A 56,571-nucleotide genomic window follows, 5' to 3' on the forward strand; every position below is an offset into this window, starting at 1 on the left:
TTACGGATTGAAGGGATGAAGTGCTGCGAGCAGCGAGTCCATCGTCCTGCAAAAGGAGATTGCTGAAAAGTCCGAGGTAGCCTGCTGGACTGGCGAACCAGTTCGCGCGTCAGCGGGTTAGTCCAAAGTCTCCTAGTGTTAAAGGCGGGTTTTCACCTTGGGTTTTATCCATCACGTCCGGCCTGCGGAATATTTCCATCCGAAGTTGGACGCGACGGGGTGACGTTAGAAACAACTAGCTTTCAGTTTGCTTTCAGTCCTGCTCGACTAGGGAAAGTACTGATGAAAAAAAAAGCACGGCATCAGCTCAGGCACATGCCGCTATCCCCCATGATTGAGCCTGCTTCAGGACATGGAAATGCTCACAACCCTCATCACCATCTGGATTCTCCACGTCGCTGCCCTGGCCACACCGGGCGCCAATGTTTTGCTGGTGTCGCAGTTGTCGACCGGCACCGATGGCAGATAACGGTTGGTGGTGAAGATAGCAGTCGTTGGCGCGGGTAGGTGCGGGCCAGCCAGTAGGCAGTCGCCTGAAACTCGGCCTTGATCTTTATGCCGAAATCCGGCAGACCACCATGGACCCGGAAATCAAGGTGCTGGCCAAAGCGCTTGTCGAGGACCAAGCGCAGCATGTTGCCGAATTACAGCGCTGGATACCACTCAGGTGGCCATCAGCCGCATCCGGCAACTGCGGTACATTGAAGTCAACTGTCAGACACTTTGAGCAAATTTTATTGATTCAAAAACGCCATGTCTTACCAACTCCACTACTGGCCCAGCATCCAGGGTCGCGGCGAATTTGTCCGTCTGGCGCTTGAAGCTGCCGGCGCACCATATGTCGATGTCGCGCGCGGCGATGCTGCCAGCGGGCAGGGCCTGCCGGCCTTGTTCCACTACCTGCAGGACGAGTCCGTCGCACGACCGCCATTTGCCTGCCCGGTGCTGGTGGATGGTAAGCAGGTGATCGGGCAGACCGCCGCCATCCTGCTGTACCTGGGGCCGCGCCTCAAGCTGGTGGGCGCCAGCGAGGCCGACCGCCTGTGGACGCATCAGATCCAGCTCACCATTGCCGACGCCGTGGACGAGGCGCACAACACCCACCACCCGGTGGGCGCTGGCCTGTATTACGAGGAGCAGAAGTTGGAGGCGGCCCGGGCCGCGAAAGAATTTCGCACCCAACGCATTCCCAAGTTTCTCGGCTGGCTGGAGGCTGTGCTGGCGCGCAACCCCAAAGGCGACCGGCATCTGGTGGGTGCGCGCCTGAGCTATGCCGACCTGTCGCTATTCCAACTGGTGGCGGGTCTGCTCTATGCGTTCCCCAAGGCGACGAAGCGCGCCTTGAAGAAGACCCCGCTGGCGCTGGCGCTGCACGAGCGCGTTGCACAGCAGACCCGCGTGTCGGCATATCTGCGCAGCGAACGCCGCATTGCGTTCAACGAGGACGGCATCTTCCGGCGCTACCCGGAGCTTGATGCCTGAGCCATTACCGTGGCGAAGTGGTCGAGGGCTTCATCAACTGGGAGCCCGGCTAGCTCCGACGTCCGTTGCCGATGCCAATTAAAATTTCATACCGCGCCGCCACAGGCGGGCCTTGATCAGGAGAACCCATGATGCGTCATTGTTCGTCACCCTGGAACTGGCTTTTGTTGTGCTTGTCACTGTTGCTGCCGGCCTGCAGCAGCTATGCGCCGCCCCGCACCCTGGCCGGAATGAGCCGCGATGAACTGGTGGCGCTGATGGGGCCGCCCGACATGGAGCGCCAGGTGGACGCAGGCACTCGACTGGAATTCCCGCGCGGACCTTATGGTCAGCATACTTGGTTTGTCTATTTCGACGCCGCCGGCCGGGCCATCCGCGCCGAGCAGGTGCTGACCGAGCAGAACTTCAATCGCATTCTGCCCGGCATGGCGCAGGAAGACGTGCGTCAGTTGCTGGGTCGGCCCAGTGAGGTGCAGGGTCTCGCGCGTGCACGCGGCGTGGTGTGGAGCTACCGTTACGAAAACCCATTTTGCGACTGGTTCCAGGTGGAACTGTCGCTGCAACAGCAGGTGCGCTCCGCCGGTTACGGCAAACCGCCCGAATGCGAGCAGCGCGACGGGATTTTTCCATTCTGATGGATGGCACGCACTGATCATTCATCGCGTGGTCGCGAGCTTCGGCGTTTCCATGTCAGGTACGCCGGTGAATGACAAGCCAAACATAGATCGCGATGTTGACCACGACGACAATGGCAGCAAGCACGAACTGAACCTCGCGGGTCAGGCCTGAAGGATAAATGACGTCGAGGAGATAGTGCTCGATGAAGCTTTCCGCGTAGCCTGATTGACCGGCTCGGACACGAAGGTCGTTCTCGAGATAGGTGAGGGGACAGATGCGACCCGTGAGCTCTATGAAGAACGCCCAAGCAGCCACGGGAAGATGAACCAGTGGCATCCAGCGCCAGCGCGCGGCAAGTACACCACCGAAGAGCGCAAACAAGATGAATGACAAGTGGAACAGGAGAACGCCGTCAGCTGCAAAACGAAAGTACATGCGAACGTCGGTGCGATGGTTGATGCCGCCCGAGGAAGAGGCAGCTGTTAGCTGATCGGGTCGATGCCTACTTGACGCATTGCATGAGGTTTGAGTTCTTGCCTTGCCCGGTGTGCTCACTCACGACACAGGACATGCCGCCACAGAGGCAATGAACGACTTGGGTCGACATGCTGGCAATGGAGGTTGGGGCCGAGCACTGGCAAGCCGGGGCGGACATGACGCCTTGCGCCTGGGCTTGGCCCCAGCGCAAACCGAGCAGACCAAGCAAAAGAACGAGCACCGAACCGAGAACAATTGCCGCAAGGTGCGTGAAGCGTACTGAACGTCTGAGCATAAGGACTCCTTCTCGTCATGCGTAGACCTGGACTTGACCCGTTTCCACGGACAGTTTTAGCTTCATGAGGAAGCGGGTCGATGGTCAGGTTACAGGGTTGAATGAACGTAGCAGTGTCAGCGCCTGCACTATAGCCGGCATGCTGGAAGGATACAAATGCCCCCAGGGGTTGCTCTGGTGAAGTCCCCCCATGATCGAGACGGGCGCGGGCTGGGTTTTGGCTGGTGGCTACTTGAGGCCACAAACAAAAAGGCCTGCTAAAAATTATGTAGCAGGCTTTCTATGTCTGGCAGGGTTAAGTGGTGGGAACTGAGAGATTCGAACTCTCGACCTACGGATTAAGAGTCCGCTGCTCTACCAACTGAGCTAAGTTCCCACGTTATTTAAACGTTGCTGTGACCGAGGAAAATGGGCTAAGACCCGCTGTACTTTGCGTTGCCAGCGCAAGACTTTCCTGACCACGTCCTTCCTCTTGGACAGGCCGAGATCATAGCAGGTCTTTGACGCCGCTGATGCCATTACGGCTGGCCAATTCAACGAACAAAGCGGAGTGATCCAGGTCGCCCAGACCGTGCTCGATGCCGTCGCGGTAAAGCTTCTCAAACATTTCGGTCACGGGGGCGTCGAAGCCGATTTCCTTCGCCGTGGCCAGGACATTGCGCAAATCGTTATGTTGTATCGACATGCGACCGTAGGGCGCGAAATCGCGCTCAACCATGCGTTGGCCGTGAACTTGCAGGATGCGGCTGTCGGCAAAGCCGCCCGAAATAGCCTCTTTGACCTTGGCCATTTTGGCGCCCCCTTTTTCGCACAGCAGCAGCGCCTCTGCCACCGCGCCGATGGTGATGCCGACAATCATCTGGTTGGCCAATTTGGCCAACTGACCAGCGCCATGGGGTCCCACATGGGTGGCGCGGCCAAAGACCTGAAAAATGGCTTCGGCACGGCTAAAGGCGGCCGGCTTGCCGCCGACCATGATGGCCAAAGTGCCCTGCTGCGCCCCCAGTGTGCCGCCTGACATCGGGGCATCGAGATGGCTGATGCCCAAGGCGCTCAGACGAGCGGCGTGGTCCCGTGCTTCGCTGGGTTGAATCGATGAAAAGTCGATCACCAGTGCGTCGGCCTTGATCGCCTGGGCCACTTGTCCGACAAACAGCACTTCATTCACCGCGGGTCCGTTTTCCAGCAGGCAGATGACGATGTCTGCCGTGCGCACGGCATCAGTGGCTTCGGCGTGAATGGTCGCGCCGAACGGTGCAAGCCGGTCGGCCTTCAGGCGCGTGCGGTTCCAGGCGTGGACCGTGTGGCCTGCTTCGCAAAGACGCCGTCCCAACAGGTAGCCCATTTGGCCGATGCCCAGTACTGCAATCTTCATTGCTCCCCCTCAAGAAAAATAGCCAGTCGTCGCAAAATGCGATGAAGAGGGTGTACACCCATCTTGCTGTCGAACAACTGACGGTTGCGCTAACCTATGTACGGGTGGGGACAGGATCGCTCAGCCGCGAGATGGCCGCCCTGGCTTACATCAGCAGATGTTCACCCGCGTTGTCGCCACCGAGCGTCACGTAGTTGACCTTGCGGATGTCCATCAGGCGTTTGCCGCCTGAATAACTGATGGAGCTTTGCACGTCCTGCTCCATCTCAATCAGCGTGTCGGCGAGCTTGCCTTTGACGGGTTCCAAAATGCGCTTGCCTTCGACGTGTTTGTATTCACCCTTGTTGAAGTCGCTGGCGGAGCCGTAATATTCTTTGTACAGCTTGCCGTCCACTTCGACGGACTTGCCCGGGCTCTCTTCGTGGCCTGCCAACATCGAGCCAATCATCACCATGGTGGCACCAAAGCGAATCGATTTGGCAATGTCGCCGTGCTCGTGGATGCCGCCGTCGGCAATGATCGGTTTGGTCGCCACGCGGGCGCACCACTTCACAGCGCTGAGTTGCCAGCCACCGGTGCCAAAACCGGTCTTGAGTTTGGTGATGCAGACCTTGCCCGGCCCGATACCGACCTTGGTCGCGTCGGCGCCCCAGTTTTCGAGGTCAATCACGGCCTCCGGCGTGGCCACGTTGCCGGCGATGATGAAGACGGTGGGCATTTTCTCTTTGAGGTAGCCAATCATGTTCTTCACGCTGTCGGCATGGCCATGGGCGATGTCGATGGTGATGTAGTCGGGCACCAGGCCCAGTGCCAGCAACTGGTCCACGGTGTCGTAGTCCGGCTTTTTGACGCCCAATGAGATTGATGCATACAAGCCGCGCGCTTTCATGTTCTTGACGAACTGCACGTTGTCCAGATCAAAGCGGTGCATCACGTAAAAATAGCCGTTTTGCGCCAGCCACACGCAAATTGATTCGTCGACCACCGTCTTCATGTTGGCGGGCACCACCGGGATGCGAAAGCGCCGGCTGCCCAGCTCGACGCTGGCATCGCATTCAGAACGGCTCTCCACGCGGCATTTGCGCGGCAGCAGCAGGATGTTGTCGTAGTCAAAAATTTCCATGGTCCCAAGCTCCTGTGTCCAACTGGTTGAAAGCATCCCCAACGCATCAAGGATGGGCGCTTGGACTGGACCCGGGCTTTGTTCGCGTGCACTGGACGAGCAGTGCAGAAACAAAAAACCGGGCCGCAATTGCTTGGGCCCGGTGCTTGATTCTACGGCAGTTGCGCGGCCAGGCCTAGTGGGGTTCGGCGGCCGGGCAGAGGGACTCGGCGGCGATGCTCACCCGGCCGCTGGTATCCTGCACCCAGCCGACCACCCGCAAGCGCTCGGATTTTGCCCCCTCGGGGATGTTCAGGGGTCTGATGTCCTTGAAGCTCAACCGCTCTGAATTTGATAGTGCATCACGCTTGTTCCATGTGGGCTGGAACACGTTTCTGACCAGATTTCGGGGCACGGGCGAACCCTCGAAGCCCGCTGGCAATGTTTCCACCAGCACCAGCCAGGCTTGCAGCGGGCTTGGTGGTTGTTGAGCCGCCGGCAAGCTCAGTTCAATGGAGGCCCCCACATAGCCGCCCAGTGCAGGCCCATGGGCCACCCGCAAGGTCGCGCCAGGCCATCCGTGCACCTTGATTTCTTCGCTGCGCAGGGCGTCCGGGCGATCACGGTTGAGCGCGTTCAGGCGCATCAGCGCGTCGCGGCTGGCGGCGCCAGCCAGTGCGGCCTCATCGCCCTGACGGCCGGGCACGATCCAGTCCAGCGTCAGGGCGCCGCGCGGCGCTAGCGGGGTGGAGGCGTCGCTCCAGCACGACTCGCAATCAGCATTGACAAAGCGCTCGAACAGCACCCTGGGTGCGGCTTGATCGTCACTGCTGCAGACTGACTGGCTGTGCGCCAGGGGGCTCGTCAGCAGCAGCGCGAAAAAAAAGCCACATCCGGCCCAGGTCCAGGCGCGGTGGATGGGGTTGTGTGTGGTCATTGGTCCGCTTTCTACAATCGGGCTATGTTTTCTGCAATTACACAACAAAGCCCCCCGGACGATCTTCTGCTGCAGCACCTTAACCCCGAGCAGCGTGCGGCTGTGACGCTGCCGGCCGAGCATGCCTTGATCCTGGCCGGGGCCGGCTCCGGCAAAACCCGGGTGCTGACCACCCGCATTGCCTGGCTGCTGCAAACCGGTCAGGTGACGCCCGGCGGCGTGCTGGCCGTGACTTTCACCAACAAGGCCGCCAAGGAGATGATGACGCGCCTTGCCGCGATGTTGCCGATCAACGTGCGTGGCATGTGGATTGGCACCTTTCATGGCCTGTGCAATCGTTTTTTGCGGGCGCATTTCAAGTTGGCCAATCTGCCGCAGAGCTTTCAGATATTGGACACGCAGGATCAGCTGTCAAGCATCAAGCGCCTGTACAAGCAGTTTGGCATTGATGACGAGCGCTTTCCGCCCAAACAGATGCAATGGTTCATTGGTGGCTGCAAGGAAGATGGGCTGCGCCCGAACATGGTGGAAGTGCGCGACGAGGAAACCCGTAAAAAGGTTGAGATCTACCAACTGTATGAAGACCAGTGCCAACGCGAAGGCGTGGTTGATTTTGGTGAATTGATGCTGCGCAGCTATGAGGTGCTGCGCGACAACGACCCGATTCGCGAGCACTACCAGCGGCGTTTCCGTCACATCCTGATCGACGAGTTTCAGGACACCAACAAGCTGCAATATGCGTGGATCAAGATGCTGGCCGGCACTGGCGCGCACAGCACGGTCGATGATGCCAGCTTCAACCCGACCGGCTGTGTGCTGGCGGTGGGTGACGATGACCAGAGCATCTACGCCTTTCGCGGTGCGCGCGTGGGCAATATGGCCGACTTTGTGCGCGAGTTCAAGGTTAAACACCAGATCAAGCTGGAGGAGAACTACCGCAGCGGCAGCAATATCCTGGACTCGGCCAACGAGCTCATCAGCTACAACACCAAACGGCTGGGCAAGAACCTGCGCACCGCCCAAGGCCCCGGCGAGCCGGTGCGGGTGTTTGAAGCCACCAGTGACTTTGCCGAAGCGCAGTGGATGGTGGACGAGATGCGGCAACTGGTGCGCGAGGGCATGGAGCGCAAAGAAATTGCCGTGCTGTACCGCAGCAATGCGCAAAGCCGGGTCATCGAGACCGCCTTGTTCAACGCCGGCATACCGTACAAGGTGTATGGGGGCCTGCGCTTTTTTGAGCGCGCTGAAATCAAGAATGCGCTGGCTTACCTGCGCTTGCTGGAGAACCCGCGTGACGACACCAGTTTCCTGCGCGCCGTGAATTTTCCGCCGCGCGGCATTGGTCTGCGCAGTCTGGAGCAACTGCAGGACGTGGCGCGCGCCAGCGGCTGTTCGCTCAGCGACGCGGTGAGCGGCCTGGGCGGCAAGGCGGGCGCCAACATCGGCGCCTTTATGGCCGGCATCGACGTCTTGCGCGAGCAGACGTGCGGCATGAAATTGAGTGAGATTGTGGAGCGGGTGTTGGACCACAGCGGGTTGATTCAGCATTACAAAGCCGACCGCGAAGGCGCGGACCGGGTGGAAAATCTGGAAGAGCTGGTCAACGCGGCCGAGAGCTTTGTCTCGCTGGAAAACTTTGGCCGTGATGCCGCGGCCTTGCCGGTCGATGAACAGGGCCACGCCTTGACCCAATCACCAGCGTCGCAGGGGCTGGACCTCAGTCAGCCAGTGCTTGACGAGCCGGCGCCGGATCTTGAGACCGGCGAAACCCAGTCGCCACTGGCGGCGTTTTTGTCCCATGCGGCGCTGGAAGCGGGCGACAACCAGGCGCAAGCGGGGCAGGACGCCATCCAGCTCATGACGGTGCATTCCAGCAAAGGCCTGGAGTTTGACTGTGTCTTCATCACCGGCATCGAAGAAGGCCTGTTCCCGCACGAAAACTCGATGAGCGATCGCGACGGTCTGGAGGAAGAGCGGCGTCTGATGTACGTCGCGATTACCCGTGCGCGCAAGCGGCTGTACCTGAGCCATTCACAAACCCGCATGCTGCATGGGCAGACGCGCTACAACCCGAAGAGCCGGTTTTTTGACGAGTTGCCGGAAGCGGCATTGAAGTGGATCACGCCCAAGCATCAGGGCTTGCGCGCTGATGGCGCTACATATTCAGGAGCTACTAGCCAAGGATACACGGGGGCTAGAGGCCAATTTGATATAAATTATTCCAAATTTGCGGCGGCCCCGGTGCCGATTCAAAAAGCAGCTCCGGCGCATGGTTTGCGCACCGGCATGAAGGTTTTTCACGCCAAATTTGGCGAGGGCACGGTACAAACCCTGGAAGGCACCGGCGACGACGCCCGGGCCCAAATCAACTTCCCGCGCCATGGCGTCAAGTGGCTGGCGCTGAGTGTGGCCAAGTTGACGCCAGTGCCTTAGCCGTCAATGCCCAAGGCTGGGCGGTTCAGATTTCGAGGTTATCAATCAGCCGCGTGTTGCCAATCCGGGCAGCGCCCAGCAGCACCAGGCCGTCGTTTTGCACCAGTGCCGCGACTTCGTCTGCTGCGGGCACTTGCAAATCAGCGCGGCGCCGGGCGGCCAGGTAGTCCGGTTGCCAGCCACGTGCTGTCAAATCGACCATGGTTTGTTGTTCCAGCGCGGCAATGTCCAGGGTGCCAGCGCGCAACGCTTGTGCCATTTGCTGAAGCGATTGGGACAGGTGCACGGCTTCTGCGCGCTCCAAGGGTGTCAGGTAGTTGTTGCGCGATGACAGGGCCAAACCGTCCGCGGCGCGCAAGGTGGCCACGCCCAGCACCGCAATGGGCAAGGCAAACTGGCGCACCATGCCCCGGATCACCATGAGTTGCTGGTAGTCTTTTTGACCAAACACCGCCACGCGGGGCTGCACGCAGGCAAACAACTTCATCACCACGGTGCTCACGCCGACAAAAAAGCCGGGCCGGAAGTGGCCTTCCAGAATGTCGGCCAATTCAGCCGGTGGCTGCACCCGATAGGTTTGTGGCTCGGGGTACAGCTCTTGCTCACCAGGTGCAAACAGCACATCGCAGCCAGCGGCTTGCAGCGCCTGGCAGTCGGCCTCCCAGGTGCGCGGGTAGGTGTCAAAGTCTTCGTGTGGCAAAAACTGCAGGCGGTTGACAAAGATACTGGCGATCAGCACATCGCCCAGCGGCTTGGCCTGACGCAGCAGCGACAAATGTCCCTCGTGCAGATTGCCCATGGTGGGCACAAAGGCGGGATGCTTGTAGGCGCTCAGGTGCTGGCGCAGTTCTGCAATGGTTCTGACGATTTTCATAGCAAAAGAATTTACCAGGCGTGTTGCGTGTTGTCGGGGAAGCTGCCGTTCTTCACGGCCGCCACATACGCTTGCATGGCTTCTTTCACACCCGGTGCGCCGGTCATGAAGTTGCGCACGAACTTGGGCATCTTGCCCAGGTTGATGCCCAGCATGTCATGCAACACCAGCACCTGGCCGGCGGTGTCTTTGCCAGCGCCGATGCCGATGGTCGCGCAGTGGGTGAGTTCCTGGGTGAGCTCGGCGGCCAGCGCAGCGGGCACCATTTCCAGCACCAGCAGGGCGGCGCCGGCATCTTGCAGTTCATGGGCCTGGCGTTTCATGAGGGCGGCGGACTCCTGCGTTTTGCCTTGCACCCGGTAGCCGCCCAGCGCATGCACGGTTTGCGGCGTCAGGCCCAGATGAGCGCACACCGGGATGCCGCGTTCCACCAAAAACCGCACGGTATCGGCGGTCCAGCCTCCTCCCTCCAGCTTGACCATGTGCGAGCCGGCCTGCATCAGGGCGGCAGCGCTGCGCAGGGCTTGCTCGCGCGATTCGTGGTAGCTGCCGTAGGGCAGGTCGCCAATCAGCCAGGCCGTGGCTTGCGCGCGGCGCAGGCCACGCGCCACGCTTTCGATGTGATAGCACATGGTTTGCAGGGTGACGCCCATGGTGCTGGAGAGGCCCTGGCACACCATGCCGAGTGAATCGCCAACCAGGATGCACTCCACGCCAGCCGCGTCGGCCACTGCGGCAAACGTGGCGTCGTAGGCGGTGAGCATGGTGAGTTTCTCGCCCCGCGCGTGCATTTCCAGCAGGCGCGGCAGGCTGATGGGTTTGCGCGCCGATGCCGCAGCGGTCGGTGGCAGCGTGCCGTACGGTGTGGCGTTGGTGGACTCCACGCTCGCGTTCATGCGGGTCTTCCTTCTTGCGGGTGCGCCGCCGCCTGCACCGGAATGTGCGAGCGTTGATGCTGCACGCGGTTGTTGGCATCGACAAACACCAGTTGGGGCTTGAATCCGCCCAGCTGGGCCTCGGGCACCTGGGCAAAGGCGGCAATGATGATCAGGTCACCCACGGCGGCGCGGCGCGCCGCAGAGCCGTTGACCGAGATGATGCCGGTGCCGCGCTCGCCGCGGATGGCGTAGGTCACAAAGCGTTCGCCGTTGTTGATGTTCCAGATATGAACCTGTTCGTTCTCAAGCAGATTGGCGGCGTCGAGCAGATCCTCGTCGATGGCGCACGAACCCTCGTAGTGCAGTTCGCAGTCGGTCACCGTGGCGCGGTGAATCTTGGATTTGAGCAGGGTGCGCAGCATGATGGGTCTCTTTGTTGGCAGGGGGGCAGGGCGCCTCAAGGCACCAGCGTGGTTGGTTTGGCGACTGTGTCGGTTTGCGGGTAATCGCGACTGAAATGCAAGCCACGGCTCTCATGGCGGGACTGGGCCGAACGCACGATCAGGTCCGCCACCTGCACCAGGTTGCGCAACTCCAGCAGGTCGCGGGTGACGTGAAAGGCGGCGTAGAACTCATGAATTTCACCCTGTAGCAGGGCGATGCGGTGGGCGGCGCGCTCCAGCCGTTTGTTGGTGCGCACAATGCCGACGTAGTCCCACATGAAGCGGCGCAACTCGTCCCAGTTGTGTGAAATCACCACTGCCTCGTCCGCATCGCTCACACGGCTGTCGTCCCAGGCGGGCAGTTCCCGTGGCTTGGCCACCGGGGTCTGATCGATGACCTGCGTGGCGGCGCGCGCAAACACCATGCACTCCACCAGTGAGTTGCTGGCCAGCCGGTTGGCGCCATGCAGGCCACTGCAGGCGGTTTCGCCGATGGCATACAGACCGCCCAAGTCGGCGCGTCCGTCCAGGTCGGCCAACACGCCACCACAGGTGTAGTGGGCGGCGGGAACCACGGGAATGGGCTGTTTCGAAATATCAATCCCCAGTTCCAGACAGCGTGCGTAGATGTTGGGGAAATGTTCTTTCAGGAAGGCCAGTGGCTGGTGTGAAATGTCGAGATAGACGCAATCGAACCCGCCCTTTTTCATTTCGAAGTCAATGGCGCGGGCCACGATATCGCGCGGTGCCAGTTCAGCGCGTGCATCGTGCTGAGGCATGAAGCGCGTGCCGTCAGGCAGCAGCAAGCGCCCGCCCTCACCCCGCACCGCCTCGCTGATCAGGAACGACTTGGCGTGCGGGTGGTAAAGACAGGTCGGGTGGAATTGAATGAATTCCATGTTCTGCACCCGGCAGCCCGCGCGCCAGGCCGCCGCAATGCCGTCGCCGGTGGCGGTGTCGGGGTTGGTGGTGTACAGATAAACCTTGCCGGCGCCGCCGGTGGCCAAAATGGTGTGCTGCGCCTCGAAGGTAATCACCTCATCCGTGACATCGTCGAGTGCATAGAGACCCAGGCACTGATTGGCGCCGGCCTGGCGGTTGCCCAGCGGGTCCAGCTTGGCGCTGGTGATCAAGTCCACCAGGGTGTGGTTCTCGAACAGGGTGATGTTGGGGGTCCGGCGCACGCGCTCGATCAATGTGTCCTGGACGGCGGCGCCGGTAGCGTCGGTCACGTGTGCAATGCGCCGCGCGCTGTGGCCACCTTCACGGGTGAGGTGCAGGCGGCCGTTTTCTTCAGAAAAAGGCACACCCATGGTCTGTAGCCAGGCAATCGCTTGGGGCGCTTGTTCCACCACAAAACGGGTCGCCGCCACGTCGCACAGACCGGCGCCAGCCACCAGGGTGTCGTCTACGTGGGCTTGAAAGCTGTCGTTTTTGTCCCAAACGGCAGCAATGCCGCCCTGGGCCAAGCCGCTGGAGCCCTCTTTCATGGCGCGTTTGGTGATCACGGCCACGCGCCGGGTCGGCGCCAGCAGCAAGGCCGCATTCAGTCCGGCCAGGCCGCTGCCGACAATCAGCACGTCAAAATGAAGGGTGGAAGGGGGGGGGGGCACATTTTGGGCATTCATGCGGGGCTTCAGTTAAGTGAATAGGCCAGACGGACGTAAATGGGGGCAAAAACTTCAGCCTGGGTGATTTCGATCAGGGTTTCCTTGGCCAGTTCGAGCATGGCGATGAAGGTCACGACCAGTACGGGCGCGCCGCTCGCCGGGTCGAACAACTCTTCAAATTCGACAAAACGTCGCCCCTGCAGTTTTTTGAGCACCAGGCTCATGTGTTCGCGCACCGACAACTCTTCGCGCGTGATTTTATGGTGCTGCACCAGTTTGGCACGCTTCAAAATCGCGCCCCAGGCTTCCTGCAAATCGACCACGCTGACATCCGGAAAACGTGGCTGCAGCGATTGTTCAATAAACACCTGCGCCTGCAGGAAGTCGCGGCCAAACTGGGGTATGGCGTTGAGCCGTGCCGCGGCCAGCTTCATGCGCTCGTATTCGAGCAGGCGGCGCACCAGTTCGGCGCGCGGGTCTTCGGCCTCTTGCCCCTCGGCCACTTTCTTGGGCGGCAGCAGCATGCGCGACTTGATCTCAATCAGCATCGCAGCCATCAACAGGTATTCGCCGGCGAGTTCCAGATTGCGGCCGCGAATTTCTTCCACATAGACCAGGTATTGGCGCGTCATGCCCGCCATGGGAATGTCAAGAATATTGAAGTTTTGTTTGCGGATCAGGTACAGCAGCAGGTCCAGCGGCCCCTCAAAGGCCTCCAGAAAGACTTCCAGCGCATCCGGTGGAATGTACAAATCCCGCGGCATGGCAAACAGCGGCTCACCATACAAGCGGGCGACCGCGACGTGGTCCACCACATCCGGCATGCCGGATGAATCGGGCTTGAATTGGGCGAGCAGTTCGGCGCTGTCAACCATGTCAGGCAGTCATTTTGCTATCTAATGTATAGCTATAATCGCACTGTTTCAGAGGGCTGGAGGCCAATTTGGCTCTTAATCAGTCAGGGTCTGGTAGACGTAAGGTTTTTGCCTGACCTGGGCGGCCCGGTACTCGCGCCAGGCGCTCCAGTCGACAGCTTTGTCCCACAATAGTTTCAGCCCCTGGCGTTGCTTTACGGCCAGCTCAGGGTTCTTGGCCTTGAGCTCATCGATGAACTGCGTTGCTTCAGACTGGTAATAGGGGCGGTGAAAAATATTCATGGACTTAAACCTTTCGGCGTTATTTTAGCGGCCTCCCACGGCGTCGAATGGGGCGCCCGCACCGCAGCATTTTCCTGTATAGAGGATAATGCCCGTTTGTCCCCAGGCTTGGGGATTTCACCAGCTATCGGATCGATAGCACTTAACCTTGGCTATGAATGACCGATTTGATGACTGAACTGACCCCCGATACCCTTCCCATGGCCTTTGCCCAGTTGCAGCTCGCCGCCCCTTTGGCGCGTGCCGTGGCCGACATGGGTTACGAGACCATGACGCCGATTCAGGCGCAGGCCATTCCAGTGGTGCTGCAGGGCCGTGACGTGATGGGCGCGGCCCAGACCGGCACCGGCAAGACAGCCGCTTTTGCCCTGCCTTTGCTGCAGCGCATGCTCAAGCACGAAAATAGTTCGACCTCACCGGCCCGCCATCCGGTGCGTGCCTTGGTGCTGCTGCCCACGCGTGAGCTGGCCGACCAGGTGGCGCAGGCGATCAAAGACTACGCCGTCCATACCAATCTGCGTAGCGCGGTTGTTTTTGGCGGTATGGACATGAAGCCCCAGACGCTGGAATTGAAAAAAGGCGTTGAAGTGCTGGTGGCCACGCCCGGACGGCTACTGGACCACATCGAAGCCAAGAATTGTGTGCTGAACCAGGTGGAATATGTGGTGCTCGATGAGGCCGACCGCATGTTGGACATCGGCTTTTTGCCCGATTTGCAACGCATCCTGAGCTATTTGCCCAAGCAGCGCATCACCTTGCTGTTCTCGGCCACGTTTTCGTCGGAAATCAAACGCCTGGCCAGCAGCTATCTACAAGACCCGGTAACGATTGAAGTTGCACGTTCCAACGCTGCTGCTTCCACCGTGGAGCAGCATTTTTACAGCGTTGATGCGGATGACAAGCGTCATGCCTTGCACCAGATCCTTAAATCACGCGGCATGAAGCAGGCCTTTGTGTTTGTCAACAGCAAACTCGGCTGCGCCCGCCTGGCCCGCTCGCTTGAGCATGAAGGCCTGAAAACCACGGCACTGCATGGCGACAAGAGCCAGGATGAGCGCTTGAAAGCCCTCGAAGCCTTCAAAAGCGGTGAGGTCGATTTGCTGGTGTGCACCGATGTGGCGGCGCGCGGGCTCGACATCAAGGATGTGCCGGCCGTCTTCAACTTTGACATTCCCTTCAATGCTGAAGACTATGTGCACCGCATTGGTCGCACCGGGCGCGCCGGCGCGGCTGGCCTGGCAGTGAGTTTTGTGGCGAAGAGCGACATTCGGTTGGTGACGGATATTGAGAAACTGCTCAATACCAAGATTGAACTTGAAGCCGTTGAATATGATGAAGATGTGCCCGACATCCGTAAGCAGGGCCGCATCAACGACGGCCACCGCATGTATGCCGAAGGTGCGCAGAACGACTCCCGCCATGGCGCCCATCGGGCGGGCTCGCTGCGCGACGTGGCCCATGAAGGCCAATATGCCCGGCCGGAGCGGCCACCCCGGCGCGATTTCACACGACCGCTGTCGGCGCCGCGTGATCCGTTTTTTGACAAGCCCTACGAACCTGCGGTGGTCGCCGCGGAAGCACCGTCCTGGGAGGCCGCTGCGACTCGGCAGGGTGGGCGCAGCGCGTCTGCCAATATCAAGCCCAAGCGCCGGGTTGCAGCGCTGTTCAAGTCGGCGTAGTGTGGGTTGGGGCCGGGTCGGCTAGCCGGGTTTTTGGGCTTGCTGACACTTGACCTGAATCAACTGCTGCTGCAGTTGCCCATTGACGCTTTCGAGCCGCAAGGCGCTTAAGGCACCACCCCAGACGCAGCCAGTATCGAGCGACAGCACGTTGGCGCGTCCCAGCCAGCCCAATGTGGACCAGTGGCCAAAAGCCAGCATGACGCCGGACGTCTGACGGCCCGGCACCTCAAACCACGGCAGATAACCGGCCGGTGCGGCGTCGAGCCCGCCGGTGGTGCCAAATTCCATGTGACCTGTTGGCGTGCAAAAGCGCAGGCGCGTGAGGGCGTTCACAATCACGCGCCAGCGGGCCGTGCCGGTCAGCGCCTCATCCCAATGGTCAGGCTGGTCGTCATACATATGCTGCAAAAAATCGCCCAGCGCCGCGCTGCGCAGTACCGACTCCACCTCCATGGCCAGGGCCATGGTTTGGGTTGCGGTCCAGCTTGGCAGGACGCCGGCATGCACCATGAGAACGTCATGCCCTGCGACCTGTTCCAGTATCGCCATGCGCTGCCACCTGAGCCAGTCCAGCATCGCCTGCCGGTCGGGTGCATCCAGAATGCCATTCAGTGTGTCGTGCCGGCTCGGCTGGCGCGCGCCGTAGGCAATTGCCAGCAGATGCAGGTCGTGGTTACCCAGTAGACATTGCGCTGCTGTGCCATAGCCCATCAGACGTCGCACCACGTCGGCCGAATCCGGCCCGCGGTTCACCAGGTCGCCCAGCAGAAAGAGGGTGTCGCGGCTTGGGGAGAAAGATATTTCATCCAGCAAGCGCTGCAAGGCGCTGTTGCAGCCCTGCACGTCGCCAATCAAGTAAAGTGCCATGGTGTTTATTCTCGCTTGTGATTCATGGAAATCTTGTTAATCGCCTTTCTGACCCTGCTCAATGGCGTGTTCGCCATGTCGGAGCTGGCTTTGGCCGCCAGCCGCAAAGTGCGGCTCACTACCATGGCCGAAGCAGGTGACAAAGGCGCGCACGCTGCGTTGACGCTGCTGGAGAACCCGAATCAGTTTTTATCTACCGTGCAGGTCGGCATCACGTCCATCGGCGTGCTCAACGGCATTGTGGGCGAGGCGGCATTCAGCGCCGGTGTGGCAGCCTGGCTGCACGGCTGGGGTGTCGCTGACAAAGCCGCTGCTATTTCAGCCACCGCGATTGTGGTCACCTTGATCACTTTCATCACCATCATTTTTGGCGAGTTGGTGCCCAAGCGCATTGGCCAGTTGCACCCGGAAATCGTGGCGCGCTGGGTGGCGCGGCCGATGGCGTGGTTGGCCACCGCCGCCGGGCCCTTTGTGAGCCTGCTCTCGGGTACCACTGCGGCAGTTCTCAAGTTGTTGCGCATTGACACAACCGGCGCGCGTGCCGTGACCGAAGAAGAAATCACTGCCAGCCTCGAAGAAGGTGTCGACGCCGGCGTGATCGAGCAGCATGAGCACCAGATGGTGCAAAACGTATTTCGGCTCGACGACCGGCCGCTGACCTCGCTGATGGTGCCGCGTACGGATGTGGAATGGCTGGATGCTTCCAATACGGTGGCCGACAGCTTGAAGCTGGCCGGCTCGGGTGGCGAAAGAGGGGCCCATTCCTGGTATCCGGTGTGCCGCGGCTCGCTCGATGACGTGGTGGGCAAGATCAGCGTGGCGCGCTTGCTGCAACTTGGCGCCGACACACCGGGCACGATCGAGGCCTATATCACCCCCGCCACCTTTGTGCCCGAGACGCTCAGTGGCATGGAGTTGCTGGAGCAGTTTCGTGCCAAAGCCGGCCGCTTTGTGCTGGTGGTCGATGAGTACGGCGTGGTGCAGGGTTTGCTGACACCCCGCGATTTGCTGGAGGCCATCACGGGTGAACTGCAGCCGGGTGCGCAGATTGATGCCTGGGCCACGCAGCGCGACGATGGTTCGTGGCTGCTCGACGGCCTGATGCCGGTGAGCGAACTCAAGGTTCGCTTGGCGATTGATGAGCTGCCAGAAGAAGACCGCGGCCGCTACAACACGACGGCGGGCTTGCTGATGTCCGTGTCGGGCCACCTGCCGTCGGTCGGCGAGCGCATCACATGCGCCGACTGGCAGTTTGAAGTGCTGGACCTCGATGGCAAGCGCATTGACAAGGTGCTGGCCACGCCACTGGCTGCCTGCGTGCAGCCGGGCCAGGTCACGCCTAGCCGTGCGTGACGACGCAGTTGCGTCCGCCAAGCTTGGCGTCATACAGCATGTCGTCGGCCTCCTTGATCAGTGCTTCGGCGTTGCGCGTGCCTGGAAAATAGGATACGCCGGCCGAAAAAGTGGACTCAAACCAGCGCTCTTCGAAGGGGTATCTGATGCGGCTGAAATCAACCCGGATGCGGTCCAGAATGTCAAACGCCTGATTGAAATCGGAACCCGGTAAAACCACCAGAAACTCCTCGCCACCATAGCGGCCTACCAGATCCGTCTTGCGCAGGCGCTGTTTGAGCAGCCAGGCCAGGCTGCGGATCACCTGGTCCCCGTTTGGGTGACCATAGCTGTCATTGATGGTCTTGAATTGATCAATGTCGATCATGGCCACGGCGAATTGTCTGCCGCTGGTGCTGGCCTCGTTCAGGGACGCGTTCAGTTTTTCCTTGATCGTGCGGTGGTTGAACAGTCCGGTCAGGCCGTCGTTCTGCATCGAGCGGCGCAGCGCCCGGTAGCGTTCTATCTTGCTCTTGACCACCGCGTTGAGGAAGACCGGGTTAAAGGGCTTGGTCAGGAAGTGATCCCCGCCCAGGCGCAGCGCGTCCACCTGCAACGCCATGTCGCCATCGCCGGACAGATAAACCACCGGCGTCGACAGGAACTCGGCATGCTGGCGAATAATGCGCGTCGCTTCCACGCCGGTACAGTCCGGCATGTACATGTCCATCAGAATCAGGTCCGGCTCAAATTCGCGCAGTCCACTGAGCACATCGGCCGGATTGGCCACGGCGAAGGACTCAATGCCGCTTTGTTTGAGTGTGCGCTGGATCGACTTGCTGGCCGTCAATGAGTCCTCCACCACCAACACGCGGTAGGGCGGCTCTTCTTCATTGCTGCATAACTCGATGATCCGGGCCAGGATGGTTGATTGCGGCGTGGCCGCGGCAAAGCAGAAGTCGCAACCCGCGCGCAGTTGCACTTTGAGGCTGTCGAAGTCAGCCTGCTGGGTGTAGACCATCAGTTTGCTGGCCAAAAAACGGGTACGCAAAGCCTGGATATGGTCGCACGCCGGTGCCAGCGCCATGTCCTGGGTATCAAGCAACAAAATGCTGGGTTCTTCAGCTTCCGAGGGAACGCCATGCCATGGATGAATTTCGGCCTGGATGCCGAAGTAGGCCAGCTGCGTCACCAGGGCGCGCCAGGAACTGTCGGCGTTGCTGATAAACCAAATGCGTTGCGTCGGATTCAGGCGGCTGGCGGTCCCGGTTTCCTGGGATTCGCGCCGTTGCTCCACGGGGCGGGTGTTGCTGTCAATGAAGCGCGTGACCCGCGTACCCAAGGACTCAATCTGGCCGCATAAATCGTTCAGGGTGTCGACCGATATCTGGTGCCGATCCGCCTCATCAAACAGGGTGAGTGCCTGTTGTTCCAGGTGGTGCGATAGCTGGTGCAGACCCGATAAACCCTGGTTCTGCAAAAAATCGGAAAAACTCGACAAGCAAACCGCAAACTCGACGAAAGGCTCAAAGTCGGGAGACTTGAGATAAGTCCACCATTTAAAGAGAAGTTCGTCGCTTTTCTTCTTGAGTTCAGCAGGCGGGCAGGACATCATTTTCTGTGCGGTTCGATCGGCTCATTATGACAGTGCAGCTTGCATGGCCCTGGCGACTGCGTGCGCCGACGCGGAGCCAATATGGCGTTGAGGATGTGCGTTGAGCTTTTCTTTTTTAGCCCCTGATCGATCTCCCAACTCGGCCCGTGTACCATCATCGCTCATGAAAGTTGATCCCGCCATTGTTCAAATGTCCGCTGAAAACGTGCGGGCCGACATGATCGTGCGGCAACCTGCCCTCAAGCTTGACCCCGCCATCATTCAGAAAATCAAGCAACAGGTGCCGATTTTCAAAGGCATGACGCCGGACTGTTTGATGCGCACACTGGCGATGGCTGAATATTTTTCGGTCAAGGCCGGTGAAGTGGTGTTCAACGAAGAAGATATCGGCGAGTCATTCTTTGTTCTGATCGCAGGTGAAGTGAGGGTTGAAAAATTGCGCAACGGACAGGTGGTCGAGCTGGCCCGGCTCAGCGCTGGCCAATGCGTGGGTGAGATGGCGCTGGTGAGCAAGCAACTGCGATCCGCCACGGTGCGCGCCATCCGTGATACCGTGACCATGCGCTTCTATCGCGAACTCATTGATACCAATCCTGAAAGTGCACACATCATTTACCGCAATATCGCCAGCATTCTCGCCAGCCGACTGGACGATTCAAGCGTGATGCTTGCCGATCTGGCCGGGCGAAATACAGGCCCTTGAAACCGGATGGCGATTCTTCTCGCACCCATGGAGGGACTGCTGGACTTTGTGCTGCGTGACATCCTGACCCGTGTCGGCGGGGTGGACCGCTGCGTGTCCGAGTTCATCCGCGTCAGCAACACCCTGCTGCCCGATCAGGTTTTCATTCGCGTCGTGCCTGAATTGCTCAATGGCGGGCGCACTTTTGCCGGCGTACCGGTCGCCGCCCAGTTGCTGGGATCCGACCCGGTCTGCCTGGCAGAAAACGCCGCCCGCCTGGCCGCTCTGGGGCCACATGGCATTGACCTGAACTTCGGCTGCCCGGCCAAAACGGTGAATCGCCACGGCGGCGGCGCTGCCTTGCTCGATGAGCCCGAGTTGCTGTTGGCGATTGTGGCGGCTGTGCGGCGTGCCGTCCCCAAAGCCATGCCCGTGTCGGCCAAGATGCGCCTGGGGGTTCATGACGACTCACGTGCGCTGGAGTGTGCGCTGGCCCTTGAAGGTGGTGGTGCCAGTGAGTTGGTGGTACACGCCCGCACCCGGGCCGACGCTTACCGCCCACCCGCTTATTGGGAACGCATTGCCGACATTCGAGCCGTGGTGCGCATCCCGGTGGTGGCCAATGGCGAAATATGGAATGTGCAGGACGCGCTGCGCTGTCGCGAGGAGTCGGGCTGCGACAGCTTGATGCTGGGCCGCGGTATGGTGACCAACCCGGGTTTGGCCCTGGCGATTCAGGCGGCCATGGCAGGGCCTGATGCCAGCCCCGCGCCTTGGGGGAGCGTGTGGCCCGATTCTTCCTTGACCACCTGCCCAGCGCTGTACCCGATCATCAACTGGCAGGCCCTGCTGCCATTCATTGCAGAATTTTGGCGCCTGGTGTGCGCGCGGCTGGATCGTCGCAAGCAGGCGGGCCGGCTTAAACAGTGGCTCAATTTTCTGCGCCACCACCACCCCGAAGCCGAGCGGGCCTATGTGGCGTTGCGGACCCTCAGTGAGCCCGCTGCCATTGGTCAATGGCTGGCGTTGCAGTGACAGACAAGGTTAGCTCGCAATTCTTGTTTTGCGGCCCCAGCGCTGTTCAATCAGCGGGAAAAGTGCCGCTATGAATCGATTACCATGCAGTCGTTCAGGAGCCTCTATGTTTGAAAACATTCGCATCACGCACCGCTTTATCGCTGTGGTTGTCATTTTCTCGGCCGCCATGTGGGCCGTGATCGGTGTCAGCTATTGGGGCCAGGCGTCGGCGCGGGAGAGTATCAAGACTTTGCACGATGGCGCCATGCAACCCGCCCTGCTGGCGGACCAGTCGATCGACAAAATCGTGCAGAACCGCCTGCAGGTTTTGCTGGCGTTCCAACATGCGCCGGACGGGCCACTGGCCTCTGTTCATGAGCACGCCACCAGCGTCCATACTGAGGCGATTGCCGCCAACCGTGTCGAGGCAAACCGGATTTTCAAGTTGATGGAATCCGCCTTGGCAAGCCCGGAGGAAAAAGCTGTTTTCGAGGCCACCAAAACCAGCCGCACAGCCTGGCGCGACAAGCTTGACCAGGCGGTCAACGCGATCCAGTCAAACGACTTCAGCCCGGCCACCATGACAGCCTTCCTCAAGGCCAGTCGTGAAGAAGGTGAAGCCGCTGTCAAGTCGCTGCTGGTCTACCGGGACTACCAGGTCAAGAAGGCGAATGAAGCCTACGCGGCGGCCCAAAGTCGCTTTCGCACGGCGCTGATCGCGTTTGGGCTGGTGATTTTGATCGCTGCCACGCCTGCGACACTGCTCACATTCACCCTGCTGACACGCATGCGCCATGGTTTCAAGCTGGCCAATGAAACTGCCACCGCTATTGCGGGGGGCGACTTGTCACACGCCGTGCCGCACACCGGTCGCGACGAAATTGGCGACCTGCTGCTGCACATGGACACCATGCGCAGCAAACTGCACCATGTCATCGGCCAGGTGCGCAACGGCTCCGATTCCATTGCCAACGCGTCGACCGAAGTGGCCACTGGCACGCTGGACTTGTCAAGGCGCACCGAGGAACAAGCCAGTTCGCTGGAAAAAACCGCCTCCGCCTCCGAGGAGTTGACCAGCACCGTGCAGGCCAACGCCGACAACGCCGCCCAGGCGAACCAGCTCGCGGCATCAGCCTCGGACGTGGCGAGCCGGGGTGGGGCGGTGGTGGCGCAAGTGGTCGACACCATGGAAGCCATCAACACCTCATCGCGCAAGATTGTGGACATCATTGCGGTCATCGACGGTATCGCCTTCCAGACCAACATCCTGGCACTTAACGCCGCCGTGGAAGCAGCGCGTGCCGGTGAACAGGGCCGCGGCTTTGCCGTGGTGGCGGCCGAAGTGCGCAGCCTGGCGCAACGCAGTGCCGAAGCGGCCAAAGAGATCAAGACGCTGATTTCAGACTCGGTTCAGAAGGTCGGCGTGGGCACGGCGCAGGTCGCCCAGGCAGGCGCCACCATGCAGGAGATCGTCGCCGGCATCCAGCGCGTGGCCGACATCGTGGGAGAAATCGCCTTGGCCAGCCGCGAACAGTCAGCCGGCATTGCCCAGATCAACCAGGCCGTCACCCATCTGGACGGCGTGACGCAGCAAAACGCCGCGCTGGTGGAGCAGACCTCGGCCGCCTCCAACGCCCTGCAGGATCAGGCGCGTGAACTCGCTGGTTTGGCAGCTTCGTTCAAGCTGGAACAGTATGTCGGCGCAAGCGGCAGCCAGGCCTTGGTGCGGTTGCGCTAGCGCCAGTTTGCAGTCAAGGCACCAGCGCAAATTTTATCTATTCGGCCACGGCCCGCGAGGGCCTTGGCTTACTGCCCATCACTGACCGGCACACAGCGGCAGAACAGATTGCGGTCACCATAGACGTTGTCGATACGGCCCACCGGCACCCAGTATTTGGATGATTTCAGGCTGGGTACCGGGAACGCGGCCAGTTCTCTGGAATAGGGCCGATCCCACGTCTCGCCGAGGAGCGCTGCGGCCGTATGCGGCGCGTGGCTGAGCGGGTTGTTTCCCTGCGGCCAAAGACCTTGTTCGACCTTGGCAATCTCCTCGCGGATGGCGATCATGGCATTGATGAAGCGATCCAGCTCATCCAGCGTTTCACTCTCGGTGGGCTCCACCATCAGCGTGCCGGGTACCGGAAAGCTCAGGGTGGGCGCATGAAAGCCATAGTCCATCAGGCGCTTGGTCACGTCTTCGGCGCTGACGCCGTGGACGCCACCACTGGTTTCTTTCAAGGGGCGTAAATCCAGAATGCACTCGTGCGCGACACGACCCGGCTTGCCGTCCTCTGTCGAACTGGTGTAGAGGGTCGGGTAGTGGTCTTTGAGCCGGACGCTGATGTAGTTGGCGCTCAGGATGGCGACCTCGGTGGCGGCCTTCAAGCCTGCAGCGCCCATCATGCGGCAGTACATCCAGCTGATGGGCAGGACCGAGGCATTGCCCAATGGCGCAGCCGCGACTGCGCCGATGCCGTTCGCCTCAGCGTGACCCGGCAAATACGGCACCAAATCAGCCACCACGCACACCGGGCCGACGCCGGGGCCGCCGCCGCCGTGCGGAATGCAGAAGGTTTTGTGCAGGTTCAGGTGGCTCACGTCGCCGCCAAACTCACCGGGTGCGGCCAGGCCCACCAGGGCGTTCATGTTGGCGCCGTCCACGTAAACGCGCCCGCCATGGGAATGCACCAAGGCGCACAGGTCTTTCACGCTGGTCTCAAACACACCGTGGGTGCTGGGGTAGGTGATCATCACTGCGCCCAGGTTGGCGCTGTATTGCTCGCACTTCGTCTTCAGGTCGACCATGTCGACATTGCCGTTGGCATCACACGCGGTCACCACCACCTTGAAACCGGCCATGGTGGCGCTGGCGGGGTTGGTGCCGTGGGCGCTGGAGGGAATCAGGCAGATGTTGCGCTGGCTCTGGCCGCGCGCGGCGTGGTAGCCACGAATCGCCATCATGCCCGCGTATTCGCCCTGGCTGCCGGCATTGGGTTGCAGGCTGATGCCGGCGTAACCGGTGGCCTGGCACAACCAGGCGCGCAGTTGCTCGTCCAGCTCGGCATAGCCCTCGCGCTGATTCGCCGGGCAGAAGGGGTGAATGTCGGCAAACTCGGGCCAGGTGATCGGAATCATCTCGCTCGTGGCGTTGAGCTTCATGGTGCAACTGCCCAGCGGGATCATGCTGCGGTCCAGCGCCAGGTCAAGGTCAGAGAGGCGGCGGATGTAGCGCAGCATGCCGGTTTCACTGTGGTGGGTGTTAAAGACCGGGTGCGTCAGGTAGCTGCTGGCGCGAAGCAGGGCAGCGGGCAGCAGGGTGCTGGCGGCTTGCTCGAAGTCACTGACCTGGGGCACGGTTTGTCCGGGCTTGGCAAAGAAGCGCAGTAGCGCTTCCACATCGGCGCGGGTGCTGGTTTCGTCCAGCGACACGCTTAATGAACTGTTGGAGGCAAATCGCAGGTTAGCCCCCTTGGAGAGGGCGTTAGTAGCTATTAAATTGGTAGCGTCACCGGTGTTCACCGTGAGTGTGTCAAAGGCGCTGGTGTTGGCTGTTTTGTAACCCAGGGCCAGTAAGCCTTGCGCCAATACCGCCGTCAAAGCCGCCACCCGCTGCGCAATGCGCTTCAAACCTGCGGGCCCGTGATAGACGGCAAACATGCTCGCCACCACGGCGGGCAGCACTTGCGCGGTGCAGATGTTCGAGGTGGCTTTTTCGCGGCGGATGTGCTGCTCACGCGTTTGCAGCGCCAGCCGGTAGGCCGGGTTGCCGTGCGTATCGATACTCACGCCCACCAGGCGGCCGGGCATGGTGCGTTTGTATTCGTCGCGGCACGCCATGTAGGCGGCGTGCGGGCCACCGTTGCCCATCGGCGTGCCAAAACGCTGCGTGGTTCCAACGGCAATGTCCGCGCCCAGTTCACCGGGTGGGGTGAGCAGGGTCAGCGCCAGCAGGTCTGCGGCCATGATGACGATACCGCCTTTGGCCTTGTAGGCTTTGATCCACTCGCGGTCATCACGCACCACACCGCTCACACCGGGGTATTGCAGCAGCACCGCAAAGCTGTCTTGCCCCAAGGCCTCATCGCCCTTGCAGGTTTTGACCTCAATGCCCAGCGGCTCGGCACGGGTCTTGATCACGGCCAGCGTTTGCGGCAGCACCTCAAGGTCGACAAAAAATGTGGTCGATTTCGATTTGCTGGCGCGCTGCGCCATGGTCATGGCCTCAGCTGCGGCGGTGGCTTCGTCCAGCATCGATGCATTGGCCATCGGCATGCCGGTCAAGTCCATCACCATGGTTTGAAAGTTGACCAGCGCTTCCATGCGGCCCTGGCTGATCTCGGCCTGGTAGGGCGTGTAGGCGGTGTACCAGGCCGGGTTTTCAAGGATGTTGCGCAAGATCACGCCGGGCGTGTGGGTGCCGTAATAGCCCTGGCCGATGTAGCTCTTGAACACCTTGTTTTTGGCGGCCATGGCTTTGAGCTCGGCCAGTGCCGCGGCCTCGGTAATCGGCGCGGGGATGTTCATGGCCTGGCTACGCGCGATGCTGCGCGGCACGATGGCGTCGATCAACGCGCTGCGCGACGTGGCAGCCACAGCGTGCAGCATGACGGCTTCGTCGGCCGCATCAATGCCAATGTGGCGGGCGATAAATTCAGAGGGGTTTTCTAGTTCAGACAGAGAGGGGGTAGAGGTCGTGGGCATGGCAGGCTCGATCATCCGTTCGCCCTGAGCCTGTCGAAGGGCCAGCGAAACTGGAAATGGGCAAGGGCTTCGACAGGCTCAGCCCGAACGGTGGGGCGTGGCGATCAGTGCGCGTCAGCCGCGTAGCTGGTGTAGCTGGTCTCGTCCATCAGTGTGTCCAGATCAGCCGGGTTGGCCAGTTTGACCTTGAAGAACCAGCCCGCGCCCAGCGGATCGCTATTGGCCAGTGACGGGTCGGCACGCAGGGCTTCGTTGACTTCCACGATTTCACCGTTGGCGGGCATGTACACGTCAGCGGCGGCCTTGACGGACTCGACGACGGCGGCGGCGTCTTTTTGCGCGTAGGTCTTGCCCACTTCAGGCAAATCGACAAACACCACGTCGCCCAAAGCGTCCTGCGCATGGGCCGTGATGCCGACGGTACCGAGGTTGCCGTCAATGTTGATCCATTCGTGGTCGGGGGTGTATTTGATGCTCATAGGGTTCTCGAAGAAAAATAAGATGAAGAAACAAGAAAATTAACCGCGGAAGTAGTTGGTCGGCACAAACGGCATCGCCACCACTTCCATCGGCACCGGTTTACCGCGCACGATGGCGTTGATGCGTGTCCCCAAGGTGGCCAACGCGGTTGGCACGTAGCCCATGGCGATGGGCTGGTCGATGGTGGGGCCAAGCAAGCCACTGGTCACTTCGCCAATGTGCTGACCATTCAAATCCTGCAATTCGATATGTTCGCGCACGGGAATGCGCTCCAGCGCCAGAAGTCCAACACGTTTTCGGGCTGCAGCCCCCGTACCACCTGCGAGTTGCGCTAGTATTTTTGTAGCACCCGGAAAGCCGCCAGCGCGCGCCCCGCCAGCGCGGCGCACCTTTTGCATGGCCCATTGCAAACTCGCTTCAACCGGTGTGGTCGTTGTGTCAATGTCGTTGCCATAGAGCGGCAGACCGGCCTCCAGCCGCAGCGAATTGCGTGCGCCCAGGCCAATCGGTTTGACTTCGGGTTGCGCCAGCAGTGCCTGCGCCAGCGCTTGCGCCTGGGAATCGAGCACTGAAATCTCAAAACCATCTTCGCCGGTGTAGCCGCTGCGGGTCAGGAACACGTCAATGCGCTGATCGCCCGCCTGGATGGTGAAGTTGCCACCGGTCATGAACACCAGCTTTTCAACACCCGGTGCCAGGCGCGACAGGGCGGCCACGGCCAGCGGGCCTTGCAGTGCCAGCAGGGCGCGTTCCGGCATCGGAATCACCTGACACCGGCTGCCGATCTTGGCCTGAATGTGCGCGATGTCACCGGCCTTGCAAGCGCCGTTGACAATGACAAAAATATCGCTGCCCCGGTTGACGAACATCAGGTCATCGATGATGCCGCCTTCGTCGTTGAGCAGCAGGCCGTAGCGCTGTTTGCCGACCGGCAAATCGATCACATCGACCGGAATCAGGCTCTCCAACGCGGCGCCAGCATCGGGCCCGACCAGGCGCAACTGGCCCATGTGGGACACGTCAAACAGGCCTGCGGCGGTGCGCGTATGTTTGTGTTCAAACATCAGGCCTGCCGGGTACTGCACCGGCATGGAATAGCCGGCAAAGGGCACCATGCGGGCGCCGAGCGACACATGCAGGTCGTTGAGCGGGGTTTTCAGAAGGCTCTCAAGCGCGGTCGTCATCAGCGAACTCCAATAAAGGAAAAGGGGCATGTCAAATTCCATGGCCTCGACTGCTGTCCAAGCCATGGGCTGCCCCCGCTGTCCGCTTTACCTGAGAGATTCGCCGCGCCTGTGCATGCCATGCTGGCTGACAGACTGCGGGTTGCTCCTTCGGTGGATCAGCCGCAGCGCCCAAGCGTCAGCGGTGACCTCTCTCCAGTGGGGAATCGCTCCAACCTCTTGCAAGGTTTGGAGCGTTTGTCAGTCCTTTTGCCTGAGCGTTCAAACTGCTGCGATCAGCAACTCTGCGCCTTCGGCGGCCACCTCAAGGGGCGGCTCTCTCCTGACCCGCAAGATTCTACAACTACATCCCGGCGTAATTGGGCCCGCCGCCGCCTTCAGGCGTGACCCAGACGATGTTCTGCGTCGGATCCTTGATGTCGCAGGTCTTGCAGTGCACGCAGTTGGAGGCGTTGATCTGCAGACGATCGGTGCCGTCATCGTTCTTGACAAACTCATAAACCCCGGCCGGGCAGTAGCGCGCCTCGGGGCCGGCAAACTTGGCCAGGTTGATGGCAACCGGCACCGACGCGTCTTTGAGTGTCAAGTGCGCGGGCTGATTTTCTTCATGGTTGACGTTGCCGATGAAGACGCTGCTCAAGCGGTCAAAGGTGAGCTTGCCGTCGGGCTTGGGGTAAACAATGGGTTGGCACTCGGCGGCGGGTTTGAGGTAGGCATGGTCGGGCTTGTCACGGTGAATGGTCCAGGGCATGTTGCCTCCCAGTCCAAACTGCTCGAAACCGTTTATCAGGGTGCTCACCCGCAAGCCATACTTGAACCAGGCCTTGAAGTTGCGCGATTTGTTGAGCTCGGTATAGACCCAGCTCTTCTCAAACGCCTCGGGGTAAGCGAGCAGTTCGTCATGCTGACGCCCGGCCGTGACGGCCTCAAAAGCCGCCTCGGCTGCCAGCATGCCGGTCTTGATGGCCGTGTGGCTGCCCTTGATGCGGCTCACGTTCAAGAAGCCCGCTTCGCAACCCACCAGGGCGCCGCCCGGGAACACGGTCTTGGGCAGCGCCATCAGGCCCCCGGCGGTGATGCTGCGCGCGCCGTAGGCCAGCCGCTTGGCGGTGACTTCGCCTTTGTCGTTCTCAAAGTACCAGCGCACATTGGGATGGGTCTTCCAGCGCTGGAACTCCTCGAACGGGCTTAAGAATGGGTTCTGGTAGTTCAGCCCGGTGATGAAGCCCAAGGCGATCTTGTTGTCCCCCATGTGGTACATGAAGGAGCCGCCGTAGGTGCTGTTGTCCAGCGGCCAGCCCGCGGTGTGCATGGCAAAGCCCGGCTGATGGCGCGAGGGGTCCACCTCCCATACCTCCTTGATGCCCAAACCATAACTTTGCGGATCACAGCCCTCGTCAAGCTTGTACTTGGCAATCAGCTGGCGCCCCAAATGACCGCGCGAGCCTTCGGCAAAAATGGTGTATTTGGCCAGCAGTTCCATGCCGATCTGGAAGTTTTCGCCCGGCTCACCCTCCTTGTTCACACCCATGTTGCCTGTGGCCACACCCCTGACGGCACCTTGTTCGGTGTAAAGCACTTCAGCGGCGGCAAAGCCGGGGAATATTTCCACGCCCATGCTTTCGGCCTGTGTCGCCAGCCAGCGCGTCAGCTCGCCCAGGCTGATGATGTAGTTGCCGTGGTTATGGCTGCATTTGGGCAGCAGAAAATTGGGCGTGCGATAGCCCGAGGTTTCACTCAGGAACATCATGGCGTCATCGGTCACCGGCTGGTTCAGGGGCGCGCCCATGGCCTTCCAGTCGGGGAACAATTCATTCATGGCAACGGGGTCCATGATGGCGCCCGAGAGGATGTGCGCGCCGGGCTCGGCGCCTTTTTCCAGCACCACCACCGACAGCTCCCGGCCTTTTTCAGTGGCCAGTTGCTTGAGGCGGATGGCGGTGGACAGGCCGGCAACGCCGCCTCCAACAACAACGACGTCGTATTCCATCGCTTCACGGGGGCCAAACTGGGCCAAGATTTCCTGGTTTGTCATGGTTGAACTCATCTGATAATGGGGCATGGTCCGGGAATGGACCGCGACCCGTGATTGTCGAACGCAGAAGCGATTTTAGGCGTTGATTTTGCAAAATAGAACGGTCGTTCTTTTGTTATTGATGGAGACTCTCTAAATGGCTTACAACATTGATCTTTCAGGCCGGGTGGCATTCATCACCGGGGCCTCCAGTGGCTTGGGTGCCCAATTTGCCAAAACCCTGGCCAGCGCCGGTGCTGCCGTGGTGCTGGCGAGTCGCCGACTGGACAAACTCAAGGATTTGCGCGCCGAAATCGAAGGTCAGGGCGGTGACGCCCATGCGCTTGAACTCGATGTGACCGACATCGACTCCATCAAGTCGGCCGTGGCGCATGCCGAGACCGAAGTCGGCTCGATTGACATCCTGGTCAACAACTCGGGCGTCAGCACCACGCAACGCCTGCAGGACGTGTCACCAGACGACTATGACTATGTGTTCGACACCAACGTCAAAGGTGCTTTTTTTGTCGCGCAAGAGGTCGGCAAGCGCATGCTGGCGCGCTCCAAAGGCGCAGCGCCCGGCACCTTCACGGGTGGGCGCATCGTCAACATTGCCTCGATGGCGGGCCTGCGCGTGCTGCCGCAAATTGGGGTCTATTGCATGAGCAAGGCAGCGGTGGTGCAAATGACCCGCGCCATGGCGCTGGAATGGGGCCGGTTTGGCATCAACGTCAACGCCATTTGTCCCGGCTACATCGACACCGAGATCAACCACCAGCACTGGCACACCGAACAGGGTAAAAAGCTGGTGCAGATGCTGCCACGCAAACGCGTTGGGCAGGCCAAAGACCTGGACGCTGTGCTGGTCATGCTGTGTTCGGACCAAAGCCATTTCATCAACGGCGCCGTGATCTCGGCCGACGATGGTTTTGGCGTTTAAGCAGGGATGCTGAAAGGAATTCTGGCCGGGCTCGCTGCGGGCGCCTTGTGGGGACTGGTTTTTGTGGTGCCGCGCATGACGCCAGGGCTGTCATCGGTTGACCTCACCGCCGGTCGTTTTGTCAGCTACGGCCTCATGTCGGCGTTGTCGATGGGGTTTACCTGGGCCAGCCACAAACTGCCCACAGCGCGCCAAGCCGTCACGGCCCTCGGCATGAGCCTGCTCGGCGCTACCGGCTACTACCTGCTGCTGGCACTGGCGATTGGGCGTGCCGGTACCGAGGTGCCCACGCTCATCATTGGCACCATTCCTCTGTGGGTCATGCTGCTGGGCAAGCCCTTGGGACTGAAATGGTCATCCCTGTTGCCCGGCTTGCTGCTCACCGCAACCGGTCTGCTGCTGATGATGAACGCCACGTTCACGGCGCACCCAGCAGGCGCTTTGGTGATTGAGCCTGACGGTACCCGCTTCTGGAGCGGTGTTGCACTGGCGACAGCGGCGATGCTGTGCTGGACGGCGTTTGCCATCCTGAACGCGGCCTGGCTCAAGCGCCACCCGGAGGTCACCGCCACCGAGTGGACCAACTGGCTCGGCATGGCCACCGGTGTTGGCGCGGCGCTGCTCTGGCTGGTCGCAGGTTCGGAGCCAAAAGTGCTGTTAGCCCTTGAACAGCCTGCACAAGCAGCTATTATTTGCATAGTAACGGGGGTGGGCTCCGCGTGGGCCGCCAGCATTTTGTGGAACATCGCCAGCCAGCGCCTGAGTGTCAGTTTGTGCGGCCAACTGATTGTCAGCGAGACCTTGTTTGCCCTGTGCTACTCGTTTTTGTGGGACCAGGCCTGGCCCGGCGCGCTGCAATTGCTCGCCGCCGTGCTGTTCACGCTGGGTATTCTGGCCAGCATTCGGGCCCATCGATGAAGGTCTGGAGCAAGCGCAATGTGCAGCGCGGCAGCCGCAAACGCTGGGTCGGAGCGACCGGCTCGCTCAGCGCTCGGCTGGCGGCTGCGGGGCAGCGTTTTAGCGTGCAGGTGCTCAGCCAGGGCCTGCAAGCGCTAGACCCCGATGAGGCCAGCGCCCTGGGTCTGACCAGACTCAAGGTCGGCTATGTGCGCGAGGTGCTGTTGCGCGTGGACGATGTTGCTGTGGTGTTTGCCCGCAGCGTCACCGCGCACCCGCACTCACAAGGGCCGTGGCGCTCCATCCGGGGCCTGGGCACGCGGCCACTGGCCGACGTGCTGTTCGTGCAACACGGCATCGCGCGCACGCCGCTGCAATTTGCCAGTCTGCAAACCGCCAGTGCGCTGCATCGCCATGTGGCACACGCCTGGCTGGACGCCACCGGCGCAGCATTGGCCAGCCGCGCGCTGCCCGCGCGGCGCTCGGTCTTCACGCGCGGCGCGGCACCGCTGCTGGTGATGGAAGTGTTTGCAGCACCGGATGCGCCCTGGGGCTGGCTGACCACCAAGACACGCCGCGGGCCACCTGCTTTACCAAGGACGAAACCATGAAATTCGAGATTCCAGAGCAAAAAAAGCTCGTCTTCCAGATGGTCATCCCGATTCGCTGGGGCGACATGGATGCGATGAACCACGTCAACAACACCACCTACTTCCGCTATCTGGAAACCTGTCGTATCGACTGGATGCGTTCCATCGGCTGTGGTTTTTGGGGTCAGAGTCCAAATTCGCCCAGCCAAATGGCTGGCCCTTCGGGGGCGACGCCAGGCGTCGCTGCGAAATTGGCGTCTGACCCCAAAACCCAAGGTCCGGTGATCGTCAACGCCTTCTGCAACTTCTACAAGCAGCTCGAATACCCCGGCGACGTCGTGATGAAAATGTACGTCAGCGACCCCGGCCGTACCACCTTTGAGAGTTGGGCCACCCTGGAGCGCGCTGACCAGCCGGGTGTGATTTACGCCGCCGGTGGCGCCACCACCATCTGGGTCGATTTTCCGAAGCAAAAGGCCACCACGTTGCCCGACTGGATGCGCGAGCTGGTGAGCTAGTTTGTAGACAAAGTCAGGCTCCAGCCCCCAGCCCCCGTCCTTATTGAGATACTGTTGCAAGATTGTGTACAGTCTGCGGTAATTGCTTGAACAGACGCTCATCGGAGGTTGATTGAATAGAAACGGCTTAGCGCCCAGGGAGCGACCTTTTTCCATCGTCGGTATTGGCGCCTCCGCCGGGGGTCTGGTGGCGCTGGAGCAATTTTTTTCGCAGGTGCCGCCTGACAGTGGTCTGGCCTATGTGATCGTGCAACATCTGGACCCCAAGCGCGAAGGCATGCTGGTGGAGTTGCTGCAACGTCATACCCCGCTGCCGGTGGCCGAGGTGCGAGACCAGACGCTGGTCGAGCCCAATCATGTTTATGTCATTGCGCCGGGCCGCGATCTGTCCTTGCTCAACGGCGTGCTGCATTTGCTGGCACAGCCTGAGCCTCGAGGTCTGTGCTTACCCATTGATTTCTTTTTCAAGTCGCTGGCCGATGACCAGCAGCAAAACAGCATCGGCGTCATCCTCTCCGGCATGGGTTCAGACGGCACCCAAGGCTTGCGCGCCATCCGCCAGGCCGCTGGCGCGTGTTTTGTGCAAACCCCCGCGAGCGCCCAGTTTGACAGCATGCCGCGCACTGCGCTGGAGGCCGGTGTGGCCGACGTGGTGGCCCCGGCCGAGGAGTTGCCGCTCAAAATAATGGCCTATGCGGGGCGCAGCCAGCTTGCCGTCGCAGCCGACGTCCGGCTTCAATCGGATCAAAAGGATGACGGTTTTCTCGATAAAGTGATTCTGTTGCTGCGCAACCAGACCGGCCACGATTTTTCGTTTTACAAAAAATCCACCATTTTGCGGCGTGTTGAGCGGCGCATGGGCCTGCATCAACTGCCGCATGTCTCCGAGTACCTGCGCTATTTGCGTGAAAACCCGGACGAGTCCGAGCTGTTGTTCAATGAGTTGCTGATTGGGGTGACCAGTTTCTTTCGCGACTCTTCGGTATGGAATCAGCTCAAAAACGAGGTCCTGCCCGCGTTGCTCGCAAGGCACCCGCAGGGTGCCGCACTGCGCGCCTGGGTGCCCGGCTGCTCGACCGGCGAAGAGGCGTATTCGCTGGCCATGGTTTTCAAGGAGGCGCTGGAGCTGGCCAAGCCAGAGCCGCGCTTCACGCTTCAGATTTTTGCCTCTGATCTGGACCGCGACGCCATTGCCACGGCGCGCAACGGCATCTACCCGCGTTCTATTGCCGCCGATGTGTCGGAAGAGCGTCTGGCCCGCTTTTTTGTGGACGACGCTGCCGGCTACCGGATCAACAATGAAATTCGCGAGATGGTGATCTTTGCCGAGCACAACCTCATTGTCGATCCACCCTTCACAAAACTCGACCTGTTGAGTTGCCGCAACCTGCTGATCTACCTGGAAGCCGAGTTGCAGGCGACGCTGATGCAGCTGTTTCATTACAGCCTCAGTGCGGGCGGTTTCTTGCTGCTGGGTAGCGCCGAGTCGATTGGGGCCGCCACTGAATTATTTGCCCCCTTGCCGGGCAAATCACGACTTTACCGGCGCCTGGATGCGCCGGATCGGGCGCTGCGAGTCGGTGTTCCGGCGACGTTTGTGCAGGCGCATGGCAGGGTGGGGGCGGGCGCAGCCGCCCTGACGAGCGACGGCTTGCCGACCACGCCCAGCCTGAAGGTCCTGGTGGAAACGCTGGTGTTGCACCGCTACGCGCCAGCGGCGGTGCTCGTGACAGAGAAGGGAGACGCGCTTTATTTCAGCGGCAAAACCGGAGGCTATCTGGAGCCCGCTGCGGGCAAGCCCAGCCTGAATCTGTTCGCCATGGCGCGCGACGGGCTCAACCAGGCACTGAGCGAAGCATTTCACCGCGCGCTGCGTGACAAAACCCTGGCCACGCGCAAAAACGTCAAGATCAGCAGCGAGACTGGGGTGCAGTATGTTGACGTCGTCGTCCAGCCCTTGCAGGAGCCAGCAGCCCTGCGCGGCCTGGCGCTGATTGTTCTCTTTGACGTCCCCAAGCCCCACCATCGCCGCTCCCAAGCCAAAGGCGTCGACCTGGTCTTTGACGGCACCCAGGTTGAAACCCTGTTGCAGGCGCTGCAGCAGTCGCGCGAGGATGCCAAATCAGTGCGCGAAGAAATGCAAACCACGCAAGAAGAGCTGAGATCAAGCAACGAAGAGTTGCAGTCGCTGAATGAAGAACTGCAATCCGCCAACGAGGAACTGACCACCTCCAAGGAGGAGATGCAATCGATGAACGAAGAACTGCAGACGGTCAACTATGAATTGCAGGCCAAAGTGGCCGACCTGGCGCGCGCCAGCAACGACATGAAAAACCTGCTCGACAGCACCGAAATTGCCACCTTGTTTCTGGACGAGGCGCTCCATGTGCGGCGCTTTACGCCGCAGACCACTCGCATCATCAAGCTCATTCCGGGCGACATGGGACGACCCATCACCGACATCGTCTCTGATCTGATCTACCCCGAACTGGTGCAGGACGCCCGTGACGTATTGCGTACGCTGGTTTTTTGTGAAAAGGATGTACCTACCGTCGATGACCGCTGGTACAAGGTGCGCACCATGCCTTATCGCACGCAGGAGAACCGGATTGACGGCCTGGTGATTACCTTTTCGGACATATCCAAGAGTAAAAAGCTTGAAGCCGAGTTGCGGGCCACGCAGGCCCGGCTGGCGGCGCAGCCTGACAACGCGAAACCACAGGGGAATGGCGATGGGATTCCGTAGAAACCCGCTTAGCATGGATGAATTGCGCGAACTCGCCCGCAAGCGATTCCTGGGGCGCACCGCCAGCTCGGCCAAGACCTTGAGCGTCGCGGAAGCACAACGTTTATTTGAAGAACTCGAAATCCATCAAATTGAGCTGGAGCTGCAAAACGAGCACCTGAACACGACCCGCATGCAACTGGAGTCGGCGCTCACGCAAAGCAACGAGTTCAACGATTTTGCGCCGGTCGGCATTTTTTCACTCGACGCCGCCGGGGCCATCACCAAGCTAAATCTCGCCGGGGCCAGTCTGTTGGGCCGCGAGCGCGCCCGCCTGTTGGGGAGCCGGCTCGGGCTCTTCGTGGCCGACGCCGACCGTCCGCAGTTCAATGCCTTGCTGGCGCAGGCCACCAACTCCGGTGACGTGCAAAGCAGTGAATTGACATTTTCCAACAAAGGGCCGCTGGTCTCGCATGTGCAAATCAAGGTGGCAGGGTTGGGGCCGGCCCAGGGCTGGCAGATCATTCTGGTGGATATCACCGAACGCAGGATGGCAGAAGAACAGTTGCGCGCCAGCGAGGAACGCTGGAAGCTGGCGCTGGAGGCTGCCGGCGATGGTGTGTGGGACTGGAACGTGGTGACGGGCGAGCAGGTTTTTTCCAGGCGCTTCGAGCAACTCTATGGTTTTGCCGAGAAAGAATACGGGCATCACCTTGATGACTGGGTTGCCCGCATCCATCCCGACGATAAGGATCGTGTGATCAGCGAGCATCAAGCGTGCCTGTGCGGCAAGACCGCCAGCACGTTCATTGAATTTCGGGGCCAATGCAAGGATGGCAGCTGGAAATGGGTGCTTTCCCGCGGCGCCGTCGTCAGCCGCAACGCTCACGGTCAACCCCAGCGCATGATCGGTACGCATGTCGACATCAGCAAGCAAAAAATGACTGAAGAGGCCTTGCGGGTTGCCAGCCATTTCCAGCAGGCGGTGTTTGATTCCCTGGCGGCCCATATCGCGGTGCTCGACCAGGCGGGTACGGTGATGCAAACCAATGCGGCGTGGCGGCAATATACCGTTGACAGCGGGTTTGCGGCGCGCCCCTGTTGCCAGGAGGGCAGCTATCTGAAAATTCTCGCTTGCCTGACTGAACAGGACCCGCAAACGGTGCAGGTCGCTCAGGCCGGCATCAGCGCGGTCCTGGCCGGCGAGCTGCCCTATTTCCAGCTGGCCCAGCCGTTCTTTACCCCGCTGGACAAGCGCTGGTTCAGCCTGAAAGTCACACCGGTGCACGATGGCGAGCAGCGGCTGGTGGTCAGTCACGAAGACGTGACCCAAATCAAGACCGCCGAATTGAACAGCTTGACGCTGGCCAATCGGGACACCCTGACCGGCGCGCTGAGTCGACGCAACTTCTTCAACCTGGCCGAGCAGGAGGTGGTCCGCTCGATTCGCTATGCCTTGCCCCTGATGGTGCTGATGCTGGACCTGGATCATTTCAAGGTCATCAACGACCGGTATGGCCATGCCGCAGGCGATGTGATTCTGCAAAAGTTTGTGCAAACCGTGACCGGTGTGTTGCGCGAGTCCGATCTGATTGGGCGCATCGGTGGCGAGGAGTTTGCGGTGCTGTTGCCCAATACCCCGCTCGAAGGCGGACGCGCACTGGCGCAACGCATTGTTGACCGCGTTCGTGCCGACCCGGTGCAAGTCAATGGCCATCTCATCGCGTACACGGTCAGCATTGGCGCGGGCTGTTTGTCGGGCGAGACTTCGTTTGCCGCTCTGTTGAGTCTGGCCGACGCGGCGCTGTACCGAGCCAAGAACGGGGGGCGCGACCGCCTTGAAGTGGGGCCGGCTGACGCCCCTTAGCGCACTCTTAGCGACGCCTTTGCGAATCATCAAGCGCCTGCGTCAGGCGCTGGCTACGCTAAAACCATCTCGGAATCCGGATGGCACATCATGTTCAAGTCTTCCTTCGACACTGCAATTTCAGAGCATGTCTGGCGCACCCGCTACTTGTGGGCGGAGCCGGGCAGCGTGCCGGAGCCCACCATTGAGAACACCTGGGAGCGGGTGGCATTGGCCGTGTCGGGCGCCGAACCTTACCACCAGAATGATTGGCGCGAGCGTTTTTTGGCGATGCTCAGCGATTGGCGCTTCCTGCCTGGCGGACGCATATTGGCGGGCGCGGGCACCTCGCGCCGCGTGACCCTGTTCAATTGCCTGGCCATGGGGCCCATCGAGGACTCGGTGCAGGGTATCTTCAATGCGCTGCGCGAGGCGATGCAGTGCCTGCAGGCCGGCGGTGCTATCGGTATCGACTTCTCTACCCTGCGCCCCGCGTTGGCGCTGGCGCAGTCGAGTGGCGCGGTAGCCAGCGGGCCGGTTTCGTTCATGAACGTCTGGCAGGCGGCCAACGCGGTGCTGGAGGCGGGCAACCGGCGCCGCAGCGCCATGCTGGCGACGCTGCGTTGTGATCACCCGGATATTGAAGCTTTTATCGACGTCAAACTCGACACCGGTGCCTTGTCGCACTTCAAGCTGTCGGTGTTGTTGAATGATGAGTTCATGCAGGCGCTGCAGGAAGACGGTCCGTGGCCGCTGGTTTTCCCGCTGGGCGAACACCCGATTCCGGTCGGCGGCGAAGTGTGCGAGCGCGTCTGGTCCGACGGCGGACCGCCGCAACTGTGCCTGGTGCATCGGCGCGTGCCCGCGCGCGCCTTGTGGGAGAAACTGCTGCAAGCCCAACATGCCAGTGGCGAGCCGGGCGTGCTGTTCATCGACCGGATCAACCGCGCCAACAATCTCTGGTATGACGAGCATCTGACGGTGACCAACCCCGATGGCGGCGTGCCGCTGCCACCTTGGGGCGCGTGCAATCTGGGGTCGATCAACCTGAGCCGGTTTGTCAAGCAGCCGTTTGCCGCACACCCCAGTGTCGATCTGGGTGGTCTGCGGGCCGTGGCGGCAGTGGCAACGCGCTTTCTGGACGACGTGTACGACATCTCCCTGTTCCCCCTGAAAGCGCAGCAAAAGAGTGCGCTGGCCAGCCGACGCATTGGCCTGGGCGTCACCGGGCTGGCCGATATGCTGGCCATGCTGGGCCTGCGTTACGGTTCACCGGCGAGCATTGACCTGACGCGCGAAATCATGGACGCCATCCGCGATACCGCCTACCGTACGTCGGTCGAGCTGGCCCAGGAGAAAGGCGCGTTTCCCGCCTGCGACAAGCTCAAATATGGTGCCAGTCCGTTTGTGCTGGGACTCGACCGCGCGCTGCAGGACGCCATCGCGCAGCACGGCATTCGCAACAGCCACCTGCTGGCGGTGGCACCCACGGAGTCCATCAGCTTGCTGGCCAACAATGTGTCAAATGGCATAGAGCCCATGCGGGCTTTCCAGGCCATGCGCCGGGTGCGCGGGGCTGAAGGGCAGGCCGTGTTTTTTGACGTTGAAAACGCCGCCTGCCACCAGTACCAAGCCCTGCACGGACCGGACGCGCCCTGGCCGAAACACTTTGTGCAAGACGCGGACGTGAGCGCTGAAGACCAGTTGCAGCTGATGGCAGCGGTGCAGTCGTACGTGGACAACGCGCTGTCTAAAACCGTGTATCTGCCTGCGAGTGCCAGCGTGCAGGATGTGGGACTGGTGTTGCAACAGGCGTGGGAACTGGGGCTCAAAGGCTGTTCAGTCGAGCGCCAGGGCCATCTACCGACCGCCCTGACTTGATTGGTTAACTGGTTGCAGGGTTTCACTGGTCCACTGATCCAACAATCAAGTCATTTGCGGACGATCTTTTCAGCTGCAAAGAGACTGAATCATTGAGCAAGCCATCAGGCTGACAGGATTGAATAATTTATACAAAATCAGCCTGTAGCCCCCGTGAATAAAGCGTAATATGCTACGTTTTAGATAGCAACCATCACACCGGCAACTGCAGCGCACGCTCAACACGCTCCTGCAGCTCGGCATGCTGGTAGCGCGTCAGGTCGCCCGTGACGGCGCGCTCCAGAATACTGGTTGCGGCACTGCTCAACAAGGGTTTTATCTCCCCGAGCATCGGGCTGCTGGCGATCAGCAGCAAGGCCTCGCAACGCCGTTCGGTCACGCCCTGGTTGAGGTAGTCGGCCAACTGGCGGGCAAAGTTGGCTCGGGCTTTGTCTTTGACCTCGATCTGGGGCTCAAATTGCGTGCCCGCATGGCCGGTGCGGCCGTGGCCCTTGCCCGCCGCACCCGTCAGGTCGCCGCCGGCGGCCTCGTCAATCAGGTTCTTGGCGGGATAGACAAAGTCAGCCAACTCAATCAGCGCGTGATCTGATGACCGACGCTCCAGAAGGCGTGCCCGTGAGGCATTGGCGACCAGAATCCAGGTTTTTTTCATGATGCTTCTCGTGTGTTGTGGTGGTCAAAACATGGGCGCTGCGCCACCACCGGGGTCGAGCGTCTCGTCTCCATGTGAGGGTTTGGGCGCGGTGGCAATCAGGCAGGCGGTGCCGAGAATCAGGCTGGCAATCGAGGCGGCGTTTTGCAAGGCCAGCCGCGTCACCTTGGCCGGGTCGATGACGCCCATTTGCAGCATATCGCCATACGTGCGGCTCGCTGCGTTGTAGCCAAAAGCGGGGTCCGGCGATTCATCAACCCGGTTCAGGATCACCGACGGTTCATCACCGGCATTGCTGACGATGCAGCGCAGGGGTTCTTCCAGGGCGCGAGCCACCAGGTGTATGCCCGATGTCTCATCGAGCGTGCTGCCCGTCAAGGTGAGCAAGGCGCGCCGGGCGCGCAACAGTGCCACGCCGCCCCCAGGCACGATGCCTTCTTCAACCGCCGCGCGGGTGGCGTGCAAGGCGTCTTCGACCCGAATCTTGCGCTCTTTCAACTCGGTTTCAGTGGCGGCGCCGACCTTGATCAAGGCCACACCACCGGCCAGCTTGGCCGCGCGCTCGTCCAGCTTCTCGCGGTCATAGTCGCTGCTCGCCAACTCGCGTTCCTTGCGGATGGTGGCGATGCGTTCCTTGATCGCCTTGGGCTCGCCGGCGCCGCCAATCAAGGTCGTGGTTTCCTTGCTGATTTCAGCCCGGGTGGCGCGCCCCAGGTCCGACAGCTTGACCTTGCCCAGCGTCAGCCCGACTTCGTCGCTCACGACGCTGCCACCGGTGAGCACCGCAATGTCCTGCACCATCGCCTTGCGCCGGTCGCCAAAGCCCGGCGCCTTGACCGCGCAGGTTTTCAGGGTGCCGCGTATCGTGTTGATCACCAGCGCCGCCAGCGAATCGTTGTCGACCTCCTCGGCAATGACCAGCAGCGGCCGGCCCTCCTTGACGATCTCCTCTAACAGGGGCAGTAGGTCTTTCAGTGAGCTCAGGCGCCCCTCACACAACAGAATCGCGACGTCTTCGAGCACCGCGCTCTGGCGCTCGGCATTGTTAATGAAATAGGGCGACAGAAAGCCGCGGTCAAACTGCATGCCTTCCACCACGTCGAGCACGCTGACCAGGCCGGAACCGTCCTCGATCGAAATCGCCCCTTCACGCCCGACTTTGTCGATCGCGCTGGCCAGCAGGTCGCCAATGGAGCGATCGTTGTTGGCCGAGATCGCCGCCACATGCGCAATCTCCTGCGAGCTGGTACAGGGCTTGGACAGCTGTTTGAGCTCTGCCACCACCGCGTCGATGGCGATCTCGATGCCGCGCTTGAGGTCCATCGGATTCATGCCGCCGGCCAGATAGCGCAAGCCCTCGTGGATCATGTTGTGCGCCAGCACGGTGGCCGTGGTGGTGCCGTCGCCCGCCATTTCACTGGTACGTGCTGCCACCTCGCGCAGCAGCTGCGCCCCCATGTTCTCAAAGCGATCTTCCAGCTCGATCGACTTGGCCACCAGCACGCCGGAGTTGACGATTTGCGGCGAGCCAAAGTCGCGCTCCAGAATCACGGTGCGTCCGCGCGGACCAAGGGTGACCTTGACTGCTTCAGCCAGCGTGTCAACGCCACGGCGAATTTTGTCGCGGGCGTCGTCATGAAAAATAAGTTGCTTGGGATTCATGATGGGTACTGTGCACAAGACGTTTATGCATCCTAGGAGCGGGGCTCCAGTGCGTGCTTGACAATTCGCAAGCGCGCCCGCTGCGCCATTTTTGGGGCGGCCAAGCCGGGCGGCTGCAAGGCCTGGTTCGATGCCAGGTTTGAGAAATCTCAACTCAGCCGCCAGTGGCTTTATCTAAAGTTAATTGGGCAACATGGCCGACCGTGGGGCCTGATCAACATAGATTTCTACCGTTGGAGAACATGATGAGAACCGATGCCGAACTGAAAGCCGACGTGATGGAGCGGCTGGACGCGATTCCCGCTGTCAACGCGTCTGATATTGAAATCGACGTTGACAGTGGCGTGGTGACCTTGCGTGGTCACGTCGACACGCACCAGACCAGATTTCAGGTGGAGCGAACGGCCCGGCGTGTTCCCGGCATACGCAGTTTGTCCATCAGCCTCAAACCAGGCCAATTGGCTGGCAAAAAGCATTACCACTGAGCATGGGCGCAAGGCGTCGCGTGACCGTTTCGGATTGACGGCAAAGGCAGGCTTGAGCCGGGGCGGGCAGCCCTGGCTATGAGCAATTGCCGCTCAGTCCGAAGCCACCTTTTTCAGCAGTTGCTGAACCGATAGTTCGGCCGCGCGACGCTGCTCCATATCGGTTTCAAACTGCCAATCCCGCATCGACATGGATAACTCGACGAGTGCATCGCGCAACTCAAACAGGGCGGCGCCGATTTCCTGGAGCGCGCTTTCCACGTTGGCGCTGGGTGGTGAGTCTTTCATTGAGATTCTCCTCATGGGTGACTTGAATCAACCTTAATGGGATCACGCCTGGCGCAGCTTGCGTATGCTCAAGGGGCGTCACGCGAGACGTCAATGGCGGCAAGCACCGCCTCGTCGATGTCGTCAAGATAGACGAATTCGAGTTGTTGCCGGGCCGGCAGCGGAACCTCCTCCAGGTCTTTGCGATTGCGCGCTGGCAGCATGACTTTTTTGATGCCGGCGGCCAGGGCGGCGAGCATTTTTTCCTTGATGCCACCGACCGGCAGCACCAGGCCGCGCAGGCTGATCTCCCCGGTCATCGCCACGTCGCTGCGCACCGGCCGGTCCATGAACAGGGAGGCTAGCGCAATGAACATGGCGACACCGGCACTGGGGCCATCCTTGGGGATGGCGCCGGCCGGCACATGGATGTGTACATCCACTTTTTCCAGGTTGGCCGGGTCGAGCCCAAACGTGGCGGCCCTTGATTTCACCAGCGTCAGCGCGGCCTGCGCTGACTCCTTCATCACGTCGCCCAGTTGCCCGGTCAGGATCAAGCGTCCCGTGCCGGCCGTGCGACTGGCTTCGATGAAGAGAATGTCACCGCCCACCGGCGTCCAGGCCAGCCCGGTCGCCACCCCCGGCATGCCCGCGCGCAAGGCAACTTCGTTTTCAAATTTGGCCGGGCCCAGCACCTCGACCAGATCCGGTGCGTCAACCCGCGCGGTTTGAATCTCTCCCTCGGCGATGCGCACGGCGGTGCGGCGGCAGACGGCACCAATTTGCCGCTCCAGGTTGCGCACGCCCGCCTCGCGCGTGTAGTCCCGGATGATGGCTGCGAGCGCATCGTCGGTGATCTCCAGTTGTTCGGGCTTGAGGCCGCTGTCCTCGAGCTGGCGCGTCACCAGGTACCGCCGGGCGATCTCGCGCTTTTCTTCCTGCGTATAACCCGCCAGGTGCAACACCTCCATGCGGTCGCGCAGTGGGCCGGGAACGGGGTCGAGCACATTGGCGGTGGTAATGAAAAGTACCTGTGACAAGTCATAAGGCACGGCCAGGTAGTTGTCGCGAAAGCTGTTGTTTTGCTCCGGGTCGAGCACCTCCAGCAGCGCCGCCGACGGGTCGCCCTGAATGCCGCTGCCGAGCTTGTCAATTTCATCGAGCATCATGACGCAGCCGCGGGTGCCGGCCTTTTTCAGCGCCTGGATGATGTTGCCGGGCAGGGCGCCGACGTAGGTGCGCCGGTGGCCGCGGATCTCGGCCTCGTCGTGTACGCCACCGAGCGACACGCGCACAAACTTGCGTCCCAGTGCGCGGGCAATGGATTGCCCGAGCGATGTCTTGCCCACGCCGGGCGGGCCCACCAGGCACAGGATCGGGCCGTGGCCACTGGGCTTGAGCTTGCGCACCGCCAGGAATTCGAGAATGCGTTTTTTCACTTTTTCCAGATCAAAGTGATCGGCGTCTAACACCCGGCGCGCCTGCCCGACGTCAATCGTGTCCGGCTCCGGCGCTTTCCAGGGCACTTCAATCAGCCAGTCGAGGTAGGTGCGCACCATGGAGTATTCCGCTGAGCCGTCGGCCATGCGCTCCAGCCGCTTGAGCTCCTTGGCCGCCTGCTTGGCAACCTCTTCGGGCATGTGGGCCTCCTCGATCAAATTGCGCAGTTCTTCGATTTCAGCGGCGTTGCCGCTGGCGTCTTCACCGAGCTCTTTTTGAATCGACTTCAATTGCTCGCGCAGCAGGAACTCACGCTCACGCTGCCCGAGACTGGCCTTGGTGCGCTTGTCAATATCACGCGAAAGGTTCAGGACATCTATGCGGTGCACCAGCATGTCAAGCACGCGGTCCAGGCGCCGGCGCAGGTCTATTTCCTCCAGAATTTCCTGCTTCTCGGTCGCCTTGATGTCCACGTAGCCCGCCACCAGATCGGCCAGCGTCGCCGGGGTGTCGATGCCCTGCACGGCATGCACCATCTCTGCCGGCACTTGGGGCAGCATTTGCAGCACTTCGACGGCGCGCTCCTTGAGTCGCATGAAGCGCGCCTCGATTTCAGGGTTGTCCGGCGCGGCGGCTTCGGCAATGCGTTCAATTCGCGCCACCGTGAAGGCAAAACCCTCAAGGTAGCCCGTCACGCGAAAGCGTTGCTGGCCCTGACACACGATGTGATGGGTGCCGTCCGGGGTCGTGACGTAGCGCAGGATCGAGGCGATGGTGCCGACACTTGACAGATCATCAGGCCCGGGGGTCTCCACGTCCGGGCTGCGCTGCATCAGGATGCCGACTGCCTGGTCGTTCTTGACCGCATATTGGGCGGCGGCGATCGAGCTTGAACGCCCGATGGAGATCGGCACCACCATGCCGGGAAACAAGACCATGTTGCGCACCGGAATGATGACCAGGGCATCGCTTGGCAGCACGGGCACCGTGTCTGTTTCACCCTGGCTGTCGCTTTTGTCGGGTAAGTGGATGACTTGGTTCATGTGCGTTGCTCCAGATGAAGTCGCAGGCAGCCGTTCTCGAACTGCATGTCAGCAATTTCATAGCCGACATCGGGCAAGCCAATGCGGCGCTCGAAGTGGCCATAGGGAATTTCCAGTCGAAGAATGGCGCCCTTGCCCAGGCTCGCGCCGAACGTGCGCTCGCCGCGCACCACAATCGCCTGCGCCTCCAGGCTCACTTGAAACCGCTCCGGCGCTACGCCAGGTAGCGCGATCAGCAGGCCGAGCTCATGCTCGTTCTCATACATGTCGACCGGGGGCTCCCAGCAAGGCGCGTTGTCGACGTGGCCAATCTGGAAGAACTGGCGTTGCAGTTGGTCGGCGCTGTAAAGCATTTCAACCGCTTCGGCCAGCATCCAGGCTCTGGGATCACGATGTCGCATTGATTGTCCTTTGTCCGCTTTTCATTTTGTGTCTCCTTGTGCTGGTACTTGCGCTGGCACTCAGTAACTCAGAACACAATTCAAGGGTAAGAGCAGTGTGCAGGTGCTTGCTTGAGAAAACGCAAGCCTTCGGACGGTCGGTGCTTTGAGGCGCTGCCAACTGCGTCCCGCAGGTCCGCGGCGGGCAGGCCTAAGCGCGATAAAAGGCCTGAAATCAAGTGTTAACCGGTATTTACAGGCTGGGTGCGCCGGGTTATCGTCGCAGGATGAAAAAGCAAAGTATCTGGACTGTCGATCTGATCGAGTTGTTCAAGCTCTGGCTCAGCGACCTGGTCGCATTTTTTGAGACCGCTTTGATGTTTCTGGTGCTGTCACTGCCGGTGGTGATTTCAGCGCTGGTCCTGTGGTGGCTGCTGTAGGGGGCTGCCCGTCGGCGGTGATGCAGAGGCTACCGTAAATAGAGCAATTACTTGGTCTTCGGGATACGCCCCATCGCATAGAACTCGGGGTTGGGCAGCATGTTGCTGAACGACGCCATGCGGTTGGAGAGACCAAAGAAAGCGGTGATGGCGGCAATATCCCAGGCATCTTCATCACTGAAGCCGTGCGCCTGCAGGGCGGCAAAATCAGCCTCGCCAAGCTCGTCGGAATGCAGGCAGACCTTCATCGCAAAGTCCAGCATGGCGCGCTGGCGCGGCGTGATGTCGGCCTTGCGGTAGTTCACCGCCACCTGGTCGGCCACCAAGGGCTTTTTCTCGTAGATGCGCAGGATGGCACCGTGCGCCACCACGCAATAAAGACACTTGTTGGCGGCGCTGGTGGTGGTGACGATCATCTCGCGGTCGCCCTTGGTGAGGCCAGAATCCTTGAGCATCAAGGCATCGTGGTAGGCAAAAAAGGCGCGCCACTCGGCCGGGCGGCGCGCCAGCGCCAGAAAGACGTTGGGCACAAAGCCGGCTTTTTCCTGCACCTCCAGCACTTTGACGCGAATGTCTTCAGGCAGGTCTTTGAGTTCTGGCATGGGGTAGCGTGGTGTGTTCATGGTGCAGTGATTTTGAGTTGGGGGAAACAGTTACCGTGACGGCTTGCCTTGCGCGTCAGCCATGGCAGATTGTGGACCTGGGCGTGGGCAGCCGTCTAGAGGTCTGGGAATTGCGCCGCGTTGACGCGCTCGTCGAAATGACGCGGTTTTTTGGTCGTCGGCTTGAGCGGGTTGACGCTTTGACTGGGTTGGTGTTTTGAGCGTTCTTACCCCCACTCACTCCCCCAACCCCTCTCTCGCCCCGCCGGGCGAAAGATGGGGGCTTCATTTGGCCGCGTCTTTAAAGGTGGGAAATATGCGCTCGTTTGCATGCTGGCCTCCAAGTGGCGGCAACCCACCGAGAAGCCGTTTAGTCGGTTTGTGGCCAACGTGCCACGGCACGTTTATTTCCCACCTTTTAAGACGCGGCCAAATGTGGCTGTTGGCTCCCCTTTCCGCCCCGGCGGGGGTGGAAAGGGGCGGGGGGGATAGGGGGGGAATACAGCGCTTGAAAATGAACGGGTCACGACGAGACCAATGGATCGTCAGCGCCGCAGCTGGAGCAGGCCTGCCGACAGCGCGGTACCGCAGACGATGATGGCGGCGCACAAGAGCATCCACAGCGAAACCACCTCGCCCAAAAAGATGACGCCATAAATCACCGCAAACACCGGTATCGCAAAGGTCACCGTCAGCGAGCGCGCCGGCCCCACGTTCTCGATCAGCCGGAAGTACAGGATGTAGGCGACGCCGGTGCACAGCACGCCGACGGCCAGCAGCGCCAGCCAGGCCGTGGTGCCTGGCGCGCGCGTCGGCCACAGCCACAGGGTGGGCAGCGCCAGGCCCAGGGTGGCCCCAAACTGGCTGCCGGTGGCCGTCACCAGCGAGGGCAAGCCGCTCAGATAACGTTTGGTGTAACTGGCCGAGATGCCGTAGCACAGGCACGCGGTCAAGCAGGCCAGCACGGCCCAGCCGGTCGCCAGGCCCGAGGCGCCGGGTTTGAAGCTGGCTTTGTCCCAGGCCAGCAGCGCGACGCCGGCAAAGCCGATCAGCAAACCCAGAATGCGCAGGCCGTGCGGCCGGTCCTTGAGCCAAAGCCAGGCGATCACGGCGCCAAACAAGGGCACGGTGGCGTTCAGAATGGCGGACAAACCGGTGCTGATGGACAGGAGTGCAAACGAAAAGCAGGCAAACGGGATGGCGGAATTGAGCACGCCGATAAAAAATATTTTTTTCCAATGCCTGGCCAGCTGGGGCCAGAGCCCGCGCCACAGCAACAGCGGTCCCAAAAACAGGGCGGCAATGGACACCCGCAGGCCCGCCGTCGGGATGGCGCCAAACTCTTGGGCACCCAGGCGCATGAACAGAAAGGATGAACCCCAGATGGCAGCGAGCAGAACAAACTCGGTGCGCCAGGGCTTGGTGGTGGGCAGGGATGTCAAGGTGTGGCTTCTTGGGGCTGGGTTGGTTCGGGTTTGAAGCATGCGCCTTCGAGTTGCAGCAACGCCGTCTTGCGCGGCAAGCCACCGGCGTAACCGGTGAGTGACGCGCCTGCCCCGAGTACGCGGTGGCAGGGGACGATGATACTCAAGGGATTGCGGGCCACCGCGCCAGCCACGGCACGCACTGCAGCGGGCTTGCCGATGCCCGCACTCAGGGCACCGTAGCTCAGGGTGGCGCCGAACGGAATTTGCAGCAGGGCGCGCCAGACGGATTGCTGAAAATCAGTGCCAGCCGATAAATCCAGCGCCAGCTCAAAGGCCTGACGCTGACCGGCAAAGTACGCGCTCAACTGGGTTTGGGCCTGTTGCAGCACCGGTTGATCGCGCTCCGCAGGCCAGCGCGTGGTGTCCGGCTGATGGCTTTGGCCGTCAAACCACACGCCTATCAATCTATCGTGGGCGGCGGCCAGAATGATGCGTCCAAGCGGGCTGTCATAGCTGGTTTGAACGGTGGATGGTGAAAACTTCATATCAATTCTCCTTGTAGCCCCCGTGAAATATGGGTTATAAGCTATCTATTTAATAGCAATTGGGGTGACTCGCCGGCCCGCTGCGACAGCCGACGGGGCGGCCCAGGCGCGGATCACCGCGTAGCTGCGCCACGGTTGCCAGGCCAGCGACGCGGCCTGCGCTTCTTTGGCCGGGTTTTTGGCGTCTTGCACGCCCAGTGCTTTTTGCAGGGCGACGTCGCCGGCCGGAAAGGCGTCCGGCCAGCGCAGTGCGCGCATGGCGATGTACTGGGCGGTCCAGTCGCCAATACCGGGCAAAGCCTTCAGGGCGGCCAGGGTGGCGGGCACGTCCGCCCCGGCGTGCAGTGGCAGGCGCTGCGCCGCCACGGCGCTGGCGATGGCCTGAATGGCCGCTTGCCGCTGCCGGACGATGCCCAACTGGCCCAGTGCGTCGCCGCTGGCGGCGGCCAGCGCCGCGGGGCTTGGAAAAAGCCGGTTCAGCCCGGCAATGGGGGTCTCGATCGGTTCACCAAACCGTTGCACCAGTCTTGCCGCCAGGGTGCGCGCAGCGGCTACTGTGATCTGCTGGCCCAGGACGGCGCGCACGGCCAGCTCAAAGCCGTCCAGGGTGCCGGGCACGCGCAAACCGTCGCCCCGTGGGAAGCTGGTCCGCAGCAGGGCGCTGATGGCGCGGGGATCCGCATCCAGATCGAGCATGGCCCGCACGCGCGCCATCACCCACGGCAGCACCTCGCGCAGCGAATCACTCAAGCGCAGATCCACGCGGTTGCCAGCAGCCTCAAAGCGGGCCACCAGCCAGCCGGTGTACAGCGTCTGGCCGCATTGCACGGCCACGGTTTTGCCGATGCTCTGGGTACCGGGCTCCAGCGTGACGCATTCGATCCCCGTGACCTGGCGTTTGCCAAAGAACTGCAGCATGGCGTCCACGTCATAGGGCGGGCGGTAGGCCAGCCTGACATGAATGCCTTGGCCGGGTGCGTCGTGTTCGTGTTTTGCGCCGTTGCGGCGCAACTGCGTCGGGTTGAGGGCGTAGTGCGCGGCAAACACGGCATTGAAGCGCCGCACACTGGTGAAGCCACTCAAGTGCGCGACCTGCGTGACGGCCAGTGCGGTGTCGGTCAGCAACTGTTTGGCGTTCAGCAAGCGCTGTGTTTGCAGGTACTGCAGGGGCGACACGCCGAATTGCGCTTCAAAAATGCGGCGCAGGTGGCGGTCGCTCACGCCCAGGCGCCGGGCCAGCCGCTGCACGCTTGGTGTGCTCTCGCCCCAGGCGTCCGGTGTGTCCAGCAGGCGGGCCGCCTGAGTGGCCAAGATGCTGGAGGCGTCCTGGATGGACCACGGCTTGGTTTCAAACACGTGGCCGAGGGCCGAAGTGCGCGGTGCAATTTCCGGGCGGCAACGCAGGCAGGGCCGAAAGCCGGCCTGTTCCGCCTGCGCCGCGTGAACAAAAAAACGGCAGTTTTCACGTTTGGGGGTGCGTACACGGCACACCGGACGGCAATAAATGCCGGTAGATGTAACGCCGGTGTAAAAGCAGCCGTCAAAACGTGCGTCCTTCGCCTTGAGCGCGAGGTAGCAGGCGTCGTCGTCGGGCTGTGCGTGATAGGGTGTCATGCAGGTCATGATACGCGCGCACCACTGCAAAACCAGCCGTTTCCGGACATCTCCCTGGGTGTGGCCGCCGCCTACAATTCACGGCACGAACCGAGCTCATCCATTTTCAGGGAACCCAGTCATGCAGTTATCAACTTCTATTTTCAAGGCCTACGACATACGGGGCATCGTGCCAGTCACCATTGATCAGGCGGTGGCCGAAGCGCTGGGCCGGGCCTTTGGCACGGCGGCACGCCGGGAGGGCGAAACCGCGGTGGCGGTGGGGCGCGACGGGCGCCTCAGTGGCGCCACACTGAGCGGGGCCTTGATACGCGGTCTGGTAGCGGCCGGGCTGGAGGTGATCGATATCGGCACGGTGACCACGCCGATGGTGTACTTTGCCGCCAACACCTTGTGCACCAGCGGCATTCAGGTGACCGGCAGCCACAACCCCAAGGACCACAATGGTTTCAAAATGGTGCTGGCCGGACGCGCCATTTACGGCGAAGAAATTCAAGCACTGCACCGCATGATGGAAGATGAGTCCTGGGAGTTGCAGGCGGGCGGCAAAGTGCGCAGCGTCGATGTGCTGGCGGCCTACCAGGCGCGCATCGTGGGCGACATCAAGTTGGCGCGCCCGATGAAGATCGTGGTCGATTCAGGCAACGGCATTGCCGGGGCCACGGCGCCGGCCATTTTGCGGGCGATTGGCTGCGAGGTGACGGAACTGTTCAGCGAGGTCGATGGCAACTTTCCGAACCACCATCCCGACCCGAGCAAGCCGGAGAACCTGCGCGACCTGATGGCCGCGCTGAAAACCAGCGACGCCGAAATCGGCCTGGCCTTTGATGGCGACGGCGACCGCCTGGGCATCGTCACCAAGGAGGGCAACAACATCTTTCCGGATCGGCAACTGATGCTGTTTGCGCAGGATGTGCTTCAGCGCGTGCCGGGCGGCACGATTTTGTTTGACGTCAAGTGCACGCAGCGGCTGGCGCCGGCGATCGAGGCGGCGGGCGGTGTGCCGCTGATGTACAAGACCGGGCACTCGCTGATCAAGGCCAAGATGAAAGAAATCCAGTCGCCTCTGGGGGGCGAGATGAGCGGCCACATTTTCTTCAAGGAGCGCTGGTACGGCTTTGACGACGGCACCTATGCCGCCTGCCGCCTGCTCGAAATCTTGAGCCGCTCGCCCGACGCCAATGCCGTTCTTGACGCCTTGCCGACCAGCTTTTCCACTCCGGAGTTGAACGTCAAGTGCGCCGAGGGTGAACAGCACACGCTGGTCGCGCAACTGCTGGCCGCGGCGGCGGCGGCCATGAGCGCCAGTGCGGGCAACGGCACGTTGATGGATGCGATCAAGGCCGGTGCCAAAGTCTCCACCATCGACGGCTTGCGCGTGGACTGGCCCGATGGCTTTGGCCTGATCCGCGCCTCCAACACCACCCCGGTGCTGGTGCTGCGCTTTGAGGGCCAAACGCCCGAGGCGCTGCACCGCATCGAAGCCACCATGCTGGAACTGCTGCGCGAGGTCAAGCCCGGCGCGGTACTGGACCAGGCAGCGCATTGAAGATCCTGATCGTCAAGCTGTCTTCGCTTGGCGATGTGGTGCACGCCATGCCGGCCGTGCAGGACATCCGGCGCGCCCTGCCCGAGGCGCAGATTGACTGGGTGGTGGAGCGCAGCTTTGCGCCCTTGGTGCAGCGCTGTGAAGGGGTGAACCGGGTCATTGCCTGCGAGCTCAGGCGCTGGCGCCAGTCACCCTTTTCCAGCCAGACCCGCCAGGCCTGGCGCAGTTTCAAAGCCGAGTTGCAGCGCGAGCGTTATGACGCGGTGATCGACCTGCAAGGCTTGACCAAGTCAGCGTTCATTTCATGGCTGGCGCGGCTGGCGCCTCAGGGCAATCGTTATGGCTTGGCCCACCAGACCGACGGCTCCAGTTTCGAGGCGCCCGCGCGTTGGGTGGCCCATGTGGCGGTGACGCTGGAGCCGCATTGCCATGCGGTGGCCCGCTCACGTACCGTGTGCGCCCAGGCGTTGGGCTATGCGGTGCCTGCTTCCATGTCTTTTGGGCTTCTAGCCCCCGTCAATACTGGACAAACAGCTACTGTAAATATAGCATTTGAGGCGGCTTGTCCGAACGGCTGGGTGGCGCTGGTGCATGGCACCTCGCGCGCCGACAAGCAGTGGCCGCTTGAGCACTGGCGCAGTTTGGGGCAGCGTCTCAATGCCAGTGGCTACGCCGTGGCCTTGCCGCACGGCAGTGACCCAGAGCAGAAAACAGCGCAGCAAATCGCTCAGGGCCTGGCCTGCGCCGTTGTCTGGCCCCGGCTCGCCCTGGACGCCCTGACCGACGCGCTGGCCACTTGTGCCGGTGTCGTGGGGGTGGACAGCGGTTTGAGCCATATCGCCGTGGCGCTGGACCTGCCCCATGTGCAGCTCTACAACTTCGATACCGCCTGGCGCACCGGGCCGCTCAACCGGGTGCACCAGCGCAGCGTGTTTGCCCAGCCAAGTCCCACGGTGGACGCGGTCTGGCAGGCCTGGCTGGCGGTTGCTGCGTCAGCGGGCGCGACCGGCCGGGGATCGGCAGCAAGGTCGGCCCCCACCGGAGTCATGGCGCTGTGACGCGCCTGCTGTACAGCCTGGTCATGTGGCTGGTGCAGCCATTTTTGCGTTTGAAACTGCGTCGGCGCGGCGTGCAGGAGCCGGGCTACCTGCTGGCCATGGAAGAGCACTTTGGGTATTACGCGTCTGCTGCGCCGCCGGCGGATGGCAACACCATTTGGGTCCACGCGGTGTCGCTGGGTGAAACACGCGCCGCCGCTGTGCTGGTGGCAGGCTTGCGAGAGCGTCTGCCCGGCATGCGCTTGTTGCTCACGCACGGCACCGCCACCGGTCGTTTTGAGGGCGTCCAGTTGCTGCAGTCGGGCGACCTGCAGACCTGGCAGCCTTGGGACTCTGCGGGCGCGGTGCAGCGTTTTCTGGCGCACTTCCAGCCGCGTATGGGCATCCTGATGGAAACCGAGATCTGGCCCAATCTGGTGGCCGGGTGTGCGCAACGCGGCGTGCCGCTGGTGCTGGCCAATGCGCGTCTGAGTGAGCAGTCGCAACGCAAGACGCGCAAGCTGGCCTGGCTGGCGCGGCCGGCCTACCGCGCCCTGACGGCCGTGTGGGCGCAAACGCAGGCTGATGCGGCACGCCTGCAGGCCTTGGGGGCCCCTGTGCAAGGCGTTTTCGGCAACCTCAAATTTGACGCCACGCCCAACGCCGACCAGTTGACCATTGGCCAGAGATGGCGTCACCAGAGCGGTCGGCCGCTTGTGATGTTGGCCAGCTCGCGCGAGGGTGAAGAAGCGGCATTGCTTCAAGCTTTAATGTCATTCAGGCCTCCAGCCGCCGTTGGTATTGAGATTGACGCTACTATTTCTATAGTGAATGAGGTTCAATGGCTGATCGTGCCACGCCATCCGCAGCGCTTTGACACGGTGGCCGTGCTGATCGAGCGCCTTGGCTTTGCGGTCTCGCGGCGCAGTGCCTGGCACGACGGGCCGCCTGCGCGCGATGCATTGGATGGCGCTGAGCCAGCGCGCCCCACGGTCTGGCTAGGCGACTCCTTGGGCGAAATGGCGCTGTACTACGGCCTGGCCGATGTCGCCTTGTTGGGTGGCAGCTTCGAGCCGCTCGGGGGGCAAAACCTGATCGAAGCCGCTGCCTGTGGCTGCCCGGTGGTGATGGGTCCGCACACCTTCAACTTTGCTGAAGCCGCCGAGCAGGCGCAGACGGCGGGCGCGGCGCAGCGTGTGGCGACCATGATGGAAGGGCTGCAAGCGGCCGCCAAGCTGGCGTGCCAGGCCAGCGCGCTGCGGGCAGCACAGCACGCCGCCGATGCCTTTGCCCGCACCCACCGAGGTGCCGGCGCGCGACTGACCGAGGCGGTGGTGCAACTGCTGGCCGCGAACCGGATTGAATCAAGCTCTTTTTGACGCCAGGCCGGGCCAGGCGCCCAAGTGCGATGGGGCCTCTCGGTCAAGGAAGGTGACAACAGGGCTGAAATGCCTGCAATATCCCCGAGAGACTAACGCCGCCGCTGCACCTGCAAGGCACCGGGATTGACAATGTTGGTCGGCGTGCCCTGGATGAAGTTGATCACGTTGTCAAACGCCGCGCCAAAGTACAGCTCATAGCTGTCCTGCTCGACATAGCCGATGTGCGGTGTACAAATGCAGTTCTCCAGCCGCAACAGGGCGTGCCCCTGCAAAATCGGCTCGGTCTCGAAAACATCGACCGCCGCCATGCCGGGCCGCCCCCGGTTGAGGGCACTGATCAAGGCATCGGGCTCGATCAACTCGGCGCGGGCTGTATTGACCAGCAGGGCGGTGGGCTTCATGCGCGTCAGATCATCGAGTGTGACAATGCCGCGCGTTTCATCCACCAGGCGCAGGTGCAGCGACAGGACATCGGATTGGGCAAAAAAATCCTCCCGGCTCAGGGCCGATTCAAATCCGTCCAGAATTGCGCGTTCGCGCGCCGGTGCCCGCCCCCAGACCAGCACCTTCATGCCAAAGGCCTGGCCGAAGCCCGCCAGCAGCCGGCCGACTTTGCCGTAACCCCAGATGCCCAGCGTCTTGCCTTTCAGAACCATCCCCAAGCCGAAGTTGGGTGGCATCGAGCCCGTTTTCAAACCCGATTGCTGCCACGCACCATGCTTGAGATTGCCAATGTACTGGGGCAGGCGGCGCATGGCCGCCAGGATCAAGGCCCAAGTGAGCTCGGCTGGCGCCACCGGCGACCCGGAACCCTCGGCAACCGCAATCCCGAGTTCGGTGCAGGCGTCCAGGTCGATGTGCGAGCCAACCCGCCCGGTTTGCACAATCAACTTGAGCTTGGGCAGTTTCTCGATCAAGGCGCGCGGCAGCTGCGTGCGCTCACGGATGAGCACGATCACACTGGCATCCTTGAGACGCACCGACAACTGCCCAAGCCCCTTGACTGTGTTGGTGTAAACCTTGGCCGGGTAGGGCGCCAGTTTGGCTGCGCATTCGAGTTTTCGAACCGCGTCCTGGTAATCATCAAGAATTACGATATTCATAGGCCCTGATTGTGCCTTGGCACGGCCCGCAAGCTTGGCCGCGGCTATTTTTCAAGCGCACAAAAAGAGACACGAATGGTGGTGAGCTGGTTTCAGTACAACGTCGCTTCGCACGCCGCCAGACGATCGAGTTCGGCACAGACGTCGGCCATGCGGCCGGAAATCACCATGCGACCGACCTGGGCCGGTGTCTGGCCGGCTTCCATCACGCGCACAACTCGCAACGGGCGGCGGGCTGAATCATGGCCTGGCGCGGGCCGCTTGCCCCCCGTGCCATGCAGCTTGTTGGCCATTGAATGCCTGGCAAGTTCGTAGTGACGCGACGGCTGGCCTGAGAGTGTGGAGCGCCCGCGCGAGCTGCCGGGCAAATTGGGTAAATTAGGTAGAGCGGGCATGAGCCAGCGCCACAACGATTGCAGCGGCGCCAGAATTGCGGGAACAGCCAGGAGTGCAGAGCTCATTTGAAACCTTTCAATTCAAAACCTGATCACCACTCACATCAACATGGTGTTGCGGATCAAGCCAACTGCCAGCCCTTCAATCTCGAAGGGCTCGCCGGGTTCGACGACGATGATCTGGTAGTCGGGGTTTTCCGGGCACAGTTCGATCAGGTCTTTGGTGCGCCGAAAGCGCTTGACGGTGACTTCATCACCCAGGCGTGCCACCACAATCTGGCCATTTTTGGCGTCCCGCGTGGATTGCACGGCCAGCAGGTCGCCGTCCATGATGCCGGCGTCGCGCATCGACATGCCGCGCACCTTGAGCAGGTAGTCGGGTTTGCGCTGGAACAGGCTGCTTTCGACGTAATAGGTTTGGTCGATATGTTCTTGCGCGAGAATCGGCGAGCCCGCTGCCACGCGGCCAATCAGGGGCAGCATCAGTTGTGACAGGCCGGGCAGCGACAGGGGAAATTGTTTGCTGCGGGATTCGTTGATGGAGCGCAGTGCCTCGCTCTTGAGGCGAATACCGCGCGAGGTGCCGCTGACGAGCTCGATAGCGCCTTTGCGCGCCAGCGCCTGCAAGTGCTCCTCGGCGGCGTTGGCAGACCTGAAACCGAGCTCGGTGGCGATCTCGGCCCGGGTCGGTGGCGAGCCGGTGAGCGTAATGGCGTTCTGGATCAGGTCCAGAATTTGTTGCTGGCGGGCAGTGAGTTTGGGGCTTCCAAGCATGGCGACTCCTTTGCGGTACGGTGGGTCTTGCTGTTACTTTATACACACTGTTGTTGTATTCAGTAACTGTATTTTTAATCAGTTTTTTGAGATTGGCAAGTGATGGTTGCAAAATTTATTGAAAAAGTAGTGGTGTTGGCAACCGGTGGCACGATTGCCGGTAGCGCTGCCAGCGCTGCCGACAACATCGGCTACACCGCGGCCCAGGTCGGTGTGAGTCAATTGCTGGCGGCGGTGCCGGGGCTTGATCTGGTGTTGGCCGGGCGCACGCTGGAGGCCGAGCAAGTGGCCCAGATTGACAGCAAGGACATGAGTTTTGCGGTTTGGCAGCAGTTGGCGCAGCGGGTCAGTCACCATCTGGCACAGGCCGACGTCGCCGGTATCGTCATCACCCACGGCACCGATACGCTGGAAGAAACCGCTTATTTTTTACACGCCGTGCTGCCGGCGCTTCAGCTCGCAAGTAAACCCGTGGTCTTGACCTGTGCCATGCGGCCAGCCTCCAGCGTGGCGCCGGATGGGCCGCAAAATATCCGGGATGCCGTTGTGGTGGCCACCACCACCGGCGCTTGTGGCGTGCTGGCCGTGTGTGCGGGTACGGTGCATGCGGCGGCCGACGTGCAAAAGGTTCACACCTACCGGCTTGATGCCTTCAGTTCGGGTGACGCCGGGGCCGTGGCGTATGTCGAGGAGGGTGCGGTGCGTTTGGTAAAGAATTGGCCTCTAGCCCCCGTCGGTAGGGAACATGTAGCTATTAAAAACATAGCATCTGTGAACCATTGGCCACGGGTGGAAATTGTGATGAACTACGCGGGCGCCAGCGGCGCGCTGGTGGATGCACTGCTGGTTCCGGTGTCTGCGGCTGGCGCGCAGGGTCAGACTGATGTGCAACTCGCGCAGGTGCCGGTGCGTGGCCTGGTGGTGGCCGGCACCGGCAATGGCACCATTCATCAGGATTTGGAGGCAGCACTGCGCCGCGCGCAAGCACTTGGGGTCAGGGTGGTGCGCTCAACCCGCTGCGCCACCGGCCGTGTGCTGGCGACAGAAAGTTCGGAATTTGCGCATTCCAAAGGCCTGTCACCGGTCAAGGCCAGGATTGCACTGATGCTGGAACTGATGCAA

At 61.4% G+C, this 56,571-nt stretch carries 50 protein-coding genes, 1 tRNA gene and 2 riboswitches (1 of these 53 only partly in view); of the genes, 21 read left to right on the forward strand and 30 right to left on the reverse strand.

Annotated features, from left to right (window positions below; genetic code table 11):
* The first annotated feature begins 753 nt into the window (after positions 1-753).
* Both WA157_RS00635 and bamE read left to right on the forward strand, forming a co-directional pair.
* Complete coding sequence (locus WA157_RS00635; RefSeq protein WP_422619101.1) at positions 754-1,482, forward strand: glutathione S-transferase; 729 nt, start codon at positions 754-756, stop codon at positions 1,480-1,482.
* Positions 1,483-1,610: 128 nt separating this feature from the next.
* Positions 1,611-2,117, forward strand: coding sequence for an outer membrane protein assembly factor BamE domain-containing protein (gene bamE, locus WA157_RS00640; RefSeq protein WP_422619102.1), 507 nt, complete (start codon positions 1,611-1,613; stop codon positions 2,115-2,117).
* A 55-nt stretch (positions 2,118-2,172) separates the two neighbouring features.
* On the opposite strand, the gene WA157_RS00645 is transcribed toward bamE, so the two are convergent.
* The 6 genes from WA157_RS00645 to WA157_RS00670 form a co-directional block, all read right to left on the reverse strand.
* Positions 2,173-2,535, reverse strand: a complete 363-nt coding sequence (locus WA157_RS00645) for a DUF2784 domain-containing protein (protein WP_422619103.1) — start codon at positions 2,533-2,535, stop codon at positions 2,173-2,175.
* A gap of 67 nt (positions 2,536-2,602) precedes the next feature.
* Positions 2,603-2,872, reverse strand: coding sequence for a hypothetical protein (locus WA157_RS00650; protein ID WP_422619104.1), 270 nt, complete (start codon positions 2,870-2,872; stop codon positions 2,603-2,605).
* Between the two features lie 300 nt (positions 2,873-3,172).
* A tRNA-Lys gene (locus WA157_RS00655) sits at positions 3,173-3,248 on the reverse strand.
* A gap of 111 nt (positions 3,249-3,359) precedes the next feature.
* On the reverse strand, positions 3,360-4,247 hold the full coding sequence (locus tag WA157_RS00660) for an NAD(P)-dependent oxidoreductase (protein WP_422619105.1): 888 nt from the start codon (positions 4,245-4,247) through the stop codon (positions 3,360-3,362).
* Between the two features lie 145 nt (positions 4,248-4,392).
* Positions 4,393-5,370, reverse strand: a complete 978-nt coding sequence (locus WA157_RS00665) for a GMP reductase (protein WP_422619106.1) — start codon at positions 5,368-5,370, stop codon at positions 4,393-4,395.
* Positions 5,371-5,545: 175 nt separating this feature from the next.
* Positions 5,546-6,286 carry a hypothetical protein gene (locus tag WA157_RS00670; protein WP_422619107.1) on the reverse strand — a complete coding sequence of 247 codons (741 nt, stop codon included), beginning with the start codon at positions 6,284-6,286 and terminating at the stop codon, positions 5,546-5,548.
* 24 nt (positions 6,287-6,310) lie between these two features.
* Between WA157_RS00670 and WA157_RS00675 the strand changes: the two genes are divergently transcribed.
* Complete coding sequence (locus WA157_RS00675; protein WP_422619108.1) at positions 6,311-8,719, forward strand: UvrD-helicase domain-containing protein; 2,409 nt, start codon at positions 6,311-6,313, stop codon at positions 8,717-8,719.
* Between the two features lie 25 nt (positions 8,720-8,744).
* Here the strand turns inward: WA157_RS00675 and panC are convergent, their stop codons facing one another.
* The 6 genes from panC to WA157_RS00705 all read right to left on the reverse strand — a co-directional run bounded on the left by panC (position 8,745) and on the right by WA157_RS00705 (position 13,681).
* Positions 8,745-9,593 carry a pantoate--beta-alanine ligase gene (gene panC / locus WA157_RS00680; protein ID WP_422619109.1) on the reverse strand — a complete coding sequence of 283 codons (849 nt, stop codon included), beginning with the start codon at positions 9,591-9,593 and terminating at the stop codon, positions 8,745-8,747.
* 11 nt (positions 9,594-9,604) lie between these two features.
* Positions 9,605-10,489: a 3-methyl-2-oxobutanoate hydroxymethyltransferase gene (panB, locus tag WA157_RS00685; RefSeq protein WP_422619110.1), complete on the reverse strand. Its 885-nt coding sequence runs from the start codon at positions 10,487-10,489 to the stop codon at positions 9,605-9,607.
* On the reverse strand, positions 10,486-10,893 hold the full coding sequence (gene panD, locus WA157_RS00690; protein ID WP_422619111.1) for an aspartate 1-decarboxylase: 408 nt from the start codon (positions 10,891-10,893) through the stop codon (positions 10,486-10,488). The genes panB and panD overlap by 4 nt, the downstream gene beginning before the upstream one ends.
* A 35-nt stretch (positions 10,894-10,928) precedes the next feature.
* Complete coding sequence (gene nadB, locus WA157_RS00695; protein ID WP_422619112.1) at positions 10,929-12,542, reverse strand: L-aspartate oxidase; 1,614 nt, start codon at positions 12,540-12,542, stop codon at positions 10,929-10,931.
* An 8-nt stretch (positions 12,543-12,550) separates the two neighbouring features.
* Positions 12,551-13,399, reverse strand: coding sequence for a segregation and condensation protein A (locus WA157_RS00700; protein WP_422619113.1), 849 nt, complete (start codon positions 13,397-13,399; stop codon positions 12,551-12,553).
* Positions 13,400-13,474: 75 nt separating this feature from the next.
* Positions 13,475-13,681: a DUF3460 family protein gene (locus tag WA157_RS00705; RefSeq protein ID WP_422619114.1), complete on the reverse strand. Its 207-nt coding sequence runs from the start codon at positions 13,679-13,681 to the stop codon at positions 13,475-13,477.
* A gap of 170 nt (positions 13,682-13,851) precedes the next feature.
* Between WA157_RS00705 and WA157_RS00710 the strand changes: the two genes are divergently transcribed.
* Positions 13,852-15,360, forward strand: a complete 1,509-nt coding sequence (locus tag WA157_RS00710; RefSeq protein ID WP_422619115.1) for a DEAD/DEAH box helicase — start codon at positions 13,852-13,854, stop codon at positions 15,358-15,360.
* A gap of 21 nt (positions 15,361-15,381) precedes the next feature.
* Here the strand turns inward: WA157_RS00710 and WA157_RS00715 are convergent, their stop codons facing one another.
* Positions 15,382-16,230: a symmetrical bis(5'-nucleosyl)-tetraphosphatase gene (locus WA157_RS00715; protein WP_422619116.1), complete on the reverse strand. Its 849-nt coding sequence runs from the start codon at positions 16,228-16,230 to the stop codon at positions 15,382-15,384.
* A 24-nt stretch (positions 16,231-16,254) separates the two neighbouring features.
* Between WA157_RS00715 and WA157_RS00720 the strand changes: the two genes are divergently transcribed.
* On the forward strand, positions 16,255-17,583 hold the full coding sequence (locus WA157_RS00720; protein ID WP_422619117.1) for a hemolysin family protein: 1,329 nt from the start codon (positions 16,255-16,257) through the stop codon (positions 17,581-17,583).
* Here WA157_RS00720 and WA157_RS00725 read toward each other — a convergent pair.
* Positions 17,570-19,174 carry a GGDEF domain-containing response regulator gene (locus tag WA157_RS00725; RefSeq protein ID WP_422619118.1) on the reverse strand — a complete coding sequence of 535 codons (1,605 nt, stop codon included), beginning with the start codon at positions 19,172-19,174 and terminating at the stop codon, positions 17,570-17,572. The two genes, WA157_RS00720 and WA157_RS00725, sit on opposite strands and share 14 nt — an antisense overlap.
* A 166-nt stretch (positions 19,175-19,340) precedes the next feature.
* Between WA157_RS00725 and WA157_RS00730 the strand changes: the two genes are divergently transcribed.
* The 3 genes from WA157_RS00730 to WA157_RS00740 all read left to right on the forward strand — a co-directional run bounded on the left by WA157_RS00730 (position 19,341) and on the right by WA157_RS00740 (position 22,614).
* Positions 19,341-19,880 carry a cyclic nucleotide-binding domain-containing protein gene (locus WA157_RS00730; RefSeq protein WP_422619119.1) on the forward strand — a complete coding sequence of 180 codons (540 nt, stop codon included), beginning with the start codon at positions 19,341-19,343 and terminating at the stop codon, positions 19,878-19,880.
* A 6-nt stretch (positions 19,881-19,886) separates the two neighbouring features.
* On the forward strand, positions 19,887-20,894 hold the full coding sequence (locus WA157_RS00735; RefSeq protein ID WP_422619120.1) for a tRNA dihydrouridine synthase: 1,008 nt from the start codon (positions 19,887-19,889) through the stop codon (positions 20,892-20,894).
* 106 nt (positions 20,895-21,000) lie between these two features.
* Complete coding sequence (locus WA157_RS00740) at positions 21,001-22,614, forward strand: methyl-accepting chemotaxis protein (RefSeq protein ID WP_422619121.1); 1,614 nt, start codon at positions 21,001-21,003, stop codon at positions 22,612-22,614.
* 68 nt (positions 22,615-22,682) lie between these two features.
* Here the strand turns inward: WA157_RS00740 and gcvP are convergent, their stop codons facing one another.
* The 4 genes from gcvP to WA157_RS00760 all read right to left on the reverse strand — a co-directional run bounded on the left by gcvP (position 22,683) and on the right by WA157_RS00760 (position 29,276).
* Positions 22,683-25,577, reverse strand: coding sequence for an aminomethyl-transferring glycine dehydrogenase (gcvP, locus tag WA157_RS00745; protein ID WP_422619122.1), 2,895 nt, complete (start codon positions 25,575-25,577; stop codon positions 22,683-22,685).
* Positions 25,578-25,681: 104 nt separating this feature from the next.
* On the reverse strand, positions 25,682-26,056 hold the full coding sequence (gene gcvH, locus WA157_RS00750) for a glycine cleavage system protein GcvH (RefSeq protein ID WP_422619123.1): 375 nt from the start codon (positions 26,054-26,056) through the stop codon (positions 25,682-25,684).
* A gap of 39 nt (positions 26,057-26,095) precedes the next feature.
* Positions 26,096-27,271 carry a glycine cleavage system aminomethyltransferase GcvT gene (gcvT, locus tag WA157_RS00755; protein WP_422619124.1) on the reverse strand — a complete coding sequence of 392 codons (1,176 nt, stop codon included), beginning with the start codon at positions 27,269-27,271 and terminating at the stop codon, positions 26,096-26,098.
* A 38-nt stretch (positions 27,272-27,309) separates the two neighbouring features.
* Positions 27,310-27,450: riboswitch (glycine riboswitch) on the reverse strand.
* A gap of 22 nt (positions 27,451-27,472) precedes the next feature.
* A riboswitch (glycine riboswitch) is annotated at positions 27,473-27,576 on the reverse strand.
* Between the two features lie 8 nt (positions 27,577-27,584).
* Positions 27,585-29,276, reverse strand: a complete 1,692-nt coding sequence (locus tag WA157_RS00760) for an electron transfer flavoprotein-ubiquinone oxidoreductase (RefSeq protein WP_422619125.1) — start codon at positions 29,274-29,276, stop codon at positions 27,585-27,587.
* A 136-nt stretch (positions 29,277-29,412) separates the two neighbouring features.
* Between WA157_RS00760 and WA157_RS00765 the strand changes: the two genes are divergently transcribed.
* The 7 genes from WA157_RS00765 to WA157_RS00795 all read left to right on the forward strand — a co-directional run bounded on the left by WA157_RS00765 (position 29,413) and on the right by WA157_RS00795 (position 38,652).
* Positions 29,413-30,195 (forward strand): SDR family oxidoreductase, encoded by a 783-nt coding sequence (locus WA157_RS00765; protein WP_422619126.1) that lies wholly within the window; start codon positions 29,413-29,415, stop codon positions 30,193-30,195.
* 6 nt (positions 30,196-30,201) lie between these two features.
* On the forward strand, positions 30,202-31,113 hold the full coding sequence (locus WA157_RS00770) for a DMT family transporter (protein ID WP_422619127.1): 912 nt from the start codon (positions 30,202-30,204) through the stop codon (positions 31,111-31,113).
* Positions 31,110-31,703, forward strand: coding sequence for a chorismate--pyruvate lyase family protein (locus WA157_RS00775; RefSeq protein ID WP_422619128.1), 594 nt, complete (start codon positions 31,110-31,112; stop codon positions 31,701-31,703). The genes WA157_RS00770 and WA157_RS00775 overlap by 4 nt, the downstream gene beginning before the upstream one ends.
* Positions 31,700-32,200, forward strand: coding sequence for an acyl-CoA thioesterase (locus tag WA157_RS00780; protein ID WP_422619129.1), 501 nt, complete (start codon positions 31,700-31,702; stop codon positions 32,198-32,200). The genes WA157_RS00775 and WA157_RS00780 overlap by 4 nt, the downstream gene beginning before the upstream one ends.
* Positions 32,201-32,312: 112 nt before the next feature.
* Complete coding sequence (locus tag WA157_RS00785; protein WP_422619130.1) at positions 32,313-34,946, forward strand: chemotaxis protein CheB; 2,634 nt, start codon at positions 32,313-32,315, stop codon at positions 34,944-34,946.
* A 13-nt stretch (positions 34,947-34,959) separates the two neighbouring features.
* A complete protein-coding gene (locus tag WA157_RS00790; RefSeq protein ID WP_422619131.1) occupies positions 34,960-36,792 on the forward strand; it encodes a diguanylate cyclase in 1,833 nt (610 codons plus the stop codon).
* A gap of 90 nt (positions 36,793-36,882) precedes the next feature.
* Complete coding sequence (locus WA157_RS00795; protein WP_422619132.1) at positions 36,883-38,652, forward strand: adenosylcobalamin-dependent ribonucleoside-diphosphate reductase; 1,770 nt, start codon at positions 36,883-36,885, stop codon at positions 38,650-38,652.
* Between the two features lie 193 nt (positions 38,653-38,845).
* Here WA157_RS00795 and WA157_RS00800 read toward each other — a convergent pair whose 3' ends face one another.
* Together WA157_RS00800 and groL are read right to left on the reverse strand one after the other, a co-directional pair.
* Positions 38,846-39,304: a host attachment protein gene (locus tag WA157_RS00800; protein WP_422619133.1), complete on the reverse strand. Its 459-nt coding sequence runs from the start codon at positions 39,302-39,304 to the stop codon at positions 38,846-38,848.
* A gap of 24 nt (positions 39,305-39,328) precedes the next feature.
* Positions 39,329-40,966: a chaperonin GroEL gene (gene groL / locus WA157_RS00805; RefSeq protein WP_422619134.1), complete on the reverse strand. Its 1,638-nt coding sequence runs from the start codon at positions 40,964-40,966 to the stop codon at positions 39,329-39,331.
* 245 nt (positions 40,967-41,211) lie between these two features.
* On the opposite strand from groL, the gene WA157_RS00810 reads away from it, so the two are divergent.
* A complete protein-coding gene (locus tag WA157_RS00810; RefSeq protein WP_422619135.1) occupies positions 41,212-41,451 on the forward strand; it encodes a BON domain-containing protein in 240 nt (79 codons plus the stop codon).
* Between the two features lie 93 nt (positions 41,452-41,544).
* On the opposite strand, the gene WA157_RS00815 is transcribed toward WA157_RS00810, so the two are convergent.
* The 3 genes from WA157_RS00815 to WA157_RS00825 all read right to left on the reverse strand — a co-directional run bounded on the left by WA157_RS00815 (position 41,545) and on the right by WA157_RS00825 (position 44,602).
* Entirely contained in the window at positions 41,545-41,739 is a 195-nt protein-coding gene (locus tag WA157_RS00815; protein WP_422619136.1) for a hypothetical protein, read from the reverse strand.
* Between the two features lie 68 nt (positions 41,740-41,807).
* Positions 41,808-44,201, reverse strand: coding sequence for an endopeptidase La (gene lon, locus WA157_RS00820; protein WP_422619137.1), 2,394 nt, complete (start codon positions 44,199-44,201; stop codon positions 41,808-41,810).
* Entirely contained in the window at positions 44,198-44,602 is a 405-nt protein-coding gene (locus WA157_RS00825) for an Hsp20/alpha crystallin family protein (RefSeq protein WP_422619138.1), read from the reverse strand. The genes lon and WA157_RS00825 overlap by 4 nt, the downstream gene beginning before the upstream one ends.
* A gap of 266 nt (positions 44,603-44,868) precedes the next feature.
* Here WA157_RS00825 and WA157_RS00830 point away from each other — a divergent pair, with 266 nt between their 5' ends.
* Positions 44,869-45,021, forward strand: a complete 153-nt coding sequence (locus WA157_RS00830) for a hypothetical protein (RefSeq protein ID WP_011465281.1) — start codon at positions 44,869-44,871, stop codon at positions 45,019-45,021.
* Between the two features lie 47 nt (positions 45,022-45,068).
* Here the strand turns inward: WA157_RS00830 and WA157_RS00835 are convergent, their stop codons facing one another.
* The 4 genes from WA157_RS00835 to WA157_RS00850 all read right to left on the reverse strand — a co-directional run bounded on the left by WA157_RS00835 (position 45,069) and on the right by WA157_RS00850 (position 49,209).
* The gene (locus tag WA157_RS00835; protein ID WP_422619139.1) at positions 45,069-45,644 is read right to left on the reverse strand and encodes a peroxidase-related enzyme; all 576 of its coding nucleotides are present in this window, start codon (positions 45,642-45,644) and stop codon (positions 45,069-45,071) included.
* Between the two features lie 524 nt (positions 45,645-46,168).
* Positions 46,169-47,065: a DMT family transporter gene (locus WA157_RS00840; protein ID WP_422619140.1), complete on the reverse strand. Its 897-nt coding sequence runs from the start codon at positions 47,063-47,065 to the stop codon at positions 46,169-46,171.
* Entirely contained in the window at positions 47,062-47,595 is a 534-nt protein-coding gene (locus tag WA157_RS00845) for a methylated-DNA--[protein]-cysteine S-methyltransferase (protein WP_422619141.1), read from the reverse strand. The genes WA157_RS00840 and WA157_RS00845 overlap by 4 nt, the downstream gene beginning before the upstream one ends.
* A 45-nt stretch (positions 47,596-47,640) precedes the next feature.
* Entirely contained in the window at positions 47,641-49,209 is a 1,569-nt protein-coding gene (locus WA157_RS00850) for a DNA-3-methyladenine glycosylase 2 family protein (RefSeq protein ID WP_422619142.1), read from the reverse strand.
* Between the two features lie 121 nt (positions 49,210-49,330).
* Between WA157_RS00850 and WA157_RS00855 the strand changes: the two genes are divergently transcribed.
* Genes WA157_RS00855 through WA157_RS00865 form a run of 3 tightly spaced genes read left to right on the forward strand, consistent with a single transcriptional unit; the run spans position 49,331 to position 53,174 of the window.
* Positions 49,331-50,758 carry a phosphomannomutase/phosphoglucomutase gene (locus tag WA157_RS00855; protein ID WP_422619143.1) on the forward strand — a complete coding sequence of 476 codons (1,428 nt, stop codon included), beginning with the start codon at positions 49,331-49,333 and terminating at the stop codon, positions 50,756-50,758.
* On the forward strand, positions 50,755-51,816 hold the full coding sequence (gene waaC, locus WA157_RS00860; RefSeq protein WP_422619144.1) for a lipopolysaccharide heptosyltransferase I: 1,062 nt from the start codon (positions 50,755-50,757) through the stop codon (positions 51,814-51,816). Before WA157_RS00855 ends, waaC begins: the two co-directional genes overlap by 4 nt.
* Positions 51,813-53,174, forward strand: a complete 1,362-nt coding sequence (locus WA157_RS00865) for a 3-deoxy-D-manno-octulosonic acid transferase (protein ID WP_422619145.1) — start codon at positions 51,813-51,815, stop codon at positions 53,172-53,174. Before waaC ends, WA157_RS00865 begins: the two co-directional genes overlap by 4 nt.
* A 92-nt stretch (positions 53,175-53,266) precedes the next feature.
* Here WA157_RS00865 and WA157_RS00870 read toward each other — a convergent pair whose 3' ends face one another.
* The 3 genes from WA157_RS00870 to lexA form a co-directional block, all read right to left on the reverse strand.
* Positions 53,267-54,280 carry a D-2-hydroxyacid dehydrogenase family protein gene (locus WA157_RS00870; protein ID WP_422619146.1) on the reverse strand — a complete coding sequence of 338 codons (1,014 nt, stop codon included), beginning with the start codon at positions 54,278-54,280 and terminating at the stop codon, positions 53,267-53,269.
* A 92-nt stretch (positions 54,281-54,372) separates the two neighbouring features.
* A complete protein-coding gene (locus WA157_RS00875) occupies positions 54,373-54,741 on the reverse strand; it encodes a hypothetical protein (protein ID WP_422619147.1) in 369 nt (122 codons plus the stop codon).
* A 33-nt stretch (positions 54,742-54,774) separates the two neighbouring features.
* Complete coding sequence (lexA, locus tag WA157_RS00880; protein ID WP_011465271.1) at positions 54,775-55,449, reverse strand: transcriptional repressor LexA; 675 nt, start codon at positions 55,447-55,449, stop codon at positions 54,775-54,777.
* 102 nt (positions 55,450-55,551) lie between these two features.
* Between lexA and WA157_RS00885 the strand changes: the two genes are divergently transcribed.
* Positions 55,552-56,571, forward strand: the 5' portion of a protein-coding gene (locus tag WA157_RS00885; protein ID WP_422619148.1) for an asparaginase. 6 nt of this gene lie beyond the right edge of the window; 1,020 of the gene's 1,026 nt are visible here — the first part of the coding sequence; the start codon lies at positions 55,552-55,554; its stop codon lies off the right edge, out of view.

The organism is Rhodoferax ferrireducens, from assembly GCF_049302455.1.
GTDB classification, from domain to species: domain Bacteria; phylum Pseudomonadota; class Gammaproteobacteria; order Burkholderiales; family Burkholderiaceae_C; genus Rhodoferax; species Rhodoferax ferrireducens_B.

Bases quoted from the DNA above. Each gene is read 5' to 3' on its own strand.
- WA157_RS00635 (WP_422619101.1), top strand. From the start codon at position 754: ATGTCTTACCAACTCCACTACTGGCCCAGCATCCAGGGTCGCGGCGAA.
- bamE (WP_422619102.1), top strand. From the start codon at position 1,611: ATGATGCGTCATTGTTCGTCACCCTGGAACTGGCTTTTGTTGTGCTTG.
- WA157_RS00645 (WP_422619103.1), bottom strand. From the start codon at position 2,535: ATGTACTTTCGTTTTGCAGCTGACGGCGTTCTCCTGTTCCACTTGTCA.
- WA157_RS00650 (WP_422619104.1), bottom strand. From the start codon at position 2,872: ATGCTCAGACGTTCAGTACGCTTCACGCACCTTGCGGCAATTGTTCTC.
- WA157_RS00660 (WP_422619105.1), bottom strand. From the start codon at position 4,247: ATGAAGATTGCAGTACTGGGCATCGGCCAAATGGGCTACCTGTTGGGA.
- WA157_RS00665 (WP_422619106.1), bottom strand. From the start codon at position 5,370: ATGGAAATTTTTGACTACGACAACATCCTGCTGCTGCCGCGCAAATGC.
- WA157_RS00670 (WP_422619107.1), bottom strand. From the start codon at position 6,286: ATGACCACACACAACCCCATCCACCGCGCCTGGACCTGGGCCGGATGT.
- WA157_RS00675 (WP_422619108.1), top strand. From the start codon at position 6,311: ATGTTTTCTGCAATTACACAACAAAGCCCCCCGGACGATCTTCTGCTG.
- panC (WP_422619109.1), bottom strand. From the start codon at position 9,593: ATGAAAATCGTCAGAACCATTGCAGAACTGCGCCAGCACCTGAGCGCC.
- panB (WP_422619110.1), bottom strand. From the start codon at position 10,489: ATGAACGCGAGCGTGGAGTCCACCAACGCCACACCGTACGGCACGCTG.
- panD (WP_422619111.1), bottom strand. From the start codon at position 10,893: ATGCTGCGCACCCTGCTCAAATCCAAGATTCACCGCGCCACGGTGACC.
- nadB (WP_422619112.1), bottom strand. From the start codon at position 12,542: ATGAATGCCCAAAATGTGCCCCCCCCCCCTTCCACCCTTCATTTTGAC.
- WA157_RS00700 (WP_422619113.1), bottom strand. From the start codon at position 13,399: ATGGTTGACAGCGCCGAACTGCTCGCCCAATTCAAGCCCGATTCATCC.
- WA157_RS00705 (WP_422619114.1), bottom strand. From the start codon at position 13,681: ATGAATATTTTTCACCGCCCCTATTACCAGTCTGAAGCAACGCAGTTC.
- WA157_RS00710 (WP_422619115.1), top strand. From the start codon at position 13,852: ATGACTGAACTGACCCCCGATACCCTTCCCATGGCCTTTGCCCAGTTG.
- WA157_RS00715 (WP_422619116.1), bottom strand. From the start codon at position 16,230: ATGGCACTTTACTTGATTGGCGACGTGCAGGGCTGCAACAGCGCCTTG.
- WA157_RS00720 (WP_422619117.1), top strand. From the start codon at position 16,255: ATGGAAATCTTGTTAATCGCCTTTCTGACCCTGCTCAATGGCGTGTTC.
- WA157_RS00725 (WP_422619118.1), bottom strand. From the start codon at position 19,174: ATGTCCTGCCCGCCTGCTGAACTCAAGAAGAAAAGCGACGAACTTCTC.
- WA157_RS00730 (WP_422619119.1), top strand. From the start codon at position 19,341: ATGAAAGTTGATCCCGCCATTGTTCAAATGTCCGCTGAAAACGTGCGG.
- WA157_RS00735 (WP_422619120.1), top strand. From the start codon at position 19,887: ATGGCGATTCTTCTCGCACCCATGGAGGGACTGCTGGACTTTGTGCTG.
- WA157_RS00740 (WP_422619121.1), top strand. From the start codon at position 21,001: ATGTTTGAAAACATTCGCATCACGCACCGCTTTATCGCTGTGGTTGTC.
- gcvP (WP_422619122.1), bottom strand. From the start codon at position 25,577: ATGCCCACGACCTCTACCCCCTCTCTGTCTGAACTAGAAAACCCCTCT.
- gcvH (WP_422619123.1), bottom strand. From the start codon at position 26,056: ATGAGCATCAAATACACCCCCGACCACGAATGGATCAACATTGACGGC.
- gcvT (WP_422619124.1), bottom strand. From the start codon at position 27,271: ATGCCCCTTTTCCTTTATTGGAGTTCGCTGATGACGACCGCGCTTGAG.
- WA157_RS00760 (WP_422619125.1), bottom strand. From the start codon at position 29,276: ATGACAAACCAGGAAATCTTGGCCCAGTTTGGCCCCCGTGAAGCGATG.
- WA157_RS00765 (WP_422619126.1), top strand. From the start codon at position 29,413: ATGGCTTACAACATTGATCTTTCAGGCCGGGTGGCATTCATCACCGGG.
- WA157_RS00770 (WP_422619127.1), top strand. From the start codon at position 30,202: ATGCTGAAAGGAATTCTGGCCGGGCTCGCTGCGGGCGCCTTGTGGGGA.
- WA157_RS00775 (WP_422619128.1), top strand. From the start codon at position 31,110: ATGAAGGTCTGGAGCAAGCGCAATGTGCAGCGCGGCAGCCGCAAACGC.
- WA157_RS00780 (WP_422619129.1), top strand. From the start codon at position 31,700: ATGAAATTCGAGATTCCAGAGCAAAAAAAGCTCGTCTTCCAGATGGTC.
- WA157_RS00790 (WP_422619131.1), top strand. From the start codon at position 34,960: ATGGATGAATTGCGCGAACTCGCCCGCAAGCGATTCCTGGGGCGCACC.
- WA157_RS00795 (WP_422619132.1), top strand. From the start codon at position 36,883: ATGTTCAAGTCTTCCTTCGACACTGCAATTTCAGAGCATGTCTGGCGC.
- WA157_RS00800 (WP_422619133.1), bottom strand. From the start codon at position 39,304: ATGAAAAAAACCTGGATTCTGGTCGCCAATGCCTCACGGGCACGCCTT.
- groL (WP_422619134.1), bottom strand. From the start codon at position 40,966: ATGAATCCCAAGCAACTTATTTTTCATGACGACGCCCGCGACAAAATT.
- WA157_RS00810 (WP_422619135.1), top strand. From the start codon at position 41,212: ATGAGAACCGATGCCGAACTGAAAGCCGACGTGATGGAGCGGCTGGAC.
- WA157_RS00815 (WP_422619136.1), bottom strand. From the start codon at position 41,739: ATGAAAGACTCACCACCCAGCGCCAACGTGGAAAGCGCGCTCCAGGAA.
- lon (WP_422619137.1), bottom strand. From the start codon at position 44,201: ATGAACCAAGTCATCCACTTACCCGACAAAAGCGACAGCCAGGGTGAA.
- WA157_RS00825 (WP_422619138.1), bottom strand. From the start codon at position 44,602: ATGCGACATCGTGATCCCAGAGCCTGGATGCTGGCCGAAGCGGTTGAA.
- WA157_RS00830 (WP_011465281.1), top strand. From the start codon at position 44,869: ATGAAAAAGCAAAGTATCTGGACTGTCGATCTGATCGAGTTGTTCAAG.
- WA157_RS00835 (WP_422619139.1), bottom strand. From the start codon at position 45,644: ATGAACACACCACGCTACCCCATGCCAGAACTCAAAGACCTGCCTGAA.
- WA157_RS00845 (WP_422619141.1), bottom strand. From the start codon at position 47,595: ATGAAGTTTTCACCATCCACCGTTCAAACCAGCTATGACAGCCCGCTT.
- WA157_RS00850 (WP_422619142.1), bottom strand. From the start codon at position 49,209: ATGACACCCTATCACGCACAGCCCGACGACGACGCCTGCTACCTCGCG.
- WA157_RS00855 (WP_422619143.1), top strand. From the start codon at position 49,331: ATGCAGTTATCAACTTCTATTTTCAAGGCCTACGACATACGGGGCATC.
- WA157_RS00870 (WP_422619146.1), bottom strand. From the start codon at position 54,280: ATGAATATCGTAATTCTTGATGATTACCAGGACGCGGTTCGAAAACTC.
- WA157_RS00875 (WP_422619147.1), bottom strand. From the start codon at position 54,741: ATGAGCTCTGCACTCCTGGCTGTTCCCGCAATTCTGGCGCCGCTGCAA.
- lexA (WP_011465271.1), bottom strand. From the start codon at position 55,449: ATGCTTGGAAGCCCCAAACTCACTGCCCGCCAGCAACAAATTCTGGAC.